The organism is Photobacterium profundum (assembly GCF_003026285.1).
Classification (GTDB): Bacteria; Pseudomonadota; Gammaproteobacteria; order Enterobacterales; family Vibrionaceae; genus Photobacterium; species Photobacterium profundum.
In genome coordinates, this window is the sequence record NZ_PYOD01000005.1 from 288358 (window position 1) to 346028 (window position 57671).

A 57671-nucleotide genomic window follows, 5' to 3' on the forward strand; every position below is an offset into this window, starting at 1 on the left:
TCAATGATTTTCTGCTTTAAAGTTGGGTTCATGTTGACCTGTTTTTATTCAAATGAAGTAATGATGAAAATACACGGTTATTTAGTATGTTGAGCTTACCTTGCTAATTTCAATTTGGATCTAGATCACGTAAACTGCGCGCCATAGATTATGAACCATATGTCCTGTTAGGTGAACACACGATGATACGTCTAAACGAAGTTAAATTACCGTTAGATCATGATGAAGATGCATTGCGCAATTTTGTTTTCAATAAACTGTCAATTACGGCAGAGCAGCTTGTCGACATCCATATCTTTAAACGTGGTTATGATGCTCGTAAACGTAATGTGATCACTTTAATTTATACGCTAGATTTAACATTAACCAATGTTGATGAAGACGAGCTATTAAGCCGTTTTGAGCGTGATCAGCAAGTTAGACAATCTCCTGATACCGAGTATAAGTATGTTGCACAAGCACCTGCTGATTTAACAGAGCGTCCAATCGTTATTGGCATGGGACCATGTGGCTTATTTACTGGTTTAATTCTTGCTCAAATGGGTTTCAACCCAATTATTTTAGAGCGTGGTAAGTCGGTACATGAACGCTCTAAAGATACGTTTCGCTTTTGGCGTAAAGGTGAATTAAATACCGAATCAAACGTACAGTTTGGTGAAGGTGGTGCTGGTACATTCTCTGATGGCAAATTATACAGCCAAGTGAAAGATCCAAACTTCCTTGGCTTAAAGGTAAAAGAAGAGTTTGTTGCCGCAGGCGCGCCTGCAGAAATTATTTATGTGAGCAAACCACATATTGGTACGTTCAAATTGGTGACTATGGTTGAGCGCATGCGCCGCAAAATCATAGAGCTTGGTGGTGAAATTCGTTTTGAAACACGTGTTGACGAAATCAATATCGAAGATAACCAAGTAACGGGTGTTACGCTAAATGGCGGAGAAGTCATTAACTCGAAGCATGTAACGTTAGCTATTGGGCACAGTGCGCGTGATACCGTACAAATGTTGCATGATAAAGGCGTTTACCTTGAAGCGCAGTCTTTCTCTGTTGGTTTCCGTATTGAACACAAACAAGAACTGATTGACCAAGCACGCTTTGGCACTAATGCCGGTCACCCAATCTTAGGTGCTGCCGATTATAAACTGGTTCACCACTGTGAAAATGGACGTTCAGTATACAGCTTCTGTATGTGCCCGGGTGGTGTGGTGGTTGCAGCTACTTCAGAAACAGAAGCAGTTGTAACAAATGGTATGAGCCAATATTCACGTAGTGAGCGTAATGCAAACAGTGCGATTGTTGTTGGTATTGCACCAAGCGATTTTGATAATGATCCACTTCAAGGTATCGCATTACAACGTAAGCTAGAGCGTAATGCTTATATTTTAGGTGGCAGCACTTATCAAGCACCTGCACAACGTGTAGGGGATTTCTTAAAAGGTGCAGAAGCTAAGCCATACGGCGACGTTGAACCGTCATACAAGCCGGAAGTTACAATGACAGATCTAAGCACAAGTCTGCCTGATTTTGCCATTGAAGCAATACGTGAAGCACTGCCTGCGTTCAACAAGAAAATCCGTGGCTTTGCACAAGATGATGCAATGCTAACTGGTGTTGAAACACGTACTTCTTCACCTGTGCAAATCAAACGTGGTGCAGATTACCAAAGTTTAAGCACGAAAGGTTTATACCCAGCTGGCGAAGGTGCTGGTTACGCTGGTGGTATTTTATCTGCTGGTATCGATGGTATTAAAATTGCCGAAGCCGTTGCACTCGATATGCTGAAAACTAATTAATATGTGATTAGCTTGGTATAAGCTTTTTATATACACATAAATAGCTCGCTAATTTTTAGCGAGCTTTTTTTTATTACCTACTAATTCCCCATACCCTAATACAGCCAACCTAAATAAGCATCTCTGCATTTCCAGCATGCAAGCGTGAAGTTATTCAAATTCTGAACTTTGGTTGAATTGTTTTAATTGTATGCAAAGAAAAGAGGCGTAGACTTTTAACTAATTGTTTCATCAAATTAATAATTGGATTACTTATTGTGAATAGCATGCGTTTCGCTTTCATTTCGTTGATTGCTTTGTCCATTATAGGCTGTGATCAAAATGCCCCTTCGCAAGCGCTAGGCACATTAGAGCGTGATCGCGTGACATTAACAGCAACGGCAAATGAAATCGTTAGGGAGTTGCCTATTAAAGAAGGGCAATACATCGAAAAAGGCGATGTGCTCGTTAAGCTAGATACCACCCAGCAACATGCAATCCTTGCCCGAGCAAAGGCCGATGAAGCAAAAGCGGATGCATATTTATTAAGGTTAACTAATGGTGAGCGAGCAGAAGACATTGCCGCGGCACAGGCTAAATTATCACGTGCTAATGCCATGCTGATTGAGGCTAAAATAAGTTACCAACGTACCAGTAAACTGGTGCTACAAAATCTTGCTAGTCTTGCTGAAAAAGATAAAGCACGTGCTGAAAAAGATGGGGCTCAAGCTGACTATGATTCAGCCAAAGAGAATTATGCCAAGATGACAAATGGCGAACGCCCAGAAGATATTAAGCAAGCACAAGCGTCATTAGCTGCAGCCAATGCGGAAGTGGCACTTCAACAGCAAATTCTTAGTGATTTAACAGTTACAGCGACACGTAACGGGGTACTCGATAGCCTGCCTTACAACGTGGGCGAACGTGTGCCTATGAATGGTATTGTGGCTGCAATTCAAGCGGATACTGTTCCTTATGCGCGTGTATATGTACCTGAACCTTATCGTGTAAAACTAAAAGCGGGTGATAACTTAGTTGTGCACGTAGATGGCTTAGATAACACATTCATAGGCACATTACGCTGGATTGCAACTGAGCCTTCATTTACACCTTATTATGCGCTAAACGAAGAAGATCGTGCACGTTTGGTGTATCTAGCCGAAATTGATTTACCGAATGAAGGTAAAAATCTTCCTGCTGGTGTACCTGCGCAAGTGGAGATGCCAGCCAATGCTGAGTAATACAAATACAGTGGTTGAAACATGTGATGCCAGTGCGGCAATTATCGCTAAGCAATTAACGCGCAAATTCGGCGATTTTACTGCGGTAGATGGCTTAAATTTAGTTGTCCCGAAAGGCAGTATCTATGGTTTTTTAGGCCCCAATGGCTGCGGTAAATCAACGACTCTACGGATGCTAACAGGGCTACTTAGTCCATCCTCAGGCGAAGTGGATGTGTTGGGTTTATCAATTCCCAAAGAGGCAGAAAAGTTACGTTTGCGTATTGGGTATATGACGCAAAAATTTTCCCTGTATGAAGATTTAACCGTGTATGAAAATTTGCAGTTTATAGGGCAAATTTTTGGTATGCCGAATAAACAGTTAACCCAGCGTATTCATGAACAGATGGCAACCTATGGGCTAGACCAACGTGCCAAGCAGCGGGCTGGTAGCATGAGTGGGGGTCAGAAACAACGTTTGGGCTTGGCGGCTGCAACCATGCATAAACCTGACTTATTACTGCTAGATGAACCAACCTCAGCGGTAGATCCAGAAAACAGGCGTGATTTCTGGGAACAGTTATTCGATCTTAGTGATCAAGGCACGACTATTTTGGTAACCACACACTACATGGATGAAGCTGAACGCTGCCATGGTTTAGCGATTATGGAGTCGGGCGTTGTGCGTGCAGATGGTGCTCCTGAACAGTTGATGGAGAATATGGGCGTGACGGTGGTCGAACTGCAAGCCGAACAGCTACGTCATATTAAAGAGGCGTTATTACTCTTGCCTGAAGTGCGTTCAGCGGCGCAGCTAGGCATAAGGTTACGGGTGCTGATTCAAGCCTCGGTTGTAGATCCTATTGGTTGGCTGACTGCGTGGCTAGCGGCGAATTTTCCTCAAAACATGCCGCCAGAGCTGAGCATCGCTCGGCCGAGTTTGGAAGATGTGTTTGTAACCAGCACGGGTAAGGGGCGTCAATAATGTCGGGGGTTACTTTTCATCAACGTGTAGTTGGCAGTTTTTTTCGTATAAAAGCCATCATGATCAAAGAGATCCGTCAGCTATCGCGGGATCGTATTACGTTTGGCATGGTGGTGATGATCCCATTAATTCAGTTACTGTTATTCGGGTACGCGATCAATACCGATGTGCGTGACATTCCCATCGCTGTGGTTGATCAAAGTGAATCGGCTGTTGGGCGAATGATCACCGAATCGGTTAAAGCGACACAAGTGATCACAGTCAAAGCAGCTTATGCAACGGTTGGTGAAGCTGAGCAAGCAATCACTGCAGGGGAAGTACGTGGCGCGTTAGTGCTGCCATCGGATCTCGCTCAGCGTATTGCTCAGGAACGTACCGTGGGTCAGTGGCTGGTCGATGGCTCTGATACCATGGTCAGTGCAGCGTTATTGCAATTGAGAGACATGCCGTTGCAAGAGCTGGTGAATTATGAACCTGCAGGACCTTCAACGTTTGAGGTCGCCTTGTTTTTTAATCCAGAGCGACGGTCTGCAGTAAACATTGTGCCGGGTTTGCTGGGTGTGATTTTAACGATGACAATGATTCTGTTTACGTCAGCTGCGATTGTACGCGAAAGAGAACGGGGGAATTTAGAGCTATTAATCACGACACCAGTACATTCACTCGAATTAATGGTTGCGAAAATCATCCCCTATATTTTCGTTGGGTTACTGCAAGTGTGCATCATTCTGGGCCTTGGGCATTATATTTTTGCGGTGCCTATAAATGGTGCGCTAACTCAGATTCTTTTTGGCACGCTATTATTTATTTCTGCGAGTTTAACCTTAGGGTTATTAATTTCGACAATAGCACAGACGCAATTACAAGCGATGCAAATGACCATTTTTATCTTGTTGCCGTCTATCTTATTGTCTGGCTTTATGTTCCCTTATGAAGCAATGCCAGTTGCTGCACAGTGGATTTCAGAGATATTGCCCGCGACACATTTTATGCGAATGATTCGTGGCATTGTATTACGTGGTGCGGATTTAATGGACTTATGGCGTGATGCTTTGTGGCTATTTGGTTTTACTGTTATTGGTATTATTGTAGCCTCAATGCGCTTTAAGAAAAGTTTGGATTAATTCATTTATACAGCTCAATAAAAGAAAGGGACAGTCGATGGCGGCAGTCCCTTTTACATGGCCTTTGAAAGGCGTGATGTACTGTACATGTGATACTATTTATAGAAATGGCTGCAAGATAAAGGCACCCAATACTGCCATGAGAATGCTAATACCTGTTGGAATAAGCCATAGATGTTTATCATCTGCTTTCATATTCTCTCCTTAGATCCGTTAATGAGAGGTGAATGTTAATTCAATGTTTCAGTAAATAAGCCTTGTAGAACCTAGCTTGATGACTAAAAACAGTGTTCATTATTACTCTAATAATTATTAAATCAATAAAAACTTGTAACTTAATTGTTAGTAATGTGAACTAGACTGATAGCTATCATCTAATTTAATATTTATCAGTGGTTTATGTGGAATTCTTATTTAAAGTTAATGCAGGGCTTTACTGTCGTGCTAAGACGCGATAAACCCTTTGAATTCGATACAATTTATTTCAATACATCACATCGACGATGAGCTTTTCTTGTATAGGTAAAGCCGTGAGGTAATGGCTTATCTTAATGAATCAATGGTGTTACTTATCTTCAACGTAGAACGACTAGGTCTATAAATAAGTGCTTTGCCTAGAGCACAACAAATTCTAGCTGAAACTAGCATCTTGAAGTAACTTGGGTATAGATCTGTTAGGGTGTACATCGATTTATCGTACGAGATATGTGTTACTACATATTTTATGCAATATTGCTTACAGTGCGAAAGGTATATTCCACATCAGACCGAAGGACTTCCGTATTATGCTCCCTAGAATTTTATTTGCTTTGACCTTGCTGTGCACAGCTTTGCCCGGATTGGCGCAAGAGCAGGCGTATGCAGAACAAAGCATTTACGATAAACCGCTAATGGAGCGATACGTACTCGACGAGTTGAAAACGCTTCGAACTGATCAGCAAGATCTCGAACGTCGATTAATAATACAAATTACTGATCGTGAATTAGCGGTAGCCGATAAATCGTTGAACTATGCCAATGTGACAGTGACGTATTTCTTCTACATTATCGCAGGTGTTGCGTCGTTAATTGCAATGATTGGTTGGCAATCATTACGTGAATTACGCACTAATACCAAGAAAATGGCAGATCAGCAGCTAAAAGATGCAGATGAAAAATTGCAAGAGATTGCAGAGTCATACGAGAAGAAGTTCCAAGTGCTAGAGCGTGAGCTTAAACGTAAAACACGCAACATCAGTGAGAACAACAAAGAAATTGAACGCATTAACGAAGTTCATAACTTATGGTTGCGTGCGCAAAGCGCTCAGACATCAGAACAGAAAATTGAAGTGTACGATGAAATCTTAAAAATACGTCCAGGCGACTTAGAAGCTTTAACCTATAAAGCGGATGCTGCTATGGAAATTCAAGAATTTCATTGGGCACTCAGCTTGTGTAATCGGGTGTTAGAAGTGGATGATACCAATGCGCATGCACTGTATCAGCGTGCCTGTGCGTATGCACGACTTGGGGTAGAAGAGCAGGCTATTTCTGATCTTGAGCGTGCCATTGTTGGCAGTGAATCATTACGTGAGCTAGCAGCGGAAGAAGCTGATTTTGAAACGTTATTTGGTAATGAGCGTTTTGACCTTCTTATTGAAAGTGGCGATAATTAATATTTCATCATAAAGATGCTATTTATTCGCTGTTAATTTATTGATATTAAAAAACGATGTTGGTGTATTTTGGCTCCAACATCGGTCCTTATCTTGCGCTATTTTCCTGTCTTTATTTCGCTGTATCTTCTAAGTGAGTTGCGATAATTCTTGCTAGTAACGTGAGTCCTTGTTGCCACTGTTTATTATTCTGAAAACTCGCAAAACTAAATCGTATACAGTGATTATATTGCCCTTTGGTAGAGAACATTTTCCCCGGTAATAAACTGATACCAGCTGCCAGTGCTGCTTGATAAATTACAAAGCCGTCAGCATATTGTGGCAGAGTAAGCCAACATAAAAAGCTACCTTCAGGTTTAGACAAATGGTAGTTCCCTTTGAGTGACGGACAACGGTCGAAAGCTTGTGTTAAGCACGCAGTAAAGTCACGTTGGTTCACACGATAATTACGACGAATCTTATTTAAGTGTTGACGGTATTTTCCGGTTGTTAAAAACTCGCCTACAGCTGACTGCATTAAATTCAAGCTGCCCATATTATCGCTTATTAGGCGCTTTTCTATTTGGTGCTGGTATTTCCCCGCTAAAACCCATCCAAGACGTAAACGTGAATCAAGGGTTTTTGAAAGTGAATTGCAGTAAATAACACGTCCCTCAGTATCCAAGGTTTTCAAGGTTTGTGGGCGGTTCTGGTAAGCCAAACCACCGAATACATCATCTTCGATAATGGGAATACCGGTAGTGAGATTGAGCAGGGCATGCCGTGCAGAATCGGGCATTACTGCACCTGTTGGATTGTTGTAACTTGGGTTTAATAGAATGGCTTTGACTGTCCATTGTTTAAGGGCTTTCGATAATTCCACCAAATCGATACCAGTGGTGGTATTGGTCGGAATTTCCAATGCTTTTAAGCCAAGAGATTCCAGTAATAATAAGGTGCCGAAATAGCAGGGTGAATCAACTAATACAATATCACCCGGTTGAGTTAGAGCTTGTAAACTCAGGCTAATAGCTTGTTGTGCACCATGGGTAATTAATATTTCATTGGGCGATGTGATAATCCCTAATTCTTCATTGATATGTACCAGTTGCTTGACCAAAACTTCATTGCCTGGTGGCATTTGGTAATGGCAAGGAATGGTAGTTTGATAGCGGCTATGACGGCCAATTTCAGCATATAAAGAACGAATTGCAGGGAAATCGGTATTCGGATGTGCAGAACCAGCTGGCATTGAATACTGTTCTAAAGGATGCTTGAGAATGGTTTTGCTAATTGCCATTAAATCGACATAGCTAGGTTCGTTAGCTGGTTGCGATACAGGTTGGGTCGGTTGGCATACAACATACCCAGAACGTGGCAGCGATGAAATAATACTAATAGCTTCTAATTCTTGGTAAGCACGAATTACAGTATTTTTGCTGACAGCCAATTGTTCACTTAACTCTCGAATCGATGGCAACTTATCACCGACTTGATAGCTACCTTGATTGATACGTTGGGTAATATACCGTTCTACAGAGTGGTATTTTTTACTGATAGAGGCTGTCATTCAAGTTCGACCTTTCCTAAAAATAATGAGCGTGACTAGCATTGACTGAATAAATCAATCTGTACCCATAAAAAGAAAATAAACTGTCCCTTTTTAAAAATACTGTACCCATTAAAGTAATGGCAAATAAACAAAAAGAACAGAGGTTTTCATGTTAGCTCGCTTTGCACCTTTTATTTTTGTCGTGCTGTGGAGTTCCGGCTTCGTTGGTGCTCGCTTAGGGTTGGATTATGCCGAACCCGCCACATTTTTATTAATGCGTATGTTAGCAAATGTGGCTGTTTTTCTAGTGCTATTGGTGTTACTGCGTGCCCGTTTACCCAGAGGTAAAGATTTGGGGCATTCAATGGTTGCTGGTCTGCTGATTCATGGATTCTATTTAGGGGGCACTTATGAAGGTATTTCGATGGGTATGCCTGCAGGATTATGTGCTTTATTAGTGGGGCTTCAGCCGATTTTAACTGCCGTATTATTAGTGAGTTTCAGTTCAGAGAAGCTGCGTTTATCACAGTGGATTGGTTTGGTCATTGGTTTTATCGGTATCACTTTTGTTTTGCAAGGCAATATGGAATGGCAGCAAGAAGGTCAACGCGAAGCGGCTTATAGTTTTGCAGTGTTGGCACTGATGGGTATTACATTGGGCACCTTGTATCAGAAGAAGTTTTGTCAGGGTGTCGATATGGTTGGTGGAGCAGTGTGGCAATATACTGCGGCTGCTCTGTTGTTCGTACCTATTGCGCTTTCAACTGAAACAATGGTGGTACAGTGGACCACCGAATTTACGTTAACCTTACTATGGCTAGTCTTTGTGTTGTCTGTGGTGGCGATTCTTTTACTGCTGTATATGGTGAAGCATGGCGAGTCGTCGAAAGTCGCATCAACGTTTTATCTTGTACCACCGATGACAGCATTCCAAGCATGGTTGGTATTTGGCGAAAAGTTTGATGGCTACGGCGTGATTGGTTTTATGCTTGCTGCTTGTGCTGTTTTCCTTGTTACACGAAAGCCTAAACGACCGATTGCGGCAGGCTCAACGGCAAAAAGTACTGTGTTGTAAATTAAAGCCAATTTGAAAGACGAGAAAGATAGGTGTATAGGTCAAAGTTCTAATCAAGGCGATTGCTGTTAAAGCTTTGACCAACCTCTGCTTGCTTAGATCGTTTATTGTAAATACAAACCATTGATGAATCGGGGGCGCGTAATCCTGTACTGCTTTTCAGTTTGCCTCTGGCTATCGCCATGCCATAAGACTCTGTGCCGTATGGGTCGATATAGATATGATAACGAGAAAAAGAACGATCAAATTGAATACTGCATTGTGTTCTAACTGCTTGCTCAAATTCTTCCCACGCATCAGAAGAAGAGGCATGCACCGAGAATGACGAAAAAACACCCATAATTAGGGTGAAGAAGAAAAGTGAAGGAAGTGTGTGTATTTTCACGCATATATCTCGTTAATATCCGTATATAGATTTTAGTATCGCATGTTGTCCTAAGAGTGCAATGCCTGATTCAACGGCATTTTTTGATCGTTTTTGTATGTTATTCACCCTGATATAAATTTTTATTACGATACTGCTCAATAACCATCCAGTTAGCATTGTAAGGTATTTACAACCTATTAGGAGGTAGGTATTATTCGCCGCGTTGGAGAGATGGCTGAGTGGTCGAAAGCACCGGTCTTGAAAACCGGCAAGGGTTTATAGCCCTTCTAGGGTTCAAATCCCTATCTCTCCGCCACATTTAGAGAAAGGCGCTGATTTATCAGCGCCTTTTTTGCATCTAGCGTTTGTGGTTAGAGTAATTTGTGCCAAATCCGCCTTACCCAGAGCACTCCGCTACATTCAAAGAAGCCGCTACATTGTTAGCGGCTTTTTTACGTCTGTAGTTTACCAATCCGATAGGGATGCAGAACCCTAAAAAAGAAGAACCACAACTTGAAAGCTGGGTTCTTCAAATAGGCTTACAGATATAACGACTAGATTGTTAATTTATGTCTGAGATATATGTCCAGAATCTGTTATTGGTTTTATTGGTTGGGTAATACCAATAGCGGCCATCACTGCCTAATCCTGAAAGCTTGAATAACTCCTTATCTCCATTGTAAGGATTATCGTATACATACATGTCTCCAATTGTGCCAATTCGGTCGTAATCTCCCCATTGATGATAGGACTTATTCTTGTCATATCCATTTACGGTGTACGACAAAGGTGCTTTAACCGGATCAATTGCTCTTTCAACTAACGCATTCCCTTTACATACAATCGCAGCACTTTGTGGAAGATCTGCTTCAGGTATATTGACATGGAATTTATTCATCGTATTGCTATTGCTGCGCATATCAGAGAGCTTAAAGTTCAACGACTGGCCATTGCTCGTCTCTACCTGCAGCTGACAATTATTGGCAGAAAGGCGTTCATTATCATTGCTGTAAGTAAAGCCATATGAACCATGCAGGGCAGGGTAAATGTAACTAGGTAATATCCCTTTAGGATCGTAATAACCCACAAGAGTGGTAACTGGAATACCAAATGAAGTCGGTACTCTTGCAATCGTAAGATCTGGGGCTTCGTCTTCATTCCAAGTTATACCGTCAGAGATATATGATGTTTTCAATCCATTATAAATAAGAACAGAATCGCCATTAATCTGAAGGTGGCTATTGTAACCTGCTCTATGGTTGATCGTGATAGTACGACCTTTATTACTCTCTGATGCCGTAGGAACATTGATATACTTGGTCCAGTTACCGTTGTACATCCCAATGGTCACTAAGGAGTAATCTTCAAATAAACCCGTTAGATAATCTTCCGATAAATCGTTGATTGACGCATTAACTTGCTCTCCATCCATTACCCTGTGCTGATAGGGTTCCATAGTTTGGGTAACTGGGTCCCATTTTCTAAAACCAGTATCAGAATCTGCTGAAAAAACGATCTTTGACTCAAGATTACGCTGGATATTAGCGGCAGTATAAGGCGTGTAAAGAGTGAAACGATTAACCGCCGACATGGGCGCACCCCCTGCCATGGAATCGGAACCAAATTTTCTACCATCGAAAGGTGCCTGGCATTCGCCATTAAGGCACGCGCTCTGATTGCTTTTCTTCGATGACATGTTCGGTATGAACTTGTTCAGATCTGCATCCCACCCCCAAGTGGAGTTAACGGCATCAGCTTGACGGTGGATCGAACCACTAAACCCACCGGGGTAATGCCCCATGCCGAAGTTGTGTCCAACTTCATGGCTAAATTCATTACCCAAAGAAGAATCTAAAGTGACAATGCCACCACCACCAGAACCTCCGTGAGTCACTACACCGTTCTCATAATTACCACGACTGTTGTGAGCTGCTAGCTGTGACGCTAAATATGGATGTCCACTTTCACCTTCACCAATAGAGCTGTTGATGCCATAGTTGGCGTTATCAATGCCGATAGAAATGAGTTCTTTCCCAATTCGTTGACGCATCGTACCACCATGCCATCCGCCGGTGCTTGGGTCGAAGTCGGTCAGCAAGGTACCGTTCGGCAGCATGACTTCAGGTAAATAAAGTGATTCATATTGGCTAACGGTCATACGGCTAACTGGCACGGTTTGGAAATATTCACGTTGTGCTGAGGTATCTTTCGCAAAGTAAAAAGCATCACGGGGCTCAGTTAACATACCAATATCAATGGTATGGATGAGTAGTTCTGAAGGTGCGCCTACTTTTATGCCGCTTAGCTCACCAGAAAGATCCCCATGAGTGAACTGCATCTTGATGCCAGGTTGAATCCAGTTTGGCGGCAGCTTAAGACTCCACGTGTTATCGGCATAAACTAGCTTATTGTTCTCTAGTTCACCTTCACGAATCCATTGACCATTTAAATGTTTAAATACGAGTGTGTTACCACGGGTAATGGTCGTAGAACGATCACTGTAATGTATATTTGACGAGTACCCAGCCCTTGACGTCACTCTTACGACTTTATCTGTCATTGATGCTGAATTTGGCAGGTAAATATTTCTGGTCCACACGCCATCTGCTGTATTAATCTCAACTAAATTATTGGTTGTTAGTGTTGTTTGAAGAAACGCTGCATTAGGATCACTGAGCTTGGCTATTGTTGCCGCTGAATTAATGACAGTAGAGGCACCTTCAATCGGCTTAAAATCAAGTTCGCCTTCAGGCGCACCATCAATGGCATAAGTAGTTTTAGGTAGTTGGCCAGGAGGGTTAAGGCGCATCGTACCTAGGTTACGACCTTGGTTATCAATTGCAGTAACTCGTAATGGAGTAGCAATATCTAGATCATTTTGCTTGGGTTTAACCATAAGCAATGATGTTCGTTGAGCTGTCAAATAGGGTTGAACATCACCCTCTATTCCATTTTTTGATGGCATGATCTGGCTTTGAGCAAATGATACCGATGCCTCTAAGCTACCTTCTAAATCACTCGGCAAGTCATTGTTATTAAAGATTGTAAAAGCAGAAGGTGCAGTGGTTGACTCTGTCGTTTGCTCTGTAGCATAAACAGCACTAGAGGCTAAAATACTAGCCACTATGCTGGCGATATAGGTGATTTTTAAACGTGAGTGAGTGGATGAAAAGTTGCGTCGTTCCGAGGAAACCAGTGAAGGTGTTTGATGTAACATGTTGTATATCCTTATTCGTTAGGAGTTATTAACGAAAAGGGCTGCAACCAAGCAGGAAAACTATAAACAGTTATGATCCATTCAAAACTGTTGATAAAGCTATGGCGGCTCCGCTGTCATAGGTCTGTGTAACCCTTAAACCGGTAGCTTTGCGTCCTAGCCTTTCGACTAGTTTGCCCTTTACATACTATATGTAAAATTGTGATTTTAAATAAATATTGAGGTATATCTTATGGGTTCTTATCCCAACCATAACGGATGAAACGTTATTCTGCTGCTAGGTGATGAAGTAAAGAGCGATACAACTTAAAATGCAACAAGCGCATAATTATTTTGTATGGTTGCTTCATATCTATAGCCTTGCTCTTTAGTTATATGCTCAAAAAGTATCAATGCATAATAAAAATGCACATTAAGAAGGGGGGATGCTTTGTGGAGGGGATGAACAGGAGGAGTTCAATGATTTAATACTAACCAAAACAAGTACCTGAACGTTTATTCATTCAGTTACTGTGATGTTATTTTAACGTTCTCTACTATTTATGAACAGAATAAAAAAGCCCATTAGTGTTTAACTAACAGGCATTTATAGTTATTAAGAGTCTTGTATTATTAGCGTTTAATAAAGTCTGCGTCGCGCATTTTATTGATTACATCTTGTTTTTGTTCAAGCGTTAAGGCTTTTAGTGGAAGGCGAGGGTCACCAGCATCAATATCATGTAATGCCATTGCTGCTTTACCTGCTGCTACGCCACCATATTCAACTAATACTCGTATGAGTGAAATAACATTGTCCATGCCTGTAATAACGTCTGCATGTTTGCCGTTATGAAAATCTTCAATAATTTGATTAAAGTGCGGAGCAGCATAGTTGTACGTACTGCCTACTGCGCCGATGGCACCAATAGCGAGTGCGCCAGGTAAGAATTCATCAACGCCAAATGGAATGTCAAATTTTCCGTCGCAGGCGCGAAGGCAACGTTGGTATTCGTATAAATCACCGCTGTTAAACTTTAAGCCGTATAGGTTTGGAATGCGGTTTTCAGCTTTGATTAAGAACTGCTCCATATCCAGATTTACGCCAGACATACCTGAATGGTAGTAGTAGAAACCTTTTGATGGTGCAGCTGCAGCAACGGCAGCACAGTAGTCGACAAGATCGTCAACACTACCTGGTTTGAAAAAGCATGGACCAATTGCTGAAGTAGCAAAAATATCAAGGGTGTCGGCATGGCGAGTTAATTCAAGCGTATCAACAATACTTAGTGCGCCAGTATGAACGGTGATTTTTAAACGCCCTTGAGATACTTCAGCCCAACGCTCTGCGATTGCTTTGCGTTCTTCTACAGAACAGTGAATACCTTCACCAGTTGTACCGCAAATATAAACACCATTGACGCCATCTTTGATCAAGTGCTCTGCAATTTTATCAATGATCGGCAGGTTAACATTACCTTTCGCATCAAATGGGGTGTGAGGTGCAGCAATCAAGCCAGTAAGCTTTTCCATAGTAGCCCTTATAATAACCAGTGAAGTTAAACTTCAAATTATTTATCTTAAGTGGAGTTGGGGTTATTGTATGGAGTAATATTCCGAGAGGCAATTGACGATTACTGATTTAGACAACCAGAATTTAAAATTGTGACCTTGTCTACAAACCTTATTTTTAGCGGTCTTTTTTGAATGTCTTATTGTTTTTTTCTGCTAATGATCACGGTAAATTTTATGTTTCCAATAATCAATCACTTTTATTAAGAGCGAGATAGCTTCAAGATTGATATTGTTTATTGAATTATATGGAGTTTAGCTTCACATGAAGATGTAAGCGTGTAAAATTACTTTTTAGAATTGAGATAAGCAAAAATAGAGGTAATAAGGATGACAGATCAACAAACACTTCTTAAAGCAGGAAAGGTAATCGACACCTTAGGCAGTCTATACGATAGCTTAACGCCTTCAGCGAAGCGTATATCTGATTACGTACTTGCTCATTCATCTGAAGTTACTAAGTTATCTATTGCGGAGCTATCTCAAGTTGCGAATGTCGGTGAAGCGACGATAATTCGATTTTGCCGTACTCTTGGCTTTAAAGGCTTTCAAGAATTTAAAATGGAGCTAGCAATAGAGCTTTCCAGTTTGAATCAACAAGAAAAATCAATTTTAGATACTGATGTTACCCTTCAAGATGATGCAGAGTTAATTGGGCAGAAATTACATAAAACCATTAATAATGTATTGGCAGAGACATTGAATCTATTGAATTTTGATACGTTGGAAAAAGTAGCAAAACAGATAAAGTCTGCTAAAGCAGTCTACTTTTTTGGGGTAGGGTCTTCGGGCATTACTGCTGAAGATGCAAAGAATAAATTTATGCGTATTGGTTTTAATGTTGATGCGTTAACCAATAATCATTTTATGTATATGAAGGCATCATTATTACAGAAGGGTGATTTAGCCGTCGGCATTAGTCACTCAGGTAGCTCGAAAGAAACGACAAAAGCTCTTCAACTCGCAAAAGATGCGGGTGCCGATACCGTTGCTATTACCCATAACCCTCGCTCGGCTATCACTGAGTTTTCAGATTTTGTATTGGTGAATGGTAATCGACAAGGGAAATTGCAAGGGGATTCGATTGGGACGAAAATATCACAATTGTTTGTTCTTGATCTAGTGTATGCATTACTTGTTAATGAAGATGCGGAAAGTGCTAAAGAAAATAAAATTAAGACGACAAATGCGCTTGAAAGCTAACGAGTAACCTCATGCTGGATGGCTAGCTAACGCTTTGTATCTTTCCACACCCAGATTGGCTAGCTATAACGCTTCTCTGGGTGAGCTCCAACCTCTCTAAACTCCTTTCCTTGATATTCCTTAAAATATTTAATTGCCTTATCGCATTAGTTATCGCATTAGTCATGAACCTACATACTTCTTGTTACTCACTTTTCTGTTCTCTCCTAATGGGTAAAGCGCCCATTTATGCTGAATTTATTTCAATATTTTCTAACATTTACGTTTTTATTATGGAGTTATATTTCATTTATTCTCATGAAGTGACTACCGTTTGGTAAGTAATATGTTTTTATACATGGCGTAACGCTTAACTGATTACCTATGTTACTGACCTTTATATGCACCCCCTTTGTGTTTTTGGAGTCTGGCTCCGCATGTATTTATACGCAATTATAGGTTGAATGGTGAGCTGGATCTTATTTATTACCCCTATGACAATGAAAAATGAGGTAAGGATCGCTGTTTGAATAATTGACTGTTGAAGTAAAACTTCATCGTGATTAAATTGGAGTTAAACTTCATTAGGTTATTGGTTTCGGAGCGGTACGACTTATGATTACCCAATCTAAGGCTTGTCTTAAAGAGAATAAGACACAAGAAAATGCTTTAAAGGCTTTGCAACAAGGATTTGTTGCATCATGTCAGCCTGTTGATGATGGACCTATGGATTCACCAATGATTGTCGCCGCTATGGCGCAAGCTGCTGTAGCGGGTGGTGCTGCTGGTATTCGCATTGAAGGGATTGAGAATGTTAAGGCGGTTCGACCTCATGTAAATGTACCTATTATCGGCATCATTAAACGTGACTTGGAAAACTCAGACGTTCGCATTACCCCTTTTATTGAAGATGTCTATGCACTGAAAGAAGCAGGGGCAGACATTATTGCTATTGATGCTACCCATCGTGCTCGTCCAACGTCGGTTGAAGATTTGATTGATGCTATACATTCTGTTGGGTGCTTAGCAATGGCTGATTGTTCAACGTACGATGAAGGCATGTTCAGCCAAGCGCGAGGCGTTCAAATTATTGGTTCGACCTTATCTGGCTATACTGGTGGGCCTGTTCCTGCAGAACCTGATTTCGATTTAATTACGCGGCTTAAACAAGCAGGCTGTAGGGTTATGGCTGAAGGGCGCTTTAATACCCCTGAGTTAGCAGGCAAGGCCATTGAAGCTGGAGCATTCTGCGTTACAGTTGGTTCGGCGATTACACGTGTAGAGCATATATGCAGTTGGTTCCAAGCGGAAGTTGAACATGCTCATCAGGCACAATCTGAGGCTGTCGCATGAAAACGTGTTTAGCGGTCGATATTGGTGGTACTAAGATTGCCGCGGCTTTGGTTAAAGACAATGTTATCGTTACACGTATTCAAATTTCGACACCCACTTCAAAAGAGGCGAGTGCATTAACCGTAGCGTTAACAGATTTATTAACTCCCCTTGCCCTAGAAGCAGATCATGTTGCTGTTGCATCAACAGGTATTATTAATCACGGAGTATTAACTGCATTAAACCCAGATAATCTTGGTGGTTTAAATCATTTCCCTCTACACCAAGTAATTAGTGAAATAACCCAATTACCAGTTGTTGTTATTAATGATGCACAAGCTGCTGCTTGGTTTGAATATAAAGCACTTAATCAAGCGGTGTCTGATATGGCATTTATTACCGTATCGACTGGCGTTGGGGCAGGTTTTGTTCAGAAAGAAATACTCAATACCGGCGTTAGAGGTATTGCGGGCCATGCTGGCCATATGTTGGCAGATCCGAATGGACCTGTATGTGGTTGTGGTAGAAAAGGTTGCGTAGAAAGTATTGCATCTGGTACCGCAATTGGTGTTGCCGGACAGTCTTTCTTTGGTACTGATTGCGTTGGTGAAACCGTTTATCAGCACCTACTTACTGGCGATAAAAATGCGATTGCCATTGTTGATCGCTCTGCCAGTACGATTGCAAACCTGATTGCCGATCTTACTATCTCACTTGACCTCGAGGTTGTTGTATTAGGGGGGAGTGTTGGGCTGGCATCTGGATATTTAGCAAGGGTTAAAACTTATCTCGAACGGTTACCCAATGTATATGTTCCGGATGTAATTGCTGCAAGCTCTGGCGCTGATGCTGGCCTGCTTGGTGTCGCGTTATGGGCAGAGCAAAACGTTAAATAAAAAGAATTCTGAGTAAGGAATAGGCTAGCTTGCTAGTTATTCCTTACTACATAAAAGATATAACAATTTATCCTTACCTACACTAAACAGAAAGGAGTCTCCGCATGGAAATGCACGCATTTGGGACCTTGAATTACATTGTTCTGCTGGTTTATTTGACTGCAGTTATGCTTGTTGGAGTATATTTTGCTAAACGTCAAAAGTCGGCAGACGATTACTTTAAAGCGGGTGGTCGTATACCTGGCTGGGCTGCAGGTATTAGCGTATTCGCAACAACACTAAGTTCTATTACATTTATGTCTATTCCTGCAAAAGCCTACACGGGGGATTGGACATTTTTAATCGGACAATATGTCGCTATATTAATTCTTCCATTTGTCTTTCTATATTATATTCCGTTTTTTAGAAAGCTAAACCTTACTTCTGCTTACGAATATTTAGAAAAACGCTTTGATGTTAAAATGCGTTTATTCGCCAGTATTTCATTCATGTTGTTTCACATTGGTCGAATTGCAATTATAACGTACTTAACAGCACTTGCACTGATCCCATTTGTTGATATTAATCCACTTACGATTGTATTCTTAATTGGCGTACTGTGTATTGTATATACATTTATGGGTGGAATTGAAGGTGTTATTTGGACTGATGTAATTCAAGGGATTATGCTGTCTTTGGCCGCAATTTTAATTTTCACTGTTATTTGCTTTAATGTCGATGGTGGGGTAACAGAAATATTCAGTATGTCTGCAGAGGCAGATAAATATTTCCCTAAAGAGCAATTTGCTTGGAGCTGGACTGAAGGTACGATTCCTGTTCTTGTTATTGGTTTTTTATTCGCTAGCCTACAACAATTTACCGCGAGTCAAGATGTTGTTCAGCGTTATATTGTGACGGACTCAATTGAAGAAACAAAAAAGGCATTAATCACTAATGCAAAATTAGTTGCATTTATTCCAGTGTTTTTCTTCGCTGTTGGTTCTGCATTATATGCTTATTACACTCAAAACCCTGGCTTATTACCAGATAACTTTAATACGGGTGGAATATTACCGTTCTTTGTCATATCAAAAATGCCGGCTGGGGTTGCAGGTTTAATTATTGCAGCAATATTCGCAGCATCACAATCTAGTATTTCGAGTAGTTTAAATAGTATCTCGGCATGTTTTACATCTGATATTTACCATCGACTTGGCGGAGAAACATCGCCTAAGAAAACAATGTTTGTTGCACGTTCAGTTATTGTTGCTGCGGGTGTCTTTGGTGTTATTGCGTCGACATACTTGATTATGTCGAATGAAAGTGAGCTATGGGATGCATTTAATAGCTTAATTGGTTTGATGGGTGGCCCAATGACGGGCTTGTTTATGTTAGGCGTGTTTGTTAAACGTGCCAATGCTAATAGTGCTTTAGCTGGTGTGGTTGCAAGTGTTATTGCAATCTTGTGGGTACGAGCGGCAACGGATCTTAACTTCTTTTTCTACGGTGTAATTGGAACATTAATGGTCGTGTTTGTTGGTTATATAACAGCACCATTATTTAAACAAAATGCGGTTGAAGATGTGAATAAATCACTTATTGAACAAAATTAATAATAAGTGAATAGGTAGCGCCTCTTCTTTATATTCCCCCTGAAGGCTTAAGTGCTACATGCTTAAGCCTTCTTTTTTGAGAGTAACATAATGATTTTTGGAAATGTTCTATCTTCACAAGACTTTGATTTTCTTCCTAGTGCATTAAAAAAAGCACTTGAGTATGTTCAATCTTCAGAATTGGACAAACTACCATTAGGACGACATAACATTGATGGCGAGTTGATGTTTGCCAATGTGATGGAGTTTGAAACTGGGGTTGCCGAGCAAAAATTAGCTGAAGTACATAAAGAGTATATTGATGTGCAGTTTTTAATATCAGGCTTTGAACGTATTGGTTATGGTTTAGCAAATAAAAGCAACCCGATCGCGACAGAATATGATAGCGAAAATGATTATTACCTTGTCGAGAGTATGAAGCATGAATGTGAGGTGCTGCTTGAGCCGGGAATGTTTGCAATATTCTTCCCTGAGGAACCCCATAAACCAGGATGTCGTTATACTGACGAACAGGTATCAATGACTTGCAATAATTACATGCTAAAAAAGGTGGTAGTTAAAGTTCATCGTTCATTGATTTAATTGTTGTTATTCAGTGCCATCTTTTATAGCATGTAATTAATCAAATCTATGATCGTGACGACTTATTTTTCCGTCTGACATAAAGTTGGGTAACTTAAGTTGTCACATACTACTTTAATAACATCGATAACCTTATCTCTTTTTGTTATATGTATTTATTCTTCATATCTTATTTCATGTTTACGTGTTCGTATATATAACTTATGTTTTATTCTTTATATAAAACATTTAGCGTTATTTTAAATGGGAATTATAAGGGATAGATAGTTTGTGAAATTTATGTTGCTTGTTGTCACATTTCTTAATTAATAGGTTTGAAGAAAACCTTCACAAAGATAATAATTGTGGTGTAAACATTCTTCGACGTGATGGGTAAGATTTAAAATCCAATATTATAATTAATAAATCTAATTAAATATAAAAGGTATAAAGATGAATAACATAAATAAAATCACTCTTTCCTTACTAGCTATGGCGCTGACGACTACTGCTGTACAAGCAGAAACAATACTTAAAATGGGCTTGCAGGCCAATGTTGGCTCGGTTGAGTATGATTCAGCAAAATTATTATCAGACAAAATTTCAGAGCTAAGTGATGGAGAAATGAAGCTCTTATTATACCCAGGTGCACAACTTGGCGATGATCGTGCAATGCTACAACAATTAAGCATGGGGGATCTTGATATTACATTTGCTGAGTTCGGCAGAATGGGGCTATGGATCCCTCGCGCTGAAGCAGTAATGTTGCCTTACGTTGTGAAAAACTATGCTCATATTCAACGTATTTTTAATTCTAAATTCGGTCAAGGTGTGCGTGAAGAAATGCTAACCAATTTTAACTGGCGAGCATTAGATACTTGGTATAACGGTACGCGACAGACCTCTTCAAACCGTCCTTTAAACAGTATTACCGATTTTGAGGGATTAAAGTTACGTGTGCCAAATGCTAAAGCAAACTTGGCATTTGCGAAATATGCAGGTGCATCACCAACACCAATGGCATTTTCAGAAGTTTACTTAGCGTTGCAAACCAATGCCGTTGATGGCCAGGAAAACCCATTACCTACATTTAATACCATGAAGTTTTATGAAGTTCAGCCAAACTTGGCAATGACCAATCATATTGTAAATGATCAAATGGTGTTAATCAGTGAAGATCGTTGGCAGGGTTTAAGTAAAGATCAGCAAGCAACTATCACTGAAGCGGTCAGTATTGCTGGTAAACGACATACGGACTTTGTAAACAATCAAGAGAAAGAACTGATTACATTCTTTAAAACGGAAGGGGTCAATGTTACCTACCCTGATTTAGCACCTTTCCGAGAAGCAATGCTGCCAATTTATAAAGATTTTGATAAGAAAGTAGGCAAGCAGCTAGTTGAAGAGCTAAGCGATATTTAATACCAACATAACCTGATAGCTGAACGCTTATTTATTCAGGTTGGTATAACTACCGTCTGGTCGGTGCTAAGCCGGCCAAGACAAGGAGTCTGTAATGTTTCGTAAGATCATTGATAATATTGAAGAAATAATCACTGTTCCTCTTATGATTGCTCTACTGTGTATTCTAACTTGGCAAATATCTTCTCGTTGGTTATTTGACTCTCCGTCATTGTGGAGTGAGGAGCTTGCACGAGTTCTTTTTTTGCATATGGCAATCATTGGGGGAGCAATAGCCATAAAGAAAGATGATCATGTGAAAATCACTTTTTTTTCTGACAAACTGCCGCGAAATGTTCGTTATAGCCTGCTATTTGCTTTAGAAACCTTGGTGCTGATTACAATTCTTGCGATGATCTATTATGGATATGCGCATGTTCAACGTACCGCTTTTTTCGAATTAATTACACTTGGTATCTCTAGTTCTTGGATGACTTACGCATTGCCTATTGGCGGATGCTTTATGTTAGTGAGGCAATGCCAAAAACTGTATTTTGTATTAATTGATTGGCGTATCAAAGAAAATAAAAATACATCCCATCTTACTGCCTGTGACATTAATGAATAAGGATTTTTCATGTTTACATCCATATTGGGTTGGCTAGGGCTTCTTTTCGCAGGTATGCCAGTAGGGTTCTCTTTAATATTTGTTGGTCTTGCCTTTTTAGTCTTAACAGAAAGCACTGGAATAAATTTTGCCGCTCAGCAAATGATCGGAGGCTTGGATAATTTTACTTTGCTTGCGGTTCCATTTTTTGTCTTAACTGGGCACCTAATGAATAGTGCCGGTATTACAGAGCGTATTTTTAATTTTGCCAAAGCGATGGTGGGGCATATAACGGGTAGCTTAGGTCATGTAAATATTCTGGCGAGTTTGATGTTTTCTGGCATGTCGGGATCGGCATTGGCTGATGCTGGTGGCCTTGGTCAGCTTGAAATAAAATCAATGAGAGATGCGAAGTATGACGATGATTTTGCCGGTGGATTAACCGCGGCATCCTGTATTATTGGCCCCTTAGTGCCGCCATCGATTCCTCTTGTTATTTATGGTGTAGTGTCTAATACCTCAATTGGTGCGCTATTTCTTGCTGGTGCAATACCGGGGTTATTATGCTGTATCGCTTTGTGTATCATGACGTATTTCATCGCGAAGAAACGCGGTTATATGACGTTACCTCGTGCATCAAGTAAAGAAAGATTAATCGCATTTAGAGATGCATTCTTATCTTTATTAACGCCGTTCATTATTATTGGTGGCATTTTTTCTGGTAAATTCACACCTACTGAAGCGGCTATTATCTCGTCGTTATATGCACTTTTTCTAGGTACTGTTGTATATAAATCTTTAACAATGAACAAGTTTATTAAACTTGTTCAAGAAACGGTAACTACGACATCTGTTGTTGCTTTAATGGTGATGGGAGTTACTGTATTTGGTTGGATAGTTGCTCGCGAACAATTACCACAGCAGTTAGCAGAGTTCTTTTTATCGATTAGTGATAATCCTTTGATTTTATTGCTACTCATTAATCTGTTGTTACTTTTTTTGGGTACCTTTATTGAATCGTTAGCGTTGTTATTATTACTCGTACCGTTTCTAGTACCCGTTGCTACAGCTGTGGGTATTGACCCTGTACATTTTGGTGTTATGGCTATCCTTAACTTAATGATCGGTATATTAACGCCACCAATGGGAATGGCTCTATACGTTGTATCAAAGGTCGGTAATATTCCATTCCACGTATTAACGCGTGGTGTTTTACCGCTGCTCGTACCTTTATTTATTGTGCTTGGTTTAATCATCGTTTTTCCACAAATCACACTGTTTTTACCGCAACTTGTACTTGGATATGGTCTTTAAGCTATACCCATTAAATACAAACAATTTAATGGGTTTATAAAATCAATTCCAGTAGCTGATAAAGCTACTGGGATTTTTCATTTCTAGGTTATTTGTTTTCCTATTCTCTAATAAAGATAAAAATTATTCTTAAGTACATGCAAGCAAAAAAATGTGATGAATGCTGAGCGAAACGATTTCAATGTATTGTAACGCAATGTAAAAAAGTGACCTGTGCCACATAATTTGGCGATTTTGTATGCATAATAATGCGCAACATAAAGCTTGTTAAATATAGGGATATTAAAATGCATTGTTGCTCAAAACCTCAAATTAAACGCTTAAAGAGAACAGCTTTCCAACGTTTCTTTTTTAAAGCTCGTTTTATATGCGAAAATTGTGGCGAGAAAATTATGCTGTAAGCTTTAAATACTGAGTAGGTAGTTTTATTTTATAAATATTAGATGAATTTAATATTTATTACGAACATCTGCTAATGTTTCGCCTTCTGGTTTGTTATCGTAGAAATCGTCGTAATTAATACGATCAATAATTGTTACCCAAGTAATGGAGCACTGGCGGTTCAGTTTTGTACTTTCTGTATGAGGCATTGCATCTCCTTTGTTGTTTAGGCAAACCGGTGTATCAATGTTGCTGCCACCCGTTAGAATTGCAGGGTTACCACCAAGACTGCCACCGCTACCAAAGGCTAAAACAAAGCCAGATGCTGTTAATAAGAACAATGCGAGTAGAGTTTTCATTGTAGATCCTCTGATTAAATGAGGGAATATACTGTTGTTTGTGATGTTTACCCCTCAATACATAATATAGACCTGTTTTGGTGTGATTTATTACTATAAAAAAAGCTCTTGAAGTCAGAGTATTCAAAGGCATGTTAATTATCGGTTTTTTACCTATCATCTATGTGTCTAGCATCAAGGATAAAAAATCCTCTTGAGTAGATGGCTTATCCAAGAGGATTATGGTGGAGATCTATGTTAGAGCCATTAACGGGTTAACACGGCCTACTATTCATCAGAGTATAGGTCTGCAAACTGAATGCCTTTGATGGCACAGTTCTCGTCGAGGTCTGAATGGTCACCACTGACGCCTACGGCTCCCATTACGTAGTTGGTATCATCTTTAATAAGAAGTCCACCAGGAACAGGCACCATATTGCCGTTAGCAAGAACATTTATAGCAGATATAAATGCGGGTCTGTTATTGGCATCCTGCGCTAATTTACGGGATGAACAGCCAAGGGCTAATGCTCCCCAAGCTTTGGCGATAGCGATGTCTGGTCTCATCATACTTGAGCCATCTTGACGCTGGAGTGAAATAAGTTTTCCGCCACTGTCCAAAATTGCGACAGTTAGTGGCTCGCTTTGCTGAGAAATACCGGCACCAAAAGTACCTTCGGTTATTTTCAGTGCTTGCTGAAGTGTCAAACTAATCATCTTATCTCCTGACTGTGCCACCTGCCGAATTAGCGAGATGGCGTTAGGTTAATGTTTCAATTCTTTGTCCTGTTAGTAGGGAATAACTCGGTAAAGTTAAGAACGCTGCAAATTCTTCAGCGGTCGAAATTTGGTCAAATAGTGCAGCGGTTTCTTCGAAGCGACCGTTGCTATAGCGGGTTTGCCCAACCTCAATTTTAATTGTGTCGAGTTCTTCGTTTAGCCACTTGCGAAAAAGAGAAGCAGTGAAGACTTGACCGTCATCGAGTGATACACCGTGGTGAATCCATTGCCAGATACTGGCACGTGAAATCTCGGCAGTCGCGGCATCTTCCATTAGCCCATAAATAGGCACACAGCCAATCCCCTGAACCCATGATTCAATGTAATAAAGGGCGATACGAATGTTTTTACGAACACCTTCTTCATTGCGCATGCCTTCGCAAGGTTCAAGCAATGTCTTGGCTGTAATATCGCCGACATAGCTTGAATCGAAATCGAGTTGGTTTGTTTTACCTGCAAGGTGTTTATCAAAAATATCCATCGCGGTTGAAACAAGGTGAGGGTGGGCAACCCAAGTGCCGTCGTGGCCGTTATTGGATTCACGGTTTTTATCTTCAACGACTTTTGCTAAGACTTGATCCATAACTTTAGGATCTTTATGGGGAATAAATGCCGACATGCCGCCCATGGCTAACGCACCACGTTGATGACAAGTACGTACAAGCAACTGGCTGTACGCGTTTAAGAAGGCTTTATCCATACCTACACCATGGCGATCAGGCAGAATACGATCTTTATGGTTTTTCAGTGTTTTAATGTAGCTAAAGATATAGTCCCAACGACCACAGTTCATTGCCACTATGTGATTACGCATTACATACAGTATCTCATCCATTTGGAATACTGCGGGTAAGGTTTCGATTAATACAGTGGCGCGAATTGTGCCAGTTTCAACCTTGAAATAGTTTTCGGTAAAGTTGAAAACATCCTCCCACCACTGGGCCTCTTCCATGCTTTCTAGCTTAGGAATGTAGTAGTACACCCCAAGCCCTTGTGCTGCGCGTGTTTGATAGTTATGGAAGAAATACAGGGCGAAATCCATCAAGCTACCAGGAATGGATTCACCGTTATATTGAATATGATCTTCAGGCAAATGCAAACCACGTGGGCGAGCAATAAGCAATGCTGGGCTATCGTTTAGCGCATAATGTTTGTTTTTAGTGTCATCGGTATAACTGATTGTGCCTGCATTAGCATCGCGTAAATTGATCTGACCATTGATCATATTTTCCCACGAAGGCGCTGATGCATCTTCAAAACAGCACATAAAGACTTTTGCACCAGAATTCAGTGCGTTGATCACCATCTTACGATCGATAGGACCGGTAATTTCTACGCGGCGATCTTGAAGTGCTGCAGGGATCGATGCCACTTTCCAGCTCTTATCATCACGAATATCTTTAGTATCTTGACGAAAATCAGGTAGCTCGCCGTTATCAAATGCGAGTTGGCGTTGATCACGTAAAGCTAATAATTCATTACGGCGTGCAGCAAATTTCTTTACTACCGCATCAAGGAAAAGAAGTGCTTCTGCCGATAACACTTGTTTGTACTCAGCATTATCCGTTGTGCCAAGTACATCAATACACATTGATTGTCGTTCAATCACTATATCTTCTAAAATCATTATAGCCGTCTCCTTTGAAACAATATAGATATATTGTTGTATACATAAATCTTGTTATTTAAGTCTAGATATATCGTGTTTTTAAGATTCTAGCAAAGGTAATTTAACATTATATTTTCATTTGGTTGGGGGTTTAAATGTCGTAATCACATCGGACCTGTTTTTAATTATTTGATTTTAAATGATAATGTGTGTATTCCTCTCTGTCGTCCCAAAAGGTATGTTATTTATTTGTATCATATCGCTTGCTTAAACTTTGAACTGGTGTTTAGAATACAATTGTTCCTTAAATTGTATACAATCACGATATGGAGTTCAGTATGGCGAGAATGACAGCAATAGAAGCAGCAATAGAAGTATTAAAGCGTGAAGGGGTAGACATTGCTTTTGGTGTACCTGGCGCGGCAATTAATCCTATGTATGCGGCGATGAAAAAATTGGGTGGAATTGATCACGTATTGGCTCGACATGTCGAGGGTGCTTCTCATATGGCTGAAGGCTATACGAGAACCAGTCAAGGCAATATTGGTGTCTGTATTGGCACATCAGGTCCAGCTGGAACCGATATGATCACAGGATTGTATTCTGCTTCTGCTGATTCGATTCCAATTCTTTGTATTACGGGGCAAGCCCCACGTGCTCGACTGCACAAAGAAGATTTCCAAGCGGTTGATATTGAAACAATTGCAAAACCTGTCACTAAGTGGGCAACAACAGTATTAGAGCCTGCTCAAGTACCTCGTGCATTTCAAAAGGCATTTCACTTAATGCGTTCAGGGCGACCTGGACCAGTCTTGATTGATTTACCGATTGATGTGCAGCTAACAGAAATTGAATTCGATATTGATAGCTACGAGCCACTCGATGCTTACAAGCCAACTGCGAGCCGCGCTCAGGTTGAAAAGGCAATCACTATGCTGAACGATGCTCGCAACCCAGTGATCGTCTCGGGTGGTGGCGTGATTAACGCAGGGGCATCAACACTGTTACAGCAATTTGCAGAAATTACCGGTATTCCTGTTATTCCTACGCTAATGGGCTGGGGTTCAATCCCAGATAATCATGAACTGATGGCGGGTATGGTGGGTCTACAAACAGCGCATCGTTATGGTAATGCCACGTTATTAGGTTCTGACTTTGTGTTGGGTATTGGTAACCGCTGGGCAAACCGCCATACCGGCTCTATCGATGTGTATACCGAAGGACGTAAATTCGTTCATATCGATATAGAACCGACTCAGATTGGTCGTGTTTTCTGCCCAGACCTTGGCATTGTTTCTGATGCTAAAGCAGCATTAGAGCTACTGGTTGAGGTTGCCCGCGAGTGGAAGCAAGCTGGTAAATTAAAAGATCGCTGCGATTGGGCGGGTGAGTGCCAGCATCGTAAGTCGACCATGTTACGTAAAACGCATTTCGATGAAGTACCCATGAAACCCATGCGTGTTTATGAAGAAATGAACAAGGCATTTGATGAAGATACTTGCTACGTAAGCACGATCGGTTTGTCTCAGATTGCTGCTGCTCAGTTTCTACATGTTTATAAGCCGCGTCATTGGATCAACTGTGGTCAGGCAGGTCCTTTAGGTTGGACAATTCCTGCGGCATTGGGGGTACGTGCTGCTGATCCAGACCGTCCTATTGTGGCTATATCAGGTGATTATGATTTTCAATTCATGATAGAAGAACTTGCTGTTGGGGCGCAGTTTAATTTGCCTTACATCCATGTTGTCGTGAACAACTCGTACCTTGGTTTGATACGCCAAGCACAGCGTCAGTTCGATATTGATTACTGTGTTCAGTTGGCATTTGATAACCAAAATGCGCCAGAACTTGAAGGCTATGGTGTTGACCATGTTGCGGTTGTTGAAGGTTTAGGCTGTAAAGCGATTCGAGTGCGAGATCCTGACCAAGTAGGTAATGCGTTTGCTCAAGCTAAAGAGCTAATGGTTAAGCACAAAGTACCTGTAGTCGTTGAAATCATGCTTGAGCGTGTTACCAATATTTCAATGGGTGTAGAGATAAATGGCGTTAATGAATTTGAACCGTTAGCAGAAGGCAGTGCTGATGCTCCGACTGCGATTACGTTTAATCAATAAGCTATCAGGCTTTAAACGATAAAAGGTGAGCGTTTGTCGCTGAGGACATACGCTCATCTCCAAGGTTAGAAACACAGATAAAAATGAAGGGATCAACCATGCCAAAGTTTGCTGCCAATTTATCCATGTTATTTACAGAATTTGATTTTCTTGACCGTTTTGAAATTGCTGCCGATGCCGGGTTTCAAGGGGTGGAGTACTTATTTCCATATGCGAATACGCCCGAAGAAATTAAACAGCGATTAGATAAGTTTAATTTGAAACAAGTGCTGTTTAATTTACCTGCAGGCAATTGGGAAGTTGGGGATCGAGGAATTGCTGTTGATCCTACCCGTACCGATGAATTTCGATTAGGCGTTCCCCAAGCAATCGCGTATGCAAAAGCTTTAGGCTGCAATCAAGTGAACTGTTTAGCCGGTATTGTGCCCGCAGGTGTTAACCAAGAACAAGCAACAGAAACGTTTGTGACTAACCTGCGTTTTGCCGCGGGTGAATTAGAGAAAGCGGGAATCAGTTTGGTGATTGAAGCTATTAATACCCGTGATATCCCAGGTTTTTACTTAACAAACACGGCTCAGGCACTGGATATTATTGAGCAGGTTGGCAGTAAGAACCTACGTTTCCAATATGACATTTATCATATGCAAATTATGGAAGGCGATCTTGCCCCAACGTTAAGTCAGCATATTGAGTACATTCAACATATCCAATTAGCTGATAACCCTGGGCGACATGAACCGGGTACTGGTGAAATCAACTATCCGTTTATTTTACAGCATCTCGATAATATCGGTTATCAAGGTTGGGTTGGGTGCGAATATAAACCTAAAACCACCACGTTAGCGGGTATCGGCTGGCTTAAAGCATTCAACCAAATCTAAGGAGAGACACAATGAGTACAATTGCATTTATTGGTACAGGGATTATGGGAAAACCAATGGCAGTAAACTTGCAAAAAGCAGGTTATCAGTTAGTTTTTTCAGAACATTTCAATCAAGTGCCAACTGATTTGATTGCGGCTGGTGGCATTGCATTCCCAACGCCGAAAGCAGCGACAGAGCAAGCGGATTACATTATTTTAATGCTACCGAATACACCTCAAGTGGAAGAAGTACTCTTTGGCAAAAGTGGTGTAGAAGAAGCGCTTACGGCTGGTAAAGTTGTTATCGATATGAGTTCGATTTCACCGATTGAAACCAAGCAATTTGCCGCACGTGTGAAAGAGTCGGGTGCAGAATATTTAGATGCCCCTGTTTCTGGTGGTGAAGTGGGCGCAATCAATGCTGCATTAACCATTATGGTGGGTGGTGAAGAGTCAAGTTTCGAAAAAGCCAAACCTTTATTTGAAGTTATGGGTAAAAATATAACGTTAGTGGGTGAAAGTGGTGCTGGGCAAATCTGTAAAGTTGCCAACCAAATTATTGTGGCGTTAAACATTGAAGCGGTATCAGAGGCATTGGTGTTTGCATCTAAAGCAGGGGCAGATCCGGCGCGTGTACGCGAAGCACTAATGGGGGGATTTGCTAACTCGAAAATTCTAGAAGTACATGGTGAGCGTATGATTAAAGGTACGTTTGACCCAGGCTTTAAAATTGCGTTGCACCAGAAAGATCTTAATCTTGCGATTAGCGGTGCGAAAACGTTAGGGGTGAGCTTACCCAATACGGTGATGGCACAAGGCTTATTCGACCAATGTGTCGCAATGGGCGGGGAAGGTTGGGATCACTCTGCCATGATCCGTGCCATTGAGCAGTTAGCTGATCACGAAATACGTAAATAGAACATTTATTTATTATCAATTTATGATGATAGTTAGTCATTGGAAACTCACTGGCTAACAGTTTCAAGCAGACACATTAATAAAACGCGTATGTTACGTCTCCTTAGTACGCGTTCCCGAAGCAACATGGATTTATGGGCTATCAAGTCATGTTTTTAGACACCAAGACCAAGGTAACTAAGAGTACATGGTTTGAAGGCTCAAACTCTGACAGGCAATCTGTGTATAGCTTCGGGATCCTTTCCTTTTTCTTTTTGTTATCCGATTTTTTGTTTTTATTATCACTATTTACATCATCTGAATTTTAATCTCTTTGTTTAATAGACCGCGCAGGAAGCCAATTTATGAGCTACGTCAATAAGAACATTAATAGCAATGCCTTTTTATTATCACTGTTTGAATGCGCCATTGATGAAGCCTTACCCTATGGGCATATTGCGAAGTATTTACCTGATGACAAAACAGGTAAAGCCATCGTGATTGGTGCAGGAAAAGCGGCGGCATCTATGGCGGCAGAATTAGAAGCTGTTTGGCAGGGTGAGTTACAAGGTGTTGTGGTAACGCGTTATGGTCATACAGTTGCGGCGAACAACCCTCACATGGCTTCTGATTTATTAAAAAGGGCTACTACGTCGTCAAAAATAGAGGTTATCGAAGCCGCGCATCCGGTTCCTGATGCCGCTGGGCAAGCGGTTGGTGAGCGTATTCTCTCGTTAGTGTCTGAACTTTGCGAAGATGACGTCGTGATATGTTTACTGTCGGGTGGTGGCTCTGCATTAATGAGTTTATCCGCAGAAGGGCTGACCTTAAGTGATAAACAAACGATTAATAAAGCGTTATTGAAGTCGGGTGCCGCGATAGATGAAATGAACTGTGTGCGCAAACACCTATCAGCCATTAAAGGTGGGCGACTAGCTAAAGCGGTTCACCCTGCAAAATTGATTTCATTAGCAATTTCAGATGTGCCTGGTGATGATACCAGCGTGATAGCGTCGGGTCCTACGGTGGCTGATTCAACAACCCGTTTTGATGCACTGGCCATTTTGGAACGTTACGACATTGAAATACCTACAGCTGTTTTTCAATGGTTGAATAACCCGAAGTCCGAAACAATAAAGCCAAATGATCCCTGTTTAGCGAACAGTGAAATCCATATTGTTGCTACGCCGCAATCAGCGTTAGAGGCGGCGGCGAATAAAGCGATACAGCAGGGTATTCCTGCTTATATATTGAGTGATTGTATTGAAGGTGAAGCGCGAGATGTCGCAAAAGTGCATGCAGCTATCGCTAAGCAAATTGCTGAAAAAGGACAGCCATTTAAAGCACCTTGTGTGTTGTTATCTGGCGGCGAAACAACCGTAACAGTAAAAGGAACTGGGCGGGGTGGGCGCAATAGTGAGTTTCTACTTAGCTTATATAATGAGCTGCAAGGGCATCCTCAAATACATGCGCTTGCAGGCGATACCGATGGCATTGACGGTGTAGAAGACAATGCAGGGGCTTGTATTACTCCTGATAGCTTTGCTCGTGGTCAGCGATTAGGGCTAAATCCGCAGCATTATCTTGATAACAACGATGGTTATCATTTTTTCTTGGCACTGGAATCATTAGTGATTACGGGTCCAACGCTCACTAATGTAAATGACTTTCGTGCTTTGTTGATTTTACCTGCTAAAAAGTAAGCTGATGGGTTATCATTTAGTGTGTTATTTGAACTATTATTTAAGTCACTGATTAAAAAAACGTAACCCGCTGAAGGGTGAATATTGATTAGCAAGGAGGCTATCTAGTGTCTAAGCATGCAGTGAAATATTGGAATGTACTTTCAGAATCGAGCCGAAACCGATGGAAAGCTCTCGAACAAACCAATGGTATGATCGAGCAAGTGACTCTCAGTAAAGATGATGCAACAGGGGAATATACTCGTTTAACTCGCTTTAAGTCAGGGGCAGATACGAGCTCATTTGGTAGTGACCACCATCCGCATCCTGAAGAAGTCTTTATTATTTCTGGTCGGTTATATGACCAAACTAATAAGGCATGGCTTGAACAAGGCCATTACGCGAGCCGTTCACCAGGTGAAGTGCATGGTCCATTCTTTTGTGAACAAGAATGCATTGTATTAGAGATATCGACATCAAAGACGTTTTGATTATAAAAACGAACCCTTATACCCAATAGAAGAATGATTACAGTATTAGGACTGGCAGTGACCGGTCCTTTTTATTTAGGTCAGATCAAACTTTTTACAAATCCAAGCCTTTTTGAAATTACACATAGCCTACCGATTGTAAAAAGCGCTCGCCTACCATTTGCCCGTGTTCATAGTCTTCCAGTAAATGATCTTTTTTACTTAACAAAGGACGACTGCTTAGCGATCTATCTGGTGCTATTTGAATTAAATTAACGTCATTAGGAGGATTGGTTAAAAAGCCTTCGACGGCATTATGATTCTTATAATGTGCGATCATGATATCGAGCATTTCAGAACTCATACCAAACTTAGAGACTTTGGCTTGCAAAGTGACTAAACGATATAAGTGATCGTCATCCATCAACCAACGTTGGTTATTAAGCTTATATTTTGTATGTTCATGATTTTGCTTCAACTCATTGAGTTTATCAGAGAGTTTTTGGTGGAAATGAATAAGGTGGTGTTTTTCTTTAAACATTCCAATGCGTTTTAAGTAGTGATCCATATTAACTTCGAAATTTTTCCGTTTTTTCTCAACCTGGTTAATGGAAAAATCAGTTGCCTCATTAGTCTCTATCCCGTTAATAATCGGAGTGGTGCGTATTACGACGATGTTTTTAAACCCTCTTCGATGTGATTCGTGCACCGGAATTGCTGCTGAAACACTGCCATCGATCCATTGCTTATTATCAAAGGTGATGTCGTTGTAATACAGCATCGGGATACCACACGTCGCTTTGAGTGTATTAAGCCATTGGTCGGTAAAAATAGGGTAGTAGTAATCTTGTAAGTCAGATTTGTTAGTAACACAAGCCAGTGCATGTTTACCATTCTGTAATACATTATTGGCGGTATTGAAATCAAGCGGAATAGCACCATCTTGCTGCACCATATTTAATGCCCAGTCCAAATCCATCGGCTGTTTTTTTCTGATGAATTTATTGAGATTAAAGAAGCGGTCGTGCGTGGTGTAATTCAGCACAAAATTAAAGCCTAGACCTTGCTGACGAGCAACATACGTCGCGACGTTAAGTGCGCCTGCCGATGTGCCAACATAGAGTGAAAAAGGGTCGAAGTTACGCTCTAGAAATTTATCTAATACACCCGATGCAAAGATCCCTCTTTGACCTCCACCTTGAACAATGAGTGAAAAGTTATTCCCATCTAAAAAATGTTGATTCAATCTACTTACCTCCATACTACAAGAACACTTTTTAGACTTCATACGCAAAACGTATGCTGTTTTGTTGTGACATAGTAAAAATAGTCCTGTTCGAATATGATTTAACGATCAATCTTAAGCAAGCTTTATTCGTTTTCTATTTTATTTTTCGCTTAATTCGTGAGGCACATGTAGCGAGGTGACAAAAGATATGTATCTTGTGAGAACTGAGGTATAACACCTTTACAAATCAAAGTGGTGCATTAATATGAAGTGGCTAATATAAGGATGTAAAGGTCGATATATGTCAAAAATAAGAGAAAAAAATCAAGATCTTATCATTGAAGTTGCATGTCGACTATTTGCCTTGCAAGGATATGCAGCAACAAAAATGGCAGATATTGCCAAAGAAGCGAATATTCCAAAGCCTAATGTTTATTATTATTTCAGTACAAAAGATAACTTGTACCGTGCTGTACTTGAAAGTGTTATTCAGCCGTTATTAGATGCCTCTAAACCTATAGAGCAGCTCGATGATCCAGCTGAAGCCCTGACTGAATATATCAAAACTAAGTTACGGATCTCTCGTGATCACCCGTATGCATCAAAAGTATTTGCGAACGAAGTTATGTCGGGAGCAAAGTATTTGCCACAAGATATTGCTGATGGCTTATTACGGCAGTCAAAAATGATTGTTGAAAAGTTTGAATTATGGATTGAACAGGGCACGATGGCAAAAGTATCCCCTCAGCATCTTATGTTTACTATTTGGGCTTCAACGCAGACTTATGCTGATTTCAGTTGGCAAATTTGTAATGTGCTCAACAAGCCTGCATTAGATAATAATGATTATGCTGAAGCGGCAGAGTTTCTAACCCAGTTTGTGATCAACGGGTGTCAGGTAAAAAGTACTGTGCCATAAATTGTCTATATGTCGTTATCAAATTGGTACATTTAACTCAGTGGTCTTATAGAATTTATAAACCACTTTTTTATCACGAATAAATGTATTAGAACGACAGCCTTGCCGATAGCTTCAGTAAGAAATTACCGTTTGTTCTGTGCGTTGGTGGTGTCGCTTTTCGTACAGTTGAGCCACTAAATTACAAAGAATCATCATACCCATTACACAGAGCTGAAGGGGGCTGAAGGCTTCCCCCATTATTGTTGCGCCTATTACCATCGCAAGGATGGGGTTAAATGTACCGAAGAAGCTGAGTTCACTAGTAGTAATCAGTGGGATAGAAAACACATAAGCGCAATAACTGACAGCCGTTACACCGACGATCAACCATATGAGTGCCGCCCATTGTGGCAACGTCATTGAAAATGGATCAGCGTAATTGTTGCCACTGAAATAAAGATGCCAATAAGCAATAGGGAGTAAAATTATCCCGCCAAAAATTAATTTCCAAGTTAATAATTTCCACCAGTAAATTTTCTTCATCACGTGTTTTGTTACTACACTCCCCCCGATCAACACTGTCATGGCCGCGATCAAAAATCCCACTGATGCGAAGCTAATATCTGCATGACTTGATAGGAATAAATAGGATGCACAGAGAATTAGTACCATTGCAGAGAGAAGCTGAATCACACTCGGTTTCATTTTATGAACAACAGCCATAACAACCAATCCGATTACTGGCAGTGTAATCATTCCAACACCAACCAGAGCGCTGGGTAGTTGCATCGCACTTTCAAATAACAAGCTAAAGAATAAGGTGATGTTGATGAAACCAACCAGCAGTAATGAGGGTATTTCTGACATCTTAGGCAAGCTTGGTTTGATGATGAACAGCAATACCCCAGCGGGTAGCGCGCGCCATGCGGCAAGGGCAAAAGGGGACCAGCCCGCAAAGAATGCTGAAACTGTTGCGTAAGTGGTTCCCCAGAGAAGTGGTGCTAAAAGGGCGATAAAGACTCTCATGTATGATTCCATTTTATCTTAACGTAAAGATACTTTACATAAAGTTTTTGCGAAGGTAAAGTCACTTTAAAAATATCAGCAACGTGAGGTGGTATGGGAGTCAGCAAACCGTTAATAGTTAGAGCGCCGTCATCTTCTTCAGAAACACACCTTTTTTATCTTTATTCAATTGTTAAGAAGCCAGTAGCGCATTGGTGGGTTATTAACGGGAGGACAATAGAGGCAAAGTATTGCGAAATTGATGGGCTCATTCCACAATATACTTTAAGATTGGCACCGCATAGATACGTTTATGAAGCTGATCTTAATGTATTTTTCATACGAAATATGAAAGAGTCAGTTTCAAAAAAATAAAGACCAATGTGTATATCAACTGGTTAGGTAAAGTGGCAATCTTGAGAGAAAATAATGACTAAACAACGCGATCATATTGATCAAATATCGCAACAATGGAAAGAAAATCATTCTGAACTTGATAATGGTTTGGTGGAAATAATTGGTCGTTTTTCAAGGTTGAATAAGCATTTAGAAAATAAACGAGCGACGGTTTACAGCGCATTAAATATCAATGCGGGAGAGTTCGATGTCTTGGCGACACTCTATCGGAATGGCTCTCCGTATAAACTGATGCCAAGTGATTTAGTGAAACAAACTTTGCTGACATCAGGGGCGATGACTAATCGGCTAGACCGGCTTGAGAAAAAGGGCCTGATCCAGCGCGCTCATAGTGATGAAGATAGACGATGTGTAGTTGTTGGACTGACGGATCCTGGGTTATCGTTAATCCAAAAAGGAAGCGTATTGTATTTTGATAAAGTCGCTACCCTGTATGAGCCATTAACAAATGAAGACCAAATACAGTTGAATGGCCTGTTAAAGAAGTGGGTAAAGCATTTTGAAGACTAGTGATTGAGTTTGTTCAGGGTTTTTCTTTTTCAAGGTGGCAAATAATACGTGCATTCGATACCGCATTTAGGTTCTTTATGTCTGATTTTTCAATGTTTATCGGATATAGAAAAAAGAGAATACCCAAGGCAAGTTCATATGTAATGGCCTGCCTTGGAAGGGCGCTATGTGATAAACAAATGTTTAGCGCATGGCTAATGCTTTTTCAGCTAAACGTTTCGCTGCATTGCGGTGTTTATATAGCAGCTGTTCGAGATCTAAACCAATGACTTGCCCGTCACTAACTCGCCACTTACCTGCAATCATGACTTTGTCTGCCTGATGTGCACCACATAAAATAAGCGCGGCTAATGGGTCGTGTGAACCAGAGAAACGAATTTCATCCAGTTTAAACATTGCAATATCAGCCTGTTTTCCAACGGCCAATGTGCCAATGTCTTGGCGTCCCATGGCTTGAGCTGAGCCTTGTGTTGCCCAGCGCAGCGCATCGAAATGACTTACGTTAGCTGAGCCATAACGTAAACGTTGTAAGTACAACGCCATACGGACTTCCCCAATCATGTTTGAGCCGTCATTAGATGCCGAACCATCAACACCAAGTCCGACTTTTACGCCTGCCGCTTCAAGTTCGTTATTACGACAAATACCCGATGCCAACATCATATTCGAGGTTGGGCAATGGCTAATACCTATTTGGGCCTTTCCGAGTCGTTTAATTTCTTCGTCATTAAAATGAATGCCATGGGCTAACCAGGTTCGGTGATTAAGCCAACCAACATCTTCAAGGTAATCAACAGGTCGTAGACCAAAGCGTTGTAAGCAGAAGTCTTCTTCATCAATGGTTTCACATAAATGGGTGTGAACCATTACGTCTTCATTTTTTGCGATACGGGCTGTTTCTTTCATCAACTCAGTAGTGACAGAGAATGGTGAGCAAGGGGCGAGGGCAATTTGAATCATCGCGCCGTCTTCACGCTGATGATATTCACGGATTAAACGGTGACTATCATCGACGATTGTTTGCTCGGTCTGAATGGTATTGCGAGGTGGTAAACCACCGTCATCTTCACCTAAGCTCATTGAACCTCGGGTAAAGATGGCGCGAATACCGAGTTTGTTTGCAGCTTCGACTTGTAAATCAATCGCGTTTTCTAGCCCTGTAGGGATCAGATAATGGTGGTCTGATGCGGTTGTACAACCTGACATCATCATTTCGACCAGCGCAACTTCTGTAGCAAAACTCATCATTTCTTCATCTAAGCCCGACCAAACAGGGTAGAGTGTTTTAAGCCAATGAAAGAGTTCTTTATTGAGTGCGTCAGGATAGGCGCGGGTGAGTGTTTGATAGAAATGATGGTGGGCATTAATCAATCCCGGTGTCACCACATGCTGGCTAGCATCGACCACGACATTGATCTTATTTTTGGGCTCACAGCCTAGAGCGACAAGCTCAATAATCGTTGTGCCAGAAATAACTATACCACCTCGGGCATCCTCATTTGTGCCGGTGTACACCGCTAAAGGGTTTTTAAGCCAGATTGTTTCCATTCATAGTTGTCCTTAGCCATCTCAGCCTTTTCAGGGAAGAGGGTCTTTTTTCATTATTGAGTGAGTAAACGTGCTTTTTATAAAGTTATAAAAAGCACTGGGGTATATAACAGTTACCGATTTATGTTGCTGAAATAGTATTTAAAAAGCGAACAAATTACATGTGCTTTGTTCGCACTATTATACATTAGCTGTTTTTTTGTGTTGTTAGTGCCTTTGCTTCTTCATCGAGATCTGAATCAGGGCTTAAGCTAACTTCTTCGTAGACTTCATCATCTTCAAGCGCTTCTTTCGCTGAAGATTCCGGCAAAATTTGATGAAGTAGCACTGTAATTATCGTACCCGTCGTGATGCCAGAGTGAAAAAAGTTGGCGATTTCATGAGGCAAGTGCTGAATAAGGCGAGGCTCAAAGGTTACTGCTAACCCTGATGCTAGACCCACACAAATAACTAATGCATTACGTTTTGTATCAGCAGCTTTTATTAGCATGCGAATACCAGCGTAAGCAATCATACCGAACATAACAAAACCAACACCGCCAAGAACGGGCTTAGGTATTGTTACGGCAAGTGCCGCTAATTTTGGAAATAGACCACCAAGAATTAATAAACCACCGGTTGCTGCAACCACATAACGGCTCGCTACACCTGTAATACCGACTATGCCGACGTTTTGGCTAAATGATGCTAGCGGCATAGCTGTAAGTATTGCGGATAAGGTACTGCCAAGACCATCACCTAATAATCCTCGCTTTAAATCTCTACCAGTGACTTTTGCATGACAGTTACTGCCCAGTGCCATAAAGTCGCCGGTTGCTTCTGCAATAACGACGATATACACCAAGCTCATGCTAATGATGGCACCCCATGAAAAGGTGAAGCCGTATTTAAATGGTTCTGGTCCACTGATCCATTTAGCGGAAGCAACTTGATCAAGGTTAACCATACCCATTGATAATGCCACGATATAGCCACCGGCAAGGCCAATAACAATGGCAGAAGCTGCAACAGCCCCTTTACAATAAACCGATACGGCAATAACGATAGCCAGCGAGATCATCGCTAGAAATAGCTTCGGTAGTGTGGCAAATTCTTCGCTGACGGCAGGTGCATCGCCCACCCAATTCATCGCAACGGGTAAAATGGTTAAACCAATCAGGGTGACAACAACGCCACTAACAACGGTTGGAAATAGCTTCCTGATCTTATCCATATAGAAGCTGGCTATAATGACCACGAAAGAGCCAACCAATGACGCCCCCATAATGCTACTGACACCGCCTTCTTTACCTATGGATATCGCCACACCTAAAAAGGCAAAGCTGGATCCCATAACAACGGGTAACCGAATACCGACTGGGCCTATGCCAACACATTGGGCAATGGTCACAATACCTGATGCTAATAATGCAGCATTAATCAGTGTGACGATTTCATCGACGGGTAATCCAATTGAAGAGCCGACAATTAAAGGGACTGCAACAATCCCACCAATAGAGGCCAGCATGTGTTGGAGTGCCAGTAAAAATGTTAACCCATGTGGTGGGCGTTCATTGAGTGTATAGAGAAGTTTCATTGTTATTCCCTCTGTCAATTCAATCCATTTATTAGGAATTGACTGGTTTATGAACAAAGTTTGACCTTCTACAAACTGCGTAGCGTCAATAGAGTTCCTGATTAAGGTTTGTATTTCTACTCTGAGTGATGCGGTTTAAGGTGCTGCCGGCGTTCCCATTACCGAACAGAACTGAGACCTGAACAATAACGTCGACAGCCCCTTAAATAGGGCGTAATAATTAGCCGATATACACTAACTTGGCTATAAAAATAGCGGTTAACACATACATGCTAATTGAGACTTCTTTGGTTTTACCTGTTGCCAGTTTTAGTACGGTGTAAGTGATAAAGCCTAGCGCAATACCATTTGCGATTGAAAAAGTGAGCGGCATCATGAGCGCTGTAATGGCGGCAGGTGCTGAATCGGTAAATTCTTTCCAGTTAATATGTTGCATGCTGCTCATCATCACGAAGGCAACGTAAATCAATGCCCCAGATGTTGCGTAAGCTGGAATCATACTGGCTAAAGGTGATAAGAAAATAGCCGCCACAAATAGCAGTGAAATAACAATTGCAGATAAACCTGTTCGACCGCCAGCGGCTACACCTGCGGCACTTTCAACGTAACTTGTAACGGGTGGACAACCTACACAGGCACCTGCAACACTTGCAATACTGTCGGCTTTTAGTGCTTTACTTAAGCCTTCAATTTTGCCTGTGTCTTTATTGATTAATTTGGCACGATCTGCCACGCCCATTAGCGTGCCTGCAGTATCGAACATATTGACGAATAGGAAGGCTAGCACCACACTGACCATCGAAATATTGAGTGCGCCCTGAATATCCATTGCAAAGAGTGTGGGTGCAATACTTGGCGGAGCTGCAAAAATACCTTGGTATTGAACAATACCTAACATCATGCCAACAAGAGTGACGCCAATGATGCCAATAAGAACTGCACCAAACACTTTACGCTCACTCAGTACCGCAATAATAAGGAAACAAATTGCAGCTAATAGCGCATCAGGTTGAGTAAAGTCACCCAGTGATACTAATGTCGCAGGGTTATCGACAACAATACCAGCCGTTTTCAACCCGATTAATCCAAGGAATAAACCAACACCAGCAGTCATCGAATAACGTAGGCTCTCAGGTATACTCTCTATTATCCATTCACGAACTTTATAGAAGCTCATGCCAACAAAGAGTATGCCTGAAATAAAGACTGCTCCGAGTGCAACTTCCCAGCTATAACCCATTTCGCCGACAACAGTAAAAGAGAAAAATGCATTTAAGCCCATCCCTGGTGCAAGACCGACAGGCCAATTAGCAAATAAGCCCATTAATAGTGTTCCAAATGCAGCACCTATACAGGTTGCAACAAACACAGCACCGGGATCCATGCCAGTCGCGGCCATAATGCTGGGGTTAACAAATATAATATAAGCCATTGTTGCAAAGGTAGTAATTCCGCCTATTAATTCATTTTTAACATTGGTTCCATGTTCTTTTAATTTAAAAAATCGTTCTAAAAAGGAGGATGATATTCCTTCCTTACTGTGTAGCTCTTCTGCTTTGGTATTGTTCATTATGAATCTTCCTTTCTTTGCTCATATTTGAATTTAAATGAATACAATTTCCATTTGCTTTAGTTCATTGATTTATCATTTATGTAAATAAAGGTATTTATTTTTGATATATCAAGATCTATACCAGCTTGAGTTTATTATTTTTATAAATGTTATTTTTATTGGTTTAAAAAATAAATTTATTTAAATTAGCTACTTATATGTTTTTAGTTTTATTTCAATGTTGAAAAAAGTGAGATTAGCGCAATCACTGTTATTTTTGATTGTATGCAACGTTATATATTTACTTTCGTATCTATAGAACGTGGTGTTTTTATGGTGCAATCGCTCTAAAGCTGTGCACCTTATTGATGAAAGGCAACGCTATTAACTGCCTCTGTAAGTTGAGAAACTATAAGGCGATACTAATAAAGGCACATGGTAATGTGCATGGGTATCAGCAATACCAAAACGTATAACAACGTCATCAAGAAAAGGCACGTCAGGTAGTTCTACGCCGCGTAACGTAAAGTACGGTGCAGTATGGAATACTAATTGATATTTACCTGTGACAAATTCCTCAGTGTCGAGAATTGGATTATCTGTACGCCCATCAGTATTGGTAAACACGGTTTTTAACAGTTCCAGTGAGGAACCAGTAACACGATACAGCTCTATTTTTATCTCTGCTCCTGGAACACCATTTGCAGTGTCTAGAATATGTGTTGTTAATCTGCCCATTGTATATTTAGCGCTATGCGCTCTCCTAAACGATTGTTTCTAAGTTTTACTAACTATGTACACAATTTGACTGATAGTAAAGTGTGTTGTGATAAAAATGTTAATTGAATTTGTGTGACCTTTACAGCTATAGCCTGCTTGATACATGATAGATAAAGGCTTCCTAGCCTATATTCACGCTATAATTAACATTGGAAACAATTATTTTACATTTAACTTGTGGATTGTATACAATTCGTGGTACAAATTTAAATCATAAGATGTAAAAAGAAAAAACAGATTCAGAAACGTGCTCAAACTATTAACTCGAATCGTGTTTGGCAAAATGTAGCAGCGAGTTCACGTTGGCATTTTTTTTAAGGAGTCTCTCGATGAGTAATGATTATCCCCGTAATCTCGTTGGTTATGGTTCCGTACCACCGCACCCACATTGGCCAAATGAAGCACGCGTCGCTGTTTCATTTGTATTGAACTACGAAGAAGGTGGTGAGCGCTGTATTTTGCACGGTGATTCAGAGTCTGAAGCTTTCTTATCAGAAATCCCTGCCGCTCAACCGTTTGCTGGCGAACGCCATATGAGCATGGAATCCATCTATGAATACGGTAGTCGTGCTGGAGTATGGCGTGTATTACGACTGTTTAAGCAATACGATATTCCATTAACTGTATTTGCTGTCGCCATGGCATTAGAGCGTCACCCTGATGTTGCCAAGGCGATGGTTGAAGCTAAACATGAAATTTGCAGCCACGGTTACCGCTGGATTGATTATAAGCATATGGATTACTCGGAAGAGCGTGATCATATGTATAAAGCCATCGAGATCATTGAACGTATTACGGGTGAACGCCCACTGGGTTGGTATACCGGTCGTACTGGGGTAAATACCCGAAAGATTGTGGCTGAAGAAGGTGGCTTCTTATATGACTCTGACGCTTATGATGATGATCTACCGTATTGGCATGAAGAGGGCAGCAAACCACAATTGGTTATTCCTTATACTCTTGATGTGAACGATATGCGTTTTGCCACCGTGCAAGGTTTCAACTCTGGTGAACAGTTTTTCCAGTACCTTAAAGATACGTTCGATACTTTATATGATGAAGGTGAAACAGCCCCAAAGATGATGTCGGTAGGATTACATTGCCGTCTGATTGGTCGCCCAGGTCGAATTGCTGCGCTTAAGCGTTTTCTCGAATATGTACAACAACACGACAAAGTGTGGCTTTGTCGCCGTGTCGATATTGCGAAGCATTGGCATGAACATCATCCCCATCCAAGTATGAAGGAATTTTAAGTATGGTAGGTTTTTCACATTGTCAGCCAACGACAATGAACCGTAGTGATTTTGTCGCTCACTTCGCTGATGTATATGAGCATAGCCCTTGGGTCGCTGAATCTGTTTTTGATGCAGTATTAACAGAACAAGATGATGATATTGAATCATTGCATCAGCGCATGTCAGATATTTTATTAGCAGCAAGCAAAGACAAGCAACTCGCATTAATTAATGCTCACCCTGATTTAGCTGGCCGAGCTGCAGTGAATGGTGAATTGACCGAGGCATCAACCTCTGAGCAAGCGGGTGCAGGGATTGATAAATGCTCTGAGGAAGAATTTAAGCGATTTACGCATTTTAATAACAGCTATAAAAGTCGCTTTAATTTCCCTTTCATTATGGCTGTGAAAGGTGCGAATCGTTATCAAATTCTTGAGTCTTTTGAAGCACGGCTTAATAACGACAGTGAAACTGAATTTGCTAAGGCGATAGAAGAGATCAATAAAATTGCTCTTTTTCGTCTGCGAGATATGTAAGTAAGCAAAACAACTATTTCGCATTTGAGTGTTATCGATGACCCGAAATAGCGAATAACACCTTTACTCTTTATGGACTTAATTAAACAGGATGATTATGGAAAAGGCATTGAATTTTGAACAATACGTAAACCTTGCAGACCCTAAATTAGGCGCTGAAGCAATCTTTGCAACCGATGATTTTTTTGCAGATAAAAGCCGTTTGATCCGTACCGAAGCAGCGGAATGGAAAGAGGATCTTTATGATGATAACGGCAAGTGGATGGATGGTTGGGAATCGCGCCGTAAGCGTAGTGAAGGTTATGACTTTTGTGTTGTTCGACTGGGTCTTGCAGGAACAATTGCGGGTTTAGATATTGATACTTCATTTTTCACTGGTAATTTTCCACCGTCAGCATCTGTTGATGCCTGCTATTGCCCTGATGGTGAGCCGTCTGATAGCACTGAATGGCAAGAGATTCTGTCGTCGCAAAGCCTTCAAGGTGATAGCCACCATTTACATGCACTAGATAGCAATCAAGTATTCACCCATGTACGTTTAAATATTTACCCAGATGGTGGCGTAGCACGTTTGCGTGTGTATGGTCGCCCAAGCGTTAACTGGGATCAAATCGGTACTGGTCAAGAAGTTGATTTAGCAGCTGTTGTTAATGGTGGTCGTGCATTAGCTTGTAGTGATGAGCACTTTGGGAAGAAATCTAATATCTTAGGCCCTGGCCGTGGTGAAAATATGGGGGGTGGTTGGGAAACCGCGCGTCGCCGTACGCCAGGTAATGATTGGGTTATTGTTGCTTTAGGTCGCCCAGGAAAAATTGGCAAAGTCGTAGTTGATACCGCACACTTTAAAGGCAACTTTCCTGATAGCTGTTCAATTCAAGCCGCGTATGTTCAAGGTGGAACAGATGATCAGGTCGAGACGCAAAGCTTGTTCTGGCGTGAATTGATGCCGTCGCAAAAGTTATCTGCTCATAATATTCATGACTTTGTTGAGCAGGTGAATGATCTTGGGGCTGTCACGCATGTGCGGTTAAATATTTTCCCTGATGGTGGAATAAGTCGTCTGCGTCTTTTCGGCTTTAAAAGCGAATAACAACACGATAGAAGCTGAAAGGAGAGGGTAATGGAAGCGCAGAATATCACTGAAAAATCGAAAGACACGCCATCGGCGGTAACCGAAACGTTAACGTTGAATAAAATATTGAAGATTGAATCATTAACACCAGAAGCCTTTAAGCCATTTGGTGATTTAATTGATAAAGAATCCAGTGAGTTCTTTATGATTAATAATGGATCTACACGACGTTATCACCGCATGACTGATGTCGATGTTGCAGATAATGGTGGCGAGCCGATTATCAGTATATTTCAAGCAACTCCATTGCAGTATCCACTATCAATAAAGATGATGGAACGCCACCCTCTGGGTTCTCAGGCGTTTGTACCTCTTTTAGGTAACCCTTATTTGATTCTTGTTGCCCCTAAAGATGACTCGCCAGATCCTAGTGCAATACGTGCGTTTATCAGTAATGGTAAACAAGGTGTGAATTATCACAAAGGTGTTTGGCACCATCCTGTTTTAGCGTTGACCGAACAAGACCAGTTCTTGATCGTTGATAGAGCAGGCCCCGGTAATAACTGTGATGAAGTGTATTTTTCTGACAAGGTACAGGTTGAATTAACATTGGATGATCTAGTGTCGATTTAGCATCAAGGACAGCGTTACCTTTAGTATATTCGCCTTTCTTTCTTACTCCTCAGTTGAAGAAAGCGGTGTACAAAAAGGCATGGAAGACAATTTAATTAAATATGTTGATAAGCCACAGGCGATGAACATAGCAATGTATTAGAGGAGTTTATTATGGATCCGCATATTACAGAATGGCTGAACTTAGCAATCCGCTGGGCTCATATGGTAGTAGGTGTCGCATGGATTGGCGCATCATTCTATTTCAACTGGTTAGAAAATAACTTAAACCGCGTTAACCCTAAAACAGGATTAACCGGTGATTTGTGGGCAATTCATGGCGGCGGTATTTATCACCTGGAAAAATACAAACTCGCGCCCCCAAGCATGCCTGAAAATCTGCATTGGTTTAAGTGGGAAGCGTATTTTACGTGGATAACCGGCATGTGCTTGCTGTTTGTTGTTTACTACCTAAATGCTGAAATCTATCTTATCGCGCCAGGTTCTGGCTTAGATTCTACGACTGCAATTTCACTCGGGCTTGGTGTCTTAATCACTGGCTGGTTTGTTTATGACTTCTTGTGTGATTCTGCGTTAGGTAAAAAACCCGTACTGCTTGCGGCTATCTTATTCTTCCTTTTAGTTGGGGCAACATACGGCTTAACTCAAGTATTCAGTGGGCGTGGTGCTTACATTCATATCGGTGCGATCATCGGTACGATTATGGTAGGTAACGTATTTCGCGTCATCATGCCTGCACAGCGTAACCTCGTGAAAGCGATTGAAGAAAACAGAGCGCCAGATCCTGCGTTACCTGCAAAAGGGCTTTTACGTTCTCGTCATAATAACTATCTAACACTACCTGTGCTGTTCATTATGATCAGTAATCACTTTCCTAGTACGTATGGTTCGCAGTATAACTGGTTGATTTTAGCTGGTCTTGCTGTCTTTAGTATCTTGGTTCGCCATTACTTTAATACACGTCATGGTAGCCAAAAATACGCATGGACAGTGCCGATTGCAGCGCTAGGTATGATTGCCTTAGCGTTTGTGACATCACCTTATGGTTCTCAGTCATCAACTGTTACGCCAACGGCGTCCACGACAGAAGCAGCGTCTGCAGGAGTCAGTTTTGAGTCGGTAAATACCGTGATTCAAGCGCGTTGTAGTGTGTGTCATTCTGCAGCACCCACGCATGCTGCATTTAAAACAGCACCAGCAGGGGTTATTTTAGATACCGCTGATGAAATTAAAATAAACATACCACGTATAATGGCTCAGGCGGTGCAAACGAAAGTGATGCCTCTGGGTAACCTTACTCAAATGACCGATGATGAGCGCAACCTCATCGGTACTTGGGTCGAGCAGGGGGCTGTTATGCAATAACAGCAGTGCTGCTAGATGTAAGCTTTACTATCCGTAAACACAATCTCATTCACATTTGATAATGTGCTCCCCAGAGATACTCATTTTCTTTATAAGTGGTGAGTGTTGCTGGGGATTTTTTATGTAATACCATTCTGGGTGGGTAAGCACAATATCCTTATTTTGTTGTTTGTTGTTTGTAATTTACATAGCCCGGTTCGTAAATACCGTTTTTGTTGTAATATCCCATATCAGAAAGTCGTTCTAAGTCTGTTTTGTTATCTACATTTTTGCTCTCTGGACTAGGATAATTTACGTAGTTAGGCTCGTAATGACCAGATATCTCATACAGGTTGGAGCCTTGGTTTAGTGTTGAGCTGCGTTCTCTTGCATGCTTGTAATTTACGTAACCTGGTTCATAAAGCCCATTGGCATCGTATCGACCAATATCTTTTAAATCGGCAAAGGCAGGAAGACTGATAAGTAAGATGCTACCTAACAATGGAAGTAGCGTAAGTTTGCTCTTCATAGCAGGTATCCTTGTTGGAGGTACACAGTTAAGAAGACCGAACTTTAACGATTTACTTTCAGGGAGGATAAAGAGTGTATTCATCATCAGTGCTAATGCGTTTTTATAGCGAGTATGACTCTTTTCATCAGAAAGATTTCGCTGCTACTTATGCTCATTTCGACTTTGAACTGCGTTGATGAACGTCGCTCTGGCACTTGGGATACCCAATTTTTCAGCTTCACTAACTAACGTCATGGCATGATCAATATCGCCTTGCTCTACGCTGTTTTCAATAGAATTAAGGTAGTAAGCACTTTTCGCTTCGATCTCAGGCACATAATCAATAGCAGGCCGAATTGGGTTTAGATTAGTTTGACTCACAGCCGTTATGGTTAAATTTAGTTGACCATACTCGCTGTGCACCGCAGTCAGATCTGGGATCATCGGTGGTTGCTTGCCTGTTCCTATAGCGAAAGCTTTAGCTGGATTAATAACGGTTGTACTGCCTTTTAGATCATCGGAAGTGGTGTAGATTAAAACATTGACCTGATCTGCCCCGATTTGCGGAACAATGGTAAATTGTTTCTGAACGCGATCACCATCTAAAAGCCTTGCCGGTATATATTTGAATTCATTTGATTTTATATGATAAAGCACCCTTCCTTTGGAATTGGTAACCAATACGTTTGGCTCATAAAGGGTCAATTCTTTACCTACATGGCTAGTCAGCACCATGTCTACGGGACCTCTGTCTGCCGGAATAACAAAACTTGCGACTGGGCCTGTACTGTTATTGTCTAGCAGTACCTGGCTTTTTTCATTAAATTCAAAATTAATGTCTGCCGGAAGGCTCAGCTCCTGCCAGTTCAACTCTGCTGGCGAAGTGGCCTTTTTGTTTGCGGGGTGGACCTGAGTGCTGACTTCAGACACCGAGGTACAACCTGCAACAAATATGGCCCATAGGTACAACGTTACGTTTTTTAGCTTTACCATTTCCTTGAGCCTTATCTGGTTTACCACCAAGCTTCAACTTGGACACCTAGGTTGTATTCTGTGTCGTTCCCTATGCCAAAGGCATCATCATTCTCATAGTCTGTCAGGTAACTGGCATATACACGTAATTCAGGGCGGGCCCAGAAGCTAGAGCCGGCCGCCCAAGCTTGTGCCACGGTAAACTTGCTACCGGAGCTATCGACCTTATTGTCCTCTTCTGTAAACCAACCGCCCTCAAACACAGTACGCATGTTTTCGTTCCACTTATACATTGGTCGAACAACTATATTGAAGATAGAATGATCATCTTGGCTGTCAAAACTTGAATTGGCATAAACGATCTGATGTCCGATTTCCCATGTATTTGTTGGAGCAATTACCCCCCAATTAATGATTCGGTAGCCGTCAATACCATCATCAGAGGTTGCATCAGGTGAGTTACCTGCTCCCAATCCGGCCATTTGTTCACCATAGCTTTCGGTCGCATATTGGAATATCGTTTTGTTTAAACCACCAATAACGTTGGCCATGGTCATTTCTGCGGTAAGCATCAGTGGGTCTTCACCAACTTCCGCTTTCTGCTCATCCGTTTCGTTTATGAGGCCATAGTTAAAACCAAGCTCTAAATTGGCATCTTGCCAAAGTGCAATTTCGGCGTATCTGATATCGAAATTATTAACATTGATATCACCGCTATCTTGACGAAGTACCGCTAATGAAAGTTTGCCCGTACCGACAGACAGATTTTCTATACCGGCACCGGATCCTGATGTATCCCAGTAGTAAAAATCAGAAATGTGAATATCATGTCGCTGATAGTAACGTTTGCCTGCCCAAGAAACAGCATCCGGATTGCTTGGAATGAGCCCCTTAGCCTGAACATTGAACTGACGAAGAGCAAATTCCGCATCATTGTCACAGGAGACATCGTCAACATCACCCGCTGAATTTTTGAGCAACTCACATGATGTATTCGTGCCTTCGAAATCATTGCTTCCGTCAGAAAGTAAAGCCATCATTGAGTCAACATAAAAGGATTTCCCATCTTGGCTGTAGAGCTCTTTGCCCAATAGGATTTCAGAATAGAGATCGTCTTCGTTACCGAGGCGGCCTACTTTATTCGATTGGTAACGCACCTGCTGGCCGTTTTCACCGCTGATACCAATACCAGCACGCACATAACCGTGAAAATCGACCTCAGCAGTAACGGTCGCAGAGGCGAATACGGTTACAATTGTAACGGCCTGGCCCAGTGTATTTCTGTTCATTAGTCGCATTCCCCGCATGGATTATAGTGCTTTATTCGTCGTTTTTATTTTCTCCTTAAACAGCATAGTCGCCTCTGAGAGGCCTTCTATCGCATCCATCGAGCAACCAGCAATTTATCTTTTCTGAACTTACAATTGAGACAGAGTTGTAAAAAAAACCAGGTTTTTCGCAAAGTTAGGGATGGTTGCAAAAATAAAAATCAGGCTAAGAATCGCTTTTTTTCATCTAACCCAGCGAGTCAATGAAAACCTCGAATTCAAAATAAAATACTTTGCTCCCAATGAGTAACACAAGACTTAGTGGCATGCTGGCATCACGAGGGATTTCTGTTAATCGTTGGTTCATTGGGTATTCCCCAAAATTACGTAAGAAGTTACGCATGCACCATGCCGTGCTGCTTCCTTAAGGCTACTGGATAACCTCAACTGTTATTTGCAGCAAATAAGAGTACAGAAGGCATGCGATTTACTTGAAAATTCACACAATATTTTTGAGTATATAGCGAGAGAGTTTCGCATGAGATTCACTTTAAATTAAGTGTTTTACTGGGGAGGGCCCGGTGTTGGATTTTGCAACGTGAGATAATTCTTAAGCGAGCGTTATGGCGTATTAAAGGTGACCTTTTAGAATTCAGTTTGCGGGCGTTAAATTACCTTTACATTGTTCAAACATTATTCGTAAAAATTTATCACGCGTACGATTCGATGCTTCCTTGGCTAATCGTATGGATACTGATTTTTTCTGCTTCGTCATACATACCTCAATTTGATTACTTTAATTCTATACTCATAATCCAAAATGAAAGCTGAATGGAAACTTATTATGTTGATCTCACTTTAAAATATCCGGCTTTATTCCCTGATAGAAATGTCTCTTTTAAGGTAGTTCATTCTGATCAGTCATCACTTTCCTAGTACGTATGGTTCGCAGTCAAGTCATTACTTTTTGAAAGGAGCGACAATCGTTTCGCATCGCCCTGTTACTGTCTCTCACACTTTATCCTTATTGCCTCTCCCAGTCGTCAGATTTTCTTACGATAATTTCAACAACTTCAGCAAGCTCTTCACCTTTTGGTGTCAACCCGTAATACACCGTCACAGGAACAGTTTCTTCTTGTCTTCGCCAAACAAAACCTTCTTCTTTTAACAGCTTTAATCGTTCACTGAGTACTTTGCTAGAAACTAGAGCTAGCTGTTTCTGTATTTGCCCAAATCGCATTTCATGATTCTGACTAACTAACCAAATAATATGAGAAGTCCATTTTGTAGAGATCAGTGTTAAGTATTTATCAGCACTACAGTAGCCTTCAGGTTGTTTACCTTGTTTATTCATACTGTCTCCTTCATTTTTTATCATATCGAACTTGAATCAAATTGCTATACCCACACTAGTTACCCAAAGGTAACTAGTTACTTTTGGGTGCCTAATTTCTTTTAATTACTTACTCCAATATTATCACTCCATCGCCACAGAACATTTACACTAAGGAAATAGTATGAAAGCAATTTGGTTCATTGTTTTAAGCACTCTATCTTTTTTCTCTTATGCATCAATAGATTATAAAAAGCCGCAAACACCGAGTGAATTACACCAGTTATTTGCAGAGTATTTTTCAAATAAAGATATTACTGGACTCGGCACGCTATTCCATGAAGATGCAGTATTTGTCTTAGACGCTGAAGGAAATCTTGCTAAAGGTAAAGAGGCTATCAAGAAGACTTTGAAAGGCTATATGCAAGGTGACGTAGAAATGATTACACACGGTGTATCTATTCACATCAATGGTGACACTGCTCTTATCCGCTCCGACTGGGAAATTACGAATGTACAAACAGGAATGGCACTTGAAGTGATGAAATACACTGATGGAGGTTGGCTTTACGTAATTGATAACCCTAATGGATTCTGAAGACTGGTCACTTATTTAAATATTCAAAATTATCTAAGGAAGTAGAAAATCGCCTGTTTATGTCTTATTGCTGTAAACAGGCGGTGGGTAGTTTTATCGAATTTGATGATATAGATTTGAAGGTGGATACGGTCTACTTAGGATAGACAGCCTGACGACCGCAACCTGCACAAACACCATGTTGAATACGAAGCTCGCAGTCATGGGTGGTTGGATTACCATGTGGACAAGCATCATCAACACCTTCTACATGATTTAGTGAAAAACTGCCTTGCGTTGCATTACCGCGAGGATCATATTCGCCTTTTTCACCAAACCCCTTATTTGCTTGAATCGTATCAAGCATGGTAGAAAGGTCGTTAGCAAATAATTCTGCATAGCGTGCATCTTCTGTAACCATTTCACTCATTCGATGTAATACAGTGGCAACGCGTGTCTGAGCGTTTTTATTATCTGCCATAGTAATTGGAGCTCCTGTATAGAGGCTGTTATTGTTACGTTGAGGTAACTATAACAACCTTAAATTTGTGGGTAGAGGGTAATCGTTCTTAATATTAATCAGTATTTCTACGGCGTTTACACTGCAGTTTGTGCTTCAGGCGTTTCACCATGAATATCGTACGCTTTCTTGCCATAAATATAAGTTTGAGAGACGGTTCTATCGTCTCCAAGGCTCATTAATACAAACAGCTTTTCTTCGAGGTTGGTAGTTTGCTTCATTCTAAAACGCATAAGCTGTGTTGCATGAAGATCGAGTACAACGAAATCAGCTTCTTTCCCTATCGCAAGGTTGCCAATTTTATCGTCAAGGTGAAGGGCTTTTGCTCCGCCTAATGTGGCTAAAAATAACGATTTAACGGGGTGAAGTTTCTCTTGTTGCAACTGCATGATTTTGTAGGCTTCACTCATGGTTTGCAGTAATGAAAAGCTTGTACCTGCACCTACATCTGTGCCCATCCCTACGTTAATATTAAACTTTTCCATTTTAGGCAGATTGAATAAACCAGAGCCTAAGAAAAGATTAGACGTGGGGCAAAAAGCAATGGACGAGTCAGTGTCTGCGAGTCGTTGGCATTCACAATCAGAAAGATGAATGCCATGGGCGAACACAGAGCGTTTGTGTAATAAACCGTAGTGGTCGTACACGTCTAAATAACTTTCACGTTCAGGGAAAAGATCTAACACCCATTCGATTTCTTTTTTATTTTCAGAAAGATGGGTGTGCATGAAAACGTCAGGGTATTCCTTTAACAACTGACCGACAGTGGCGAGCTGCTCATTGGTACTAGTAGGTGCAAAGCGTGGTGTTACTGCATAATGCAGTCGCCCTTTATTGTGCCAACGTTCAATGAGTTCTTTAGATTCTTCGTAACCTGATTGCGGTGTGTCGGTAAGATAATCTGGCGCATTACGATCCATTAGCACTTTACCGGCGATCATGCGTAAATTACGTTTTTCGGCTTCTTCGAAAAAAACATTAACAGATTCTTTATGTACCGTGCCAAATACCAGTGCGGTTGTTGTTCCGTTACTGGCTAGTTCATCAAGAAACAGTGTCGCGACCTGATGGGCATAGATTGGATTTTTAAAACGTAACTCTTCAGGGAAAGTATAGTTCTCTAACCAATCTAAAAGCTGTTCACCATAAGAGGCAATCATGCCCGTTTGTGGGTAATGGATATGGGTATCGATAAAACCCGATGTAATGATTTTATCTTTAAAGACCTTAACCGTGATGTGTTTAGGTTGTCTTGCTAATACGTCTTCTGCTGAACCAATATCAACAATATGACCATTTTCGACAACCAAAACGCCATCTTCAAAATACTGGTAAGAATCGTCGAGTCCGACATCTTTAGGGTCAGCCACGCTGTGTACAATGGCTGAGCGGTATGCGATTTTTTGTGATGTCATTTCTTTCAATCCTATTGTCCGTTCAGATTAAGCCAGCTTGTTCTGTCGAACGGCTAATGCTGTATCAACTGGGCGTTTTTGCTCCAGTTCTTCACCTTGATATTGAGCAATCAGTTCGCCTGCGACAGAAACAGCAATTTCAGCAGGGTGTTTTCCTTTCACCGCTGCGATGCCAATAGGGCAGACCATGCGTTCTACTGTTGCTTGGTCATAGCCGCGCTCTGTTAATCTGTAATCAAATTTTTTGCGCTTGGTTTCCGATCCAATCATGCCGAAATAAGTGACGTCTTCACGCTTTAAAATGGCTTTTGCCAAATCGAAATCAAGCTGGTGGTTGTGTGTCATAACAAGGTAATAGCTGTTGGGTGGCATATGCTTTACTTCAGCAACAGGATCGTCACTCACTAGCTTATTGATACCTGTTGGAAGATGTTCTGGAAATTCATTTTCGCGCTCGTCAATCCAAGTCACTTTAAAGGGCAGCGTTGCTACAATATGTAGCAGCGCTTTCGCCACATGACCTGCACCAAATAGCACTAAGTGATTTTGCTGTTGACCTATGGGCTCAAAGCTTAGTGTTGCCATACCACCGCAGCATTGACCCAAACGTGCACCAAGATTAAAGCGTTCCACTTTTAAGTGTTTATCGCCAATTAACAGCATTTCCCGTGCCATTTTTGTCGCCAAATGTTCAAGATGACCGCCGCCAATAGTGGCGATGAGCCCGTCACGAGTCACTAGCATTTTTGTACCTGCATCGCGAGGCACTGAGCCTTTGTCTTCTAAAACGGTGACCATTATGCAAGCTTCGCCTTTGTCTTCCAGTCTCGCTAGCTCATGAATCCAGTTATCATTGAACATATTGACGCTCCCAATCAGTTGCATTATTTTTCTTGTTCGTTGAGCTCTACTGTTACTTCTAACTCTGGTTGATCAACCTGTTGTACATTTTGCACTGCCCATAGCACGCGTTCTGGTGTTGCTGGCGTATCCAGTTTTGGAATCGCATTGTTTACAGCAACAGACGCGATGGCATCTTTTAATGCACTCCACACAGACATGCTAAGCATGAATGGGGGTTCACCGACAGCTTTCGAATTAAAGACGGTATCTTCAGGGTTGCTGCGGTTTTCCAGTAAGTGAGTGCGAAAATCGATAGGCATATCAGCAATTGCTGGGATCTTGTAGCTTGCTGGACCATTAGTCGTAAGCTTGCCTTGTTCATTCCACACTAACTCTTCAGTTGTTAACCAACCTACGCCTTGAATGAAACCACCTTCAATCTGGCCGATATCAATGGCAGGGTTTAAGGATGCCCCTACATCATGTAATAAATCGGCACGCAGTATTTTGTATTCACCAGTTAAGGTATCAATAACCACTTCAGAGCAAGATGCGCCATAGGCGTAGTAGTAGAACGGGCGACCACGCGCTTTTTGGTGATCGTAGAAAATCTTCGGTGTGCGATAAAAACCGGTACTTGAAAGTGAGATTTGATTGAAATAAGCCAATTGAATCATTTCTTCAAACGGCATGTATTTATCGCGAATTTTTACAATACCACTTTTGAATACCACTTCTTCTTCGCTAACCTTGAAGTGTGAACTCGCAAATTCAACTAATCTGCGTTTAATCGTTTGCGCGGCATTTTGTGCTGCTTTACCGTTCAAATCGGTACCCGATGAAGCTGCCGTCGGGGAGGTGTTGGGTACTTTATCGGTATTGGTAGCCGTGATTTGAATGCGGTCGATATCGACTTGGAACTCTTGAGCAACAATTTGTGCCACTTTGGTGTTTAAACCTTGTCCCATTTCAGTACCACCGTGGTTGAGGTGAATGCTGCCGTCGGTATAAATATGAAGTAGGGCGCCAGCTTGGTTCAAGAACGTTGCTGTGAACGAGATACCAAACTTAACAGGCGTAATGGCTAAGCCCTTTTTGAGTATTGGGCTTGTTTTGTTAAAGGTGTCGATTTCTTTACGACGTTCGTGGTACTGGCTGGTGGCTTCAAGTTGTTCTGTTATATCGTGTATGAAGTTATCTTCGACGGTTTGGTAGTAGTGCGTGATATTACGGTCTTTATCATCGTAGTAGTTCTGTTTACGCACTTCTAGCGGATCTTTCTTTAGGTAGCAGGCGATTTCATCCATGATATGTTCAATGGTCATCATGCCTTGCGGGCCACCAAATCCGCGGTATGCGGTGTTAGAGGCAGTATTGGTTTTGCAACGATGCCCCGTGACTGTTGCATCACCCAAGTAATAGGCGTTATCAGAGTGGAACATGGCGCGATCGACAATGGAGCTTGATAGATCTGGCGAATAACCACAGTTACCAGCAACCGTAATATCAATACCTTGGATACGGCCATTATCATCAAAGCCAACTTTGTATTGGTTGTAGAACGGGTGGCGTTTTCCTGTCATTTGCATATCTTCACTACGCAATAAGCGCATTTTTGTAGGGCGACCGGTGAGGTGAGCAACAACTGCCGCCATACAAGCAGGGCCTGCCGCTTGCGTTTCTTTTCCGCCAAAACCACCACCCATTCGGCGCATATCAATAACGATTTTATGCATTGGCACCCCCAAAACTTCAGCAACCAATTTTTGTACTTCGGTTGGGTTCTGGGTAGAGGTATAAACAATCATGCCGCCATCTTCAGTTGGCATTACACTGCTGACTTGTGTTTCTAAATAGAAGTGCTCTTGCCCACCGATATGCAGATCACCTTCAAGCACATGTTTGGCTTTCTTTAATGCAGCAGCCGAATCGCCGCGTTTTTGTTGGTGGCTTTCAGTTACGAAATGCTTCTTTTCTAGCGCCTCTTTAACATCAAGAATCGCTGGAAGAGGGTCATATTCGATAATGGCTGCTTGAGCAGCTTTACGTGCTGTTTCTAAATCATTGGCAGCAACGGCCAAGATAGGTTGTCCGTAGTATTCTACTTTTCCATCAGCCAGTAGTGGGTCGCCGGGTAAAATTGCACCAATATCCAGTTGCCCAGGCACATCTTTACTGGTGATAACCACCTCGACGCCCTCGAACTCGTAACACGGGCTAACGTCAATTTTGGTGATATTGGCGTGTGCTTGGGTGCTTAAACGTGCATACAAATGAAGTTGGTTAGGAAATTCTAAACGGTCATCGATATAGACAGCTTCACCTGTTACTTGCTTACCTGCGCTGTCGTGCTTAACGCTTTTACCCACGCCAGTTGTTAAATCTTGTTTTACAAGAGCCACCATCTCTTCGTGGCTCAACGCATTACCATGATGATTAGACATAAGAGGTTACCCTTGTTTCAATTTGATTATTCACGTTTTGCTGTTCGATAAAGAAGCGGTAAAGCATATTAGCGGCTGTTTGGCTGCGGTATTCTTTACTTGCTCTGAAATCAGAAAGAGGCTCGAAATCGTTTTCTAATATCGCCATTGCCAGTTTCACTGTGGCTACATTCCATTTCTGCCCGAGTAACGCTTGTTCACACGCTGCTGCGCGTTTGGGTGTTGCAGCCATGCCACCGAAGGCAATACGAATTGAGGCGACTACGCCGTTAGTTAATTCAAGGTTAAATGCGCCGCATACCGCAGAAATATCATCATCGAGTCGTTTGGAAAGCTTGTAAGCACGGAACTCTTTACGGACTTCAGGCTTCGGGATAATGATTTTTTCGATGAACTCTGAAGGTTGTTGTGCAGTCACTTTGTAGCTAATGAAGTAATCTTCAATCGCAATAGTGCGAGACTCTTTACCACGACGAAGCGTAATGTTGGCATTGAGTGCAATCAGTAGAGGGGGCGCATCACCAATAGGGGAAGCATTCGCAATATTGCCGCCCAGCGTGCCTTGGTTACGAACTTGCAGCGATGCAAAGCGGTGAAGCAATTCACCAAAATCAGGGTAGTGTTTGCTGATTACCTCGTAGCAATCACTGATTGGTAAATTTGCACCAATGATAATGTCGCTATCGGTTTCCTCTAATACTTTCATATCAGCAACCAGATTTACGCTAATCAACTGTTTTATTTCACGTTGAAACTGTGTTACTTCCAGTGCCAAATCTGTTCCGCCTGCCAGTAGGCGTGCGTCAGGGTAGGTCAGTAGTAGTTCCGCCAGTTCATCTGTTGTTGTTGGTGAAAAGCTTGATAGATTCTTATAGTTAAGTGTAGCGGGTTCATTACTGATACTTTTAAGCTTTTCGATGGTACGTAGTTCAAGTTCAG

General features: G+C 41.3%; 50 protein-coding genes, 1 tRNA gene, 2 pseudogenes and 1 riboswitch (2 of these 54 only partly in view). Of the genes and pseudogenes, 30 read left to right on the forward strand and 23 right to left on the reverse strand.

Annotated elements, in window-relative coordinates:
- Window positions 1-32, reverse strand: the start of a protein-coding gene (locus C9J48_RS15180; protein ID WP_006233591.1) for a DUF6500 family protein. The gene continues 187 nt to the left of window position 1, outside the view; 32 of the gene's 219 nt are visible here — the first part of the coding sequence; it begins with the start codon at window positions 30-32; the stop codon falls past the left edge of the window.
- Between the two features lie 150 nt (window positions 33-182).
- Here C9J48_RS15180 and C9J48_RS15185 point away from each other — a divergent pair, with 150 nt between their 5' ends.
- From C9J48_RS15185 to C9J48_RS15205, 5 genes are all read left to right on the forward strand, one after another.
- Window positions 183-1793: an NAD(P)/FAD-dependent oxidoreductase gene (locus tag C9J48_RS15185; protein WP_006233592.1), complete on the forward strand. Its 1611-nt coding sequence runs from the start codon at window positions 183-185 to the stop codon at window positions 1791-1793.
- A gap of 266 nt (window positions 1794-2059) precedes the next feature.
- Window positions 2060-3013, forward strand: a complete 954-nt coding sequence (locus C9J48_RS15190; protein WP_006233593.1) for an HlyD family secretion protein — start codon at window positions 2060-2062, stop codon at window positions 3011-3013.
- The gene (locus C9J48_RS15195; RefSeq protein ID WP_006233594.1) at window positions 3003-3977 is read left to right on the forward strand and encodes an ABC transporter ATP-binding protein; all 975 of its coding nucleotides are present in this window, start codon (window positions 3003-3005) and stop codon (window positions 3975-3977) included. Before C9J48_RS15190 ends, C9J48_RS15195 begins: the two co-directional genes overlap by 11 nt.
- Window positions 3977-5101, forward strand: a complete 1125-nt coding sequence (locus tag C9J48_RS15200) for an ABC transporter permease (protein WP_006233595.1) — start codon at window positions 3977-3979, stop codon at window positions 5099-5101. The genes C9J48_RS15195 and C9J48_RS15200 overlap by 1 nt, the downstream gene beginning before the upstream one ends.
- Window positions 5102-5886: 785 nt before the next feature.
- The gene (locus C9J48_RS15205) at window positions 5887-6756 is read left to right on the forward strand and encodes a TPR end-of-group domain-containing protein (protein WP_006233597.1); all 870 of its coding nucleotides are present in this window, start codon (window positions 5887-5889) and stop codon (window positions 6754-6756) included.
- Between the two features lie 112 nt (window positions 6757-6868).
- Here C9J48_RS15205 and C9J48_RS15210 read toward each other — a convergent pair whose 3' ends face one another.
- Window positions 6869-8305, reverse strand: coding sequence for an aminotransferase-like domain-containing protein (locus C9J48_RS15210; protein WP_006233598.1), 1437 nt, complete (start codon window positions 8303-8305; stop codon window positions 6869-6871).
- Window positions 8306-8456: 151 nt separating this feature from the next.
- On the opposite strand from C9J48_RS15210, the gene C9J48_RS15215 reads away from it, so the two are divergent.
- The gene (locus tag C9J48_RS15215; RefSeq protein ID WP_006233599.1) at window positions 8457-9362 is read left to right on the forward strand and encodes a DMT family transporter; all 906 of its coding nucleotides are present in this window, start codon (window positions 8457-8459) and stop codon (window positions 9360-9362) included.
- A 49-nt stretch (window positions 9363-9411) separates the two neighbouring features.
- Here the strand turns inward: C9J48_RS15215 and C9J48_RS15220 are convergent, their stop codons facing one another.
- Window positions 9412-9747, reverse strand: a complete 336-nt coding sequence (locus C9J48_RS15220; RefSeq protein ID WP_006233600.1) for a hypothetical protein — start codon at window positions 9745-9747, stop codon at window positions 9412-9414.
- 207 nt (window positions 9748-9954) lie between these two features.
- Between C9J48_RS15220 and C9J48_RS15225 the strand changes: the two genes are divergently transcribed.
- Window positions 9955-10045, forward strand: a tRNA-Ser gene (locus tag C9J48_RS15225).
- A gap of 246 nt (window positions 10046-10291) precedes the next feature.
- Here C9J48_RS15225 and C9J48_RS15230 read toward each other — a convergent pair.
- Window positions 10292-12946 (reverse strand): M66 family metalloprotease, encoded by a 2655-nt coding sequence (locus tag C9J48_RS15230; protein WP_006233601.1) that lies wholly within the window; start codon window positions 12944-12946, stop codon window positions 10292-10294.
- 100 nt (window positions 12947-13046) lie between these two features.
- A riboswitch (cyclic di-GMP riboswitch) is annotated at window positions 13047-13134 on the reverse strand.
- A 424-nt stretch (window positions 13135-13558) separates the two neighbouring features.
- The gene (locus C9J48_RS15235) at window positions 13559-14455 is read right to left on the reverse strand and encodes a dihydrodipicolinate synthase family protein (protein ID WP_006233602.1); all 897 of its coding nucleotides are present in this window, start codon (window positions 14453-14455) and stop codon (window positions 13559-13561) included.
- A gap of 369 nt (window positions 14456-14824) precedes the next feature.
- On the opposite strand from C9J48_RS15235, the gene C9J48_RS15240 reads away from it, so the two are divergent.
- The 8 genes from C9J48_RS15240 (at window position 14825) to C9J48_RS15275 (ending at window position 23379) form a co-directional block, all read left to right on the forward strand.
- A complete protein-coding gene (locus C9J48_RS15240; RefSeq protein WP_006233603.1) occupies window positions 14825-15697 on the forward strand; it encodes a MurR/RpiR family transcriptional regulator in 873 nt (290 codons plus the stop codon).
- 594 nt (window positions 15698-16291) lie between these two features.
- Window positions 16292-17029, forward strand: a complete 738-nt coding sequence (locus tag C9J48_RS15245) for an N-acetylmannosamine-6-phosphate 2-epimerase (RefSeq protein WP_006233604.1) — start codon at window positions 16292-16294, stop codon at window positions 17027-17029.
- The gene (locus C9J48_RS15250) at window positions 17026-17904 is read left to right on the forward strand and encodes an N-acetylmannosamine kinase (protein ID WP_006233605.1); all 879 of its coding nucleotides are present in this window, start codon (window positions 17026-17028) and stop codon (window positions 17902-17904) included. The genes C9J48_RS15245 and C9J48_RS15250 overlap by 4 nt, the downstream gene beginning before the upstream one ends.
- A 104-nt stretch (window positions 17905-18008) precedes the next feature.
- A complete protein-coding gene (locus tag C9J48_RS15255) occupies window positions 18009-19496 on the forward strand; it encodes a sodium:solute symporter family protein (protein ID WP_006233606.1) in 1488 nt (495 codons plus the stop codon).
- Window positions 19497-19586: 90 nt separating this feature from the next.
- Window positions 19587-20078, forward strand: a complete 492-nt coding sequence (gene nanQ / locus C9J48_RS15260) for an N-acetylneuraminate anomerase (protein WP_006233607.1) — start codon at window positions 19587-19589, stop codon at window positions 20076-20078.
- A 432-nt stretch (window positions 20079-20510) separates the two neighbouring features.
- A complete protein-coding gene (locus tag C9J48_RS15265; RefSeq protein WP_006233608.1) occupies window positions 20511-21479 on the forward strand; it encodes a sialic acid TRAP transporter substrate-binding protein SiaP in 969 nt (322 codons plus the stop codon).
- Between the two features lie 94 nt (window positions 21480-21573).
- Window positions 21574-22086 (forward strand): TRAP transporter small permease, encoded by a 513-nt coding sequence (locus tag C9J48_RS15270; protein ID WP_006233609.1) that lies wholly within the window; start codon window positions 21574-21576, stop codon window positions 22084-22086.
- A gap of 9 nt (window positions 22087-22095) precedes the next feature.
- Window positions 22096-23379, forward strand: coding sequence for a TRAP transporter large permease (locus C9J48_RS15275; RefSeq protein WP_006233610.1), 1284 nt, complete (start codon window positions 22096-22098; stop codon window positions 23377-23379).
- Between the two features lie 449 nt (window positions 23380-23828).
- On the opposite strand, the gene C9J48_RS15280 is transcribed toward C9J48_RS15275, so the two are convergent.
- From C9J48_RS15280 to aceB, 3 genes are all read right to left on the reverse strand, one after another.
- Entirely contained in the window at window positions 23829-24119 is a 291-nt protein-coding gene (locus tag C9J48_RS15280; protein WP_006233611.1) for a hypothetical protein, read from the reverse strand.
- 267 nt (window positions 24120-24386) lie between these two features.
- Complete coding sequence (locus C9J48_RS15285) at window positions 24387-24815, reverse strand: GlcG/HbpS family heme-binding protein (RefSeq protein WP_006233612.1); 429 nt, start codon at window positions 24813-24815, stop codon at window positions 24387-24389.
- Between the two features lie 43 nt (window positions 24816-24858).
- Window positions 24859-26505, reverse strand: a complete 1647-nt coding sequence (gene aceB / locus C9J48_RS15290; protein ID WP_006233613.1) for a malate synthase A — start codon at window positions 26503-26505, stop codon at window positions 24859-24861.
- A gap of 320 nt (window positions 26506-26825) precedes the next feature.
- Between aceB and gcl the strand changes: the two genes are divergently transcribed.
- From gcl to C9J48_RS15315, 5 genes are all read left to right on the forward strand, one after another.
- On the forward strand, window positions 26826-28601 hold the full coding sequence (gene gcl, locus C9J48_RS15295) for a glyoxylate carboligase (RefSeq protein ID WP_006233614.1): 1776 nt from the start codon (window positions 26826-26828) through the stop codon (window positions 28599-28601).
- A 98-nt stretch (window positions 28602-28699) separates the two neighbouring features.
- On the forward strand, window positions 28700-29482 hold the full coding sequence (gene hyi, locus C9J48_RS15300; protein ID WP_006233615.1) for a hydroxypyruvate isomerase: 783 nt from the start codon (window positions 28700-28702) through the stop codon (window positions 29480-29482).
- Window positions 29483-29493: 11 nt separating this feature from the next.
- Entirely contained in the window at window positions 29494-30381 is an 888-nt protein-coding gene (locus C9J48_RS15305) for a 2-hydroxy-3-oxopropionate reductase (protein ID WP_006233616.1), read from the forward strand.
- Window positions 30382-30725: 344 nt separating this feature from the next.
- Complete coding sequence (locus C9J48_RS15310) at window positions 30726-32063, forward strand: glycerate kinase type-2 family protein (protein WP_006233617.1); 1338 nt, start codon at window positions 30726-30728, stop codon at window positions 32061-32063.
- Window positions 32064-32170: 107 nt separating this feature from the next.
- Window positions 32171-32533 (forward strand): cupin domain-containing protein, encoded by a 363-nt coding sequence (locus C9J48_RS15315; protein ID WP_006233618.1) that lies wholly within the window; start codon window positions 32171-32173, stop codon window positions 32531-32533.
- 118 nt (window positions 32534-32651) lie between these two features.
- Here the strand turns inward: C9J48_RS15315 and C9J48_RS15320 are convergent, their stop codons facing one another.
- A complete protein-coding gene (locus tag C9J48_RS15320) occupies window positions 32652-33758 on the reverse strand; it encodes a patatin-like phospholipase family protein (protein WP_006233619.1) in 1107 nt (368 codons plus the stop codon).
- A gap of 283 nt (window positions 33759-34041) precedes the next feature.
- Between C9J48_RS15320 and C9J48_RS15325 the strand changes: the two genes are divergently transcribed.
- The gene (locus tag C9J48_RS15325) at window positions 34042-34659 is read left to right on the forward strand and encodes a TetR/AcrR family transcriptional regulator (protein ID WP_006233620.1); all 618 of its coding nucleotides are present in this window, start codon (window positions 34042-34044) and stop codon (window positions 34657-34659) included.
- 114 nt (window positions 34660-34773) lie between these two features.
- Here the strand turns inward: C9J48_RS15325 and C9J48_RS15330 are convergent, their stop codons facing one another.
- Entirely contained in the window at window positions 34774-35667 is an 894-nt protein-coding gene (locus C9J48_RS15330) for a DMT family transporter (protein WP_006233621.1), read from the reverse strand.
- A gap of 408 nt (window positions 35668-36075) precedes the next feature.
- On the opposite strand from C9J48_RS15330, the gene C9J48_RS15335 reads away from it, so the two are divergent.
- Window positions 36076-36573, forward strand: coding sequence for a MarR family winged helix-turn-helix transcriptional regulator (locus tag C9J48_RS15335; protein WP_006233623.1), 498 nt, complete (start codon window positions 36076-36078; stop codon window positions 36571-36573).
- A gap of 183 nt (window positions 36574-36756) precedes the next feature.
- Here C9J48_RS15335 and C9J48_RS15340 read toward each other — a convergent pair whose 3' ends face one another.
- The 4 genes from C9J48_RS15340 to uraH all read right to left on the reverse strand — a co-directional run bounded on the left by C9J48_RS15340 (window position 36757) and on the right by uraH (window position 41987).
- On the reverse strand, window positions 36757-38121 hold the full coding sequence (locus tag C9J48_RS15340; protein ID WP_006233624.1) for an 8-oxoguanine deaminase: 1365 nt from the start codon (window positions 38119-38121) through the stop codon (window positions 36757-36759).
- A gap of 187 nt (window positions 38122-38308) precedes the next feature.
- On the reverse strand, window positions 38309-39697 hold the full coding sequence (locus C9J48_RS15345) for a nucleobase:cation symporter-2 family protein (RefSeq protein WP_006233625.1): 1389 nt from the start codon (window positions 39695-39697) through the stop codon (window positions 38309-38311).
- Between the two features lie 220 nt (window positions 39698-39917).
- Entirely contained in the window at window positions 39918-41267 is a 1350-nt protein-coding gene (locus C9J48_RS15350) for an NCS2 family permease (protein ID WP_006233626.1), read from the reverse strand.
- A 366-nt stretch (window positions 41268-41633) separates the two neighbouring features.
- Entirely contained in the window at window positions 41634-41987 is a 354-nt protein-coding gene (gene uraH, locus C9J48_RS15355) for a hydroxyisourate hydrolase (RefSeq protein ID WP_006233627.1), read from the reverse strand.
- Window positions 41988-42358: 371 nt separating this feature from the next.
- On the opposite strand from uraH, the gene puuE reads away from it, so the two are divergent.
- The 5 genes from puuE to C9J48_RS15380 all read left to right on the forward strand — a co-directional run bounded on the left by puuE (window position 42359) and on the right by C9J48_RS15380 (window position 46870).
- Window positions 42359-43282: an allantoinase PuuE gene (gene puuE / locus C9J48_RS15360; protein WP_006233628.1), complete on the forward strand. Its 924-nt coding sequence runs from the start codon at window positions 42359-42361 to the stop codon at window positions 43280-43282.
- Window positions 43283-43284: 2 nt separating this feature from the next.
- Window positions 43285-43800, forward strand: a complete 516-nt coding sequence (gene uraD / locus C9J48_RS15365; RefSeq protein ID WP_006233629.1) for a 2-oxo-4-hydroxy-4-carboxy-5-ureidoimidazoline decarboxylase — start codon at window positions 43285-43287, stop codon at window positions 43798-43800.
- A gap of 97 nt (window positions 43801-43897) precedes the next feature.
- Window positions 43898-44890, forward strand: a complete 993-nt coding sequence (alc, locus tag C9J48_RS15370) for an allantoicase (protein ID WP_006233630.1) — start codon at window positions 43898-43900, stop codon at window positions 44888-44890.
- 30 nt (window positions 44891-44920) lie between these two features.
- Entirely contained in the window at window positions 44921-45505 is a 585-nt protein-coding gene (locus C9J48_RS15375) for an ureidoglycolate lyase (protein WP_006233631.1), read from the forward strand.
- A 153-nt stretch (window positions 45506-45658) separates the two neighbouring features.
- Window positions 45659-46870: a urate hydroxylase PuuD gene (locus tag C9J48_RS15380; RefSeq protein WP_006233632.1), complete on the forward strand. Its 1212-nt coding sequence runs from the start codon at window positions 45659-45661 to the stop codon at window positions 46868-46870.
- 157 nt (window positions 46871-47027) lie between these two features.
- Here C9J48_RS15380 and C9J48_RS15385 read toward each other — a convergent pair whose 3' ends face one another.
- From C9J48_RS15385 to C9J48_RS15395, 3 genes are all read right to left on the reverse strand, one after another.
- Complete coding sequence (locus C9J48_RS15385; protein WP_006233633.1) at window positions 47028-47378, reverse strand: hypothetical protein; 351 nt, start codon at window positions 47376-47378, stop codon at window positions 47028-47030.
- Window positions 47379-47522: 144 nt separating this feature from the next.
- A complete protein-coding gene (locus C9J48_RS15390; RefSeq protein WP_006233634.1) occupies window positions 47523-48353 on the reverse strand; it encodes a MalM family protein in 831 nt (276 codons plus the stop codon).
- 20 nt (window positions 48354-48373) lie between these two features.
- Complete coding sequence (locus tag C9J48_RS15395) at window positions 48374-49621, reverse strand: maltoporin (RefSeq protein ID WP_006233635.1); 1248 nt, start codon at window positions 49619-49621, stop codon at window positions 48374-48376.
- A gap of 278 nt (window positions 49622-49899) precedes the next feature.
- On the opposite strand from C9J48_RS15395, the pseudogene C9J48_RS15400 reads away from it, so the two are divergent.
- Both C9J48_RS15400 and C9J48_RS28275 read left to right on the forward strand, forming a co-directional pair.
- Window positions 49900-50010, forward strand: a pseudogene (locus C9J48_RS15400) (IS6 family transposase); the annotation flags it as partial.
- A 10-nt stretch (window positions 50011-50020) separates the two neighbouring features.
- A pseudogene (locus C9J48_RS28275) lies at window positions 50021-50126 on the forward strand (AraC family transcriptional regulator); the annotation flags it as partial.
- A gap of 498 nt (window positions 50127-50624) precedes the next feature.
- Here the strand turns inward: C9J48_RS28275 and C9J48_RS15410 are convergent.
- Entirely contained in the window at window positions 50625-50954 is a 330-nt protein-coding gene (locus tag C9J48_RS15410; RefSeq protein WP_006233637.1) for a winged helix-turn-helix transcriptional regulator, read from the reverse strand.
- Window positions 50955-51117: 163 nt separating this feature from the next.
- Between C9J48_RS15410 and C9J48_RS15415 the strand changes: the two genes are divergently transcribed.
- Window positions 51118-51531, forward strand: a complete 414-nt coding sequence (locus C9J48_RS15415) for a YybH family protein (protein WP_006233638.1) — start codon at window positions 51118-51120, stop codon at window positions 51529-51531.
- A gap of 133 nt (window positions 51532-51664) precedes the next feature.
- Here the strand turns inward: C9J48_RS15415 and C9J48_RS15420 are convergent, their stop codons facing one another.
- The 5 genes from C9J48_RS15420 to xdhA all read right to left on the reverse strand — a co-directional run.
- Window positions 51665-51991, reverse strand: coding sequence for a hypothetical protein (locus C9J48_RS15420; protein WP_006233639.1), 327 nt, complete (start codon window positions 51989-51991; stop codon window positions 51665-51667).
- Window positions 51992-52107: 116 nt separating this feature from the next.
- Window positions 52108-53445, reverse strand: a complete 1338-nt coding sequence (gene guaD / locus C9J48_RS15425) for a guanine deaminase (protein ID WP_006233640.1) — start codon at window positions 53443-53445, stop codon at window positions 52108-52110.
- 27 nt (window positions 53446-53472) lie between these two features.
- Window positions 53473-54306, reverse strand: coding sequence for a xanthine dehydrogenase accessory protein XdhC (gene xdhC, locus C9J48_RS15430; protein ID WP_036804433.1), 834 nt, complete (start codon window positions 54304-54306; stop codon window positions 53473-53475).
- A 23-nt stretch (window positions 54307-54329) separates the two neighbouring features.
- Complete coding sequence (gene xdhB, locus C9J48_RS15435; protein WP_006233642.1) at window positions 54330-56732, reverse strand: xanthine dehydrogenase molybdopterin binding subunit; 2403 nt, start codon at window positions 56730-56732, stop codon at window positions 54330-54332.
- Window positions 56725-57671: the 3' portion of a xanthine dehydrogenase small subunit gene (xdhA, locus tag C9J48_RS15440; protein WP_006233643.1), read on the reverse strand. Its footprint extends 502 nt past the window's final position; the window shows 947 of its 1449 coding nt (coding positions 503-1449); the start codon falls outside the window, past its right edge; the stop codon is at window positions 56725-56727. The genes xdhB and xdhA overlap by 8 nt, the downstream gene beginning before the upstream one ends.

Excerpts from the sequence above, each read along its gene's own strand:
- C9J48_RS15215 (WP_006233599.1), top strand. The coding sequence starts at position 8,457 with ATGTTAGCTCGCTTTGCACCTTTTATTTTTGTCGTGCTGTGGAGTTCC.
- guaD (WP_006233640.1), bottom strand. The coding sequence starts at position 53,445 with ATGACATCACAAAAAATCGCATACCGCTCAGCCATTGTACACAGCGTG.
- C9J48_RS15390 (WP_006233634.1), bottom strand. The coding sequence starts at position 48,353 with ATGGTAAAGCTAAAAAACGTAACGTTGTACCTATGGGCCATATTTGTT.
- C9J48_RS15210 (WP_006233598.1), bottom strand. The coding sequence starts at position 8,305 with ATGACAGCCTCTATCAGTAAAAAATACCACTCTGTAGAACGGTATATT.
- puuE (WP_006233628.1), top strand. The coding sequence starts at position 42,359 with ATGAGTAATGATTATCCCCGTAATCTCGTTGGTTATGGTTCCGTACCA.
- C9J48_RS15185 (WP_006233592.1), top strand. The coding sequence starts at position 183 with ATGATACGTCTAAACGAAGTTAAATTACCGTTAGATCATGATGAAGAT.
- C9J48_RS15195 (WP_006233594.1), top strand. The coding sequence starts at position 3,003 with ATGCTGAGTAATACAAATACAGTGGTTGAAACATGTGATGCCAGTGCG.
- uraH (WP_006233627.1), bottom strand. The coding sequence starts at position 41,987 with ATGGGCAGATTAACAACACATATTCTAGACACTGCAAATGGTGTTCCA.
- C9J48_RS15410 (WP_006233637.1), bottom strand. The coding sequence starts at position 50,954 with ATGAATAAACAAGGTAAACAACCTGAAGGCTACTGTAGTGCTGATAAA.
- alc (WP_006233630.1), top strand. The coding sequence starts at position 43,898 with ATGGAAAAGGCATTGAATTTTGAACAATACGTAAACCTTGCAGACCCT.
- C9J48_RS15415 (WP_006233638.1), top strand. The coding sequence starts at position 51,118 with ATGAAAGCAATTTGGTTCATTGTTTTAAGCACTCTATCTTTTTTCTCT.
- C9J48_RS15340 (WP_006233624.1), bottom strand. The coding sequence starts at position 38,121 with ATGGAAACAATCTGGCTTAAAAACCCTTTAGCGGTGTACACCGGCACA.
- gcl (WP_006233614.1), top strand. The coding sequence starts at position 26,826 with ATGGCGAGAATGACAGCAATAGAAGCAGCAATAGAAGTATTAAAGCGT.
- xdhB (WP_006233642.1), bottom strand. The coding sequence starts at position 56,732 with ATGTCTAATCATCATGGTAATGCGTTGAGCCACGAAGAGATGGTGGCT.
- C9J48_RS15270 (WP_006233609.1), top strand. The coding sequence starts at position 21,574 with ATGTTTCGTAAGATCATTGATAATATTGAAGAAATAATCACTGTTCCT.
- C9J48_RS15310 (WP_006233617.1), top strand. The coding sequence starts at position 30,726 with ATGAGCTACGTCAATAAGAACATTAATAGCAATGCCTTTTTATTATCA.
- C9J48_RS15255 (WP_006233606.1), top strand. The coding sequence starts at position 18,009 with ATGGAAATGCACGCATTTGGGACCTTGAATTACATTGTTCTGCTGGTT.
- uraD (WP_006233629.1), top strand. The coding sequence starts at position 43,285 with ATGGTAGGTTTTTCACATTGTCAGCCAACGACAATGAACCGTAGTGAT.
- hyi (WP_006233615.1), top strand. The coding sequence starts at position 28,700 with ATGCCAAAGTTTGCTGCCAATTTATCCATGTTATTTACAGAATTTGAT.
- C9J48_RS15375 (WP_006233631.1), top strand. The coding sequence starts at position 44,921 with ATGGAAGCGCAGAATATCACTGAAAAATCGAAAGACACGCCATCGGCG.
- C9J48_RS15350 (WP_006233626.1), bottom strand. The coding sequence starts at position 41,267 with ATGAACAATACCAAAGCAGAAGAGCTACACAGTAAGGAAGGAATATCA.
- C9J48_RS15250 (WP_006233605.1), top strand. The coding sequence starts at position 17,026 with ATGAAAACGTGTTTAGCGGTCGATATTGGTGGTACTAAGATTGCCGCG.
- xdhC (WP_036804433.1), bottom strand. The coding sequence starts at position 54,306 with ATGTTCAATGATAACTGGATTCATGAGCTAGCGAGACTGGAAGACAAA.
- C9J48_RS15235 (WP_006233602.1), bottom strand. The coding sequence starts at position 14,455 with ATGGAAAAGCTTACTGGCTTGATTGCTGCACCTCACACCCCATTTGAT.
- C9J48_RS15190 (WP_006233593.1), top strand. The coding sequence starts at position 2,060 with ATGCGTTTCGCTTTCATTTCGTTGATTGCTTTGTCCATTATAGGCTGT.
- C9J48_RS15280 (WP_006233611.1), bottom strand. The coding sequence starts at position 24,119 with ATGAAAACTCTACTCGCATTGTTCTTATTAACAGCATCTGGCTTTGTT.
- C9J48_RS15325 (WP_006233620.1), top strand. The coding sequence starts at position 34,042 with ATGTCAAAAATAAGAGAAAAAAATCAAGATCTTATCATTGAAGTTGCA.
- nanQ (WP_006233607.1), top strand. The coding sequence starts at position 19,587 with ATGATTTTTGGAAATGTTCTATCTTCACAAGACTTTGATTTTCTTCCT.
- C9J48_RS15275 (WP_006233610.1), top strand. The coding sequence starts at position 22,096 with ATGTTTACATCCATATTGGGTTGGCTAGGGCTTCTTTTCGCAGGTATG.
- C9J48_RS15265 (WP_006233608.1), top strand. The coding sequence starts at position 20,511 with ATGAATAACATAAATAAAATCACTCTTTCCTTACTAGCTATGGCGCTG.
- C9J48_RS15330 (WP_006233621.1), bottom strand. The coding sequence starts at position 35,667 with ATGAGAGTCTTTATCGCCCTTTTAGCACCACTTCTCTGGGGAACCACT.
- C9J48_RS15395 (WP_006233635.1), bottom strand. The coding sequence starts at position 49,621 with ATGAACAGAAATACACTGGGCCAGGCCGTTACAATTGTAACCGTATTC.
- aceB (WP_006233613.1), bottom strand. The coding sequence starts at position 26,505 with ATGATTTTAGAAGATATAGTGATTGAACGACAATCAATGTGTATTGAT.
- C9J48_RS15335 (WP_006233623.1), top strand. The coding sequence starts at position 36,076 with ATGACTAAACAACGCGATCATATTGATCAAATATCGCAACAATGGAAA.
- C9J48_RS15200 (WP_006233595.1), top strand. The coding sequence starts at position 3,977 with ATGTCGGGGGTTACTTTTCATCAACGTGTAGTTGGCAGTTTTTTTCGT.
- C9J48_RS15230 (WP_006233601.1), bottom strand. The coding sequence starts at position 12,946 with ATGTTACATCAAACACCTTCACTGGTTTCCTCGGAACGACGCAACTTT.
- C9J48_RS15385 (WP_006233633.1), bottom strand. The coding sequence starts at position 47,378 with ATGAAGAGCAAACTTACGCTACTTCCATTGTTAGGTAGCATCTTACTT.
- C9J48_RS15245 (WP_006233604.1), top strand. The coding sequence starts at position 16,292 with ATGATTACCCAATCTAAGGCTTGTCTTAAAGAGAATAAGACACAAGAA.
- C9J48_RS15205 (WP_006233597.1), top strand. The coding sequence starts at position 5,887 with ATGCTCCCTAGAATTTTATTTGCTTTGACCTTGCTGTGCACAGCTTTG.
- C9J48_RS15345 (WP_006233625.1), bottom strand. The coding sequence starts at position 39,697 with ATGAAACTTCTCTATACACTCAATGAACGCCCACCACATGGGTTAACA.
- C9J48_RS15285 (WP_006233612.1), bottom strand. The coding sequence starts at position 24,815 with ATGATTAGTTTGACACTTCAGCAAGCACTGAAAATAACCGAAGGTACT.
- C9J48_RS15420 (WP_006233639.1), bottom strand. The coding sequence starts at position 51,991 with ATGGCAGATAATAAAAACGCTCAGACACGCGTTGCCACTGTATTACAT.
- C9J48_RS15305 (WP_006233616.1), top strand. The coding sequence starts at position 29,494 with ATGAGTACAATTGCATTTATTGGTACAGGGATTATGGGAAAACCAATG.
- C9J48_RS15380 (WP_006233632.1), top strand. The coding sequence starts at position 45,659 with ATGGATCCGCATATTACAGAATGGCTGAACTTAGCAATCCGCTGGGCT.
- C9J48_RS15240 (WP_006233603.1), top strand. The coding sequence starts at position 14,825 with ATGACAGATCAACAAACACTTCTTAAAGCAGGAAAGGTAATCGACACC.